We start from the raw sequence: 55601 nt of genomic DNA, 5'->3' as shown, positions 1-55601 counted from the left end.
GGCGTGGGGCTCACCGTCGTCACCGACAATCCGCTCTTCGATGCGATCGGCACGCTGATGATCGGAACCCTCCTCGTGCTCGTGGCAATCGTCCTCGGCATCGAGACGAAGAGCCTGCTCGTCGGCGAAGGCGCAACCGTGACCGACCGCGACCGCATTGTGGAAGCCGTCCTCGACGGCCCCGAGGTCTACAAGATCATTCATGTCAAGACGCTTTATCTGGGTCCTGACGAGTTGCTCGTGGCTGCGAAACTCGCCTTCGCCGCAGATAAGTCACTCGGTGACGTCGCGTATGAGATCAACACGATCGAAAAGCGTGTGCGCGAGACGGTTCCTGCGGCGCGCGTCATCTACTTCGAACCCGACATCTACCGCCCGAGCCTCGATCCAGCACCACCCACCGAAGAGTTCTTCATCCGGTCTGTGGACTGAGCTCGACGGACTGAATAGGAGAAATACCGACGATGGAATACTGCCTCTTCACAGAACCGCAGCAAGGTGCCACCTACGACGACCAGCTCACCTTCGCGCAGGCAGGCGAGCGCTCCGGTTTCACTGGCTTCTTTCGCTCCGACCACTACCTGCGCATGGGAGAGGGCGATCCATTCCCCGGCCCAACAGATGCGTGGACGACGCTCGCGGGTATCGCTCGTGAGACCTCGACGATCCGACTCGGAACGCTTGTTTCGTCTGTCACTTATCGCGTGCCGGGCATTCTCGCGATACAGGTCGCACAGATCGATGCGATGTCAGGTGGGCGCGTAGAGCTGGGGCTAGGTACCGGCTGGTTCGAGCAGGAGCATCTCGCGTATGGCATCCCCTTCCCTGCCAAACGGTTTGATCTTCTCGAGGAGCAGCTTGAACTCATCAATGGCCTGTGGGCAACTCCGGCAGATGAGAAGTACAGCTTCGACGGCGCCAACTACCGACTGAAAGACGCCCCCGCCCTGCCGCGAGCGGTGCAAGAGCGCATTCCCGTCATCGTGGGCGGTGGCGGTCCCCGCCGCACCCCGAACCTGGCGGCACGGTTTGCCACCGAGTTCAACATCGGTTTTCAGCCCGAGAGCGTTATCGCCGAGAAGTTCGAGAACGTGCGACAAGCGTGCCAAGATCTCGGGCGTGACCCTGAGAGCCTGAAACTCTCCGTCGCACTCCCCACGCTGGCTGCGGCAACCGAGACCGAGCTCGAGCGTCGCGCCACGAACATCGGCACCACGCTGCCAGAGTTCCGCGGCGAGACGAATATCACCGGCGGCGCTGAGCAGATCATCGAGAAGGTAGGCAGGCTCGTCGACCTCGGCGCACAACGAATCTACTTTCAGCTGCTCGATATGCGCGATGTCGAACAGGTCGAGTTTCTCGGCGCGGAGGTCCTCCCCCACCTGCCGCGCTAGTCAGCGTTTGGCGTCGAAGAAGTCGCGCAACAACGAGACAGCGAGGTCTTGGCTCAGTCCGCCCACCACTTCGGCCCGGTGCGGCAGTCGACGATCACGCACCACGTCATATACGGAGCCGACCGCGCCAGCCTTTTCATCCCACGCACCGAACACCACTCTGCTCACTCTCGACTGCAGCAGAGTGCCCGCGCACATCAGACACGGCTCCAACGTCACGACAAGGGTGCAGCCGTCAAGATTCCACGAGCCGATGGATGCCGCGGCCTGGCGCATCGCCACAATCTCGGCGTGCGCAGTCGGATCGTTCGTCAGCTCACGAAGGTTACGGCCTTCGCCGATTACTGATCCAGCGGCATCCATCACCACTGCGCCGACGGGGACGTCACCGTCGGCACCCGCCATGGCTGCCAATTCAAGGGCTTGAGCCATCGCGACGACGTCGGCAGGATCGAAGTTCACACAATGAGACTACGACCCCGACTAACCTGGGCGTATGCGCCTGCACGTCGCGGAACATCCGCTCATCACCCACAAGCTCACTGTGCTTCGCGACGAGAGCACTTCGTCGCCAGTATTTCGTCAACTCACTGAGGAGCTCGTCACGCTTCTTGCGTACGAAGCCACCCGGAACGTCCGCGTCGAGCCGCACGAGATTCAGACTCCAGTCACCACCACGATCGGAGTGAAGATCAGCGAGCCTCGTCCTCTGGTCGTGCCGATTCTGCGTGCCGGACTGGGCATGCTCGAGGGCATGGTCAAGCTCATCCCCACCGCCGAGGTGGGTTTCTTGGGCATGGTGCGCAATGAAGAGACCCTGGAGCCGTCTACCTACGCCGAGCGGCTTCCAGACGACCTCAGCGACCGGCAGTGCTTCGTGCTCGACCCGATGCTCGCGACCGGAGGATCGTTGGGGGCAGCGATCGAGTTCTTGTTCGAACGCGGCGCGCAGGATGTGACTGCGATCTGCCTGCTGGGAGCACCCGAGGGCGTAGCTGCGATCGAGAAGCAGATTGCTGGGCGCGACGTCACTCTCGTTCTCGGAGCGATGGATGAACGGCTCAACGAGAAGGGCTACATCGTGCCCGGGCTCGGCGACGCCGGAGATCGTCTCTACGGCACCGTGTAATTTATAGCCCAGTTTGATTTACGGCGCAGTGTGATTCACAGCACCTTGTGATTCACGGCACCGTGTGATTCACAGCACCTTGTGATTCACGGCGCAGTGCGATCCACAGCACAGTGGAATCGACAGCCCCGTGTGATCTGCAACACCGGGTGAACTGCCCGAGATGAAGGCGTGCGCCCTCAGTCACCGACGATGGGATCGGTCGAGGAACGTCGACCGGTCTCACGCTCCCAGAACTCAAGCTGTTGTGTAAGTGCCTTTGCGAGCTCGAACACCTGCTCGGGAGGAATGCGGATTCGACTGACGACGCGGGCCGGCACCGTTGTGCGCCGTTTGCCTGTGTCGGGATCAACCTCTTCGCGCGGCGGATGCGAGAGGCTGAGAAAGTCCATGACGAAAACGTTGGGCGTGTGCCAGACGTTTGCGAAGTCGGCGTACGACCCCGCGATCTGCTCTGGCGGAAGGTCTATGTCGAACTGTCGTGATGGGTCGTCAGCCATAGTGTCTCCCCACACGCGCGTGTCGTGATTGTGCCAGTCGAGCGCGAGTCTACGCGTGCTTCACCCCCGACCTATCAGTCGAGCAAAGCCGCTGAGCCGAGCCATTCCTTCCGCCGTATAGGGCAAGTCGTCGAGCAACGCCGGCGAGTGCACGATGTATGCGGTGTGCTCAGCGCGTGAAATCGCGACGTTCAGGCGATTGCGTAGCAACAGAAACTCCAACCCCCGCGGCGCATCTCGCCCCGCAGATGCGGCGAGTGAGACGATAGCGACGGCTGCCTCTTGGCCTTGGAACTTATCGACCGTGCCGACGCGGACTGCGGCATACCCAGCGGCCATGAGAGCTTCTTCGACGGTCACTTGTTGAGCGTTGTAGGGAGTGACCACGATGATGTCAGCGGTGTCGAGTGGCCTCGGCGACTCGACGTTGATATCGCCGTCAGCGCCGACGGTCACGTCGGTCCATTCTCGTCCGATCAGGTCAGTCACGAGCTCAACGACCGCCTCAGCCTCCTCGAGCGAGGCCGTGGCGTTTCCGCGATGTCGGACGGGCACCGGGATCACCCCTGAAGACACCCCCGCAATCGAACGATGCGCCGTCGACGGGTGCGCGCGCAGCTCGCCGCGGTACGACAGTCTTGACACTGGCTGAGCAACTTCGGGATGCATGCGCCAGGTGCGCGCGAGAAAGTAGCCATAGTCGGCAGGGATGACGTCGGATCCGTCCATCACCCATCCGAGCGCAGACGTGTCGACTGGCTCGGGATGCGTGCCCTGGCTCACCTGTGGCAGCTGCTGCGGGTCACCAAGCAAGAGCAGTCGCGGCGACGCCAACGACACGGCGATTGTCGACGCAAGTGAGAACTGGCCAGCTTCGTCGATGACGAGCAAATCGAGGCTGCCTCGCGGCACTCGAGCTTCGTGGGCGAAATCCCACGCGGTGCCGCCGATCACGTAGCCACTCGCCTCGTGTTCCGAAGCGAATTGAGCGATGCCGGTTTTCTTGAGCACCGTAAACGGGTGAGCGGGTGCGAACGGGTCCTTCGGCGCCTTCCCCACCAGCGACGATTCCAGGCCCGCAGCCACCACGCGATCGAGCATGTTCTCAACGACTGCGTGGGACTGCGCCACAACGCCAACCTTGAACCCGTGCTCTGCCACAAGCCGCGCGATCACGTGCGAGCCCACATAGGTTTTCCCGGTGCCGGGAGGGCCCTGCACCGCGAGATAGCTGCGATCAAGGTCGACAATGGCTCGGGCAATGGCGTCGACATCGTCACCGTTCGCCCGGGGAAGCTCACCCGAGAGCGTGCGAGGGGGTCGTCGTGCGATCAAGTCAGTCGCTGCGCCCGCGGGGAGTTCTGCGGCTGAGTCGATCAGTGTGTCAGCCCAGGCGTCAATCGCTGACTGTTGATTCGCGGCGCGCGGCGGCGCCGCAGGCGTCAACGCAATCGGCAGGTTGTTCCAGGTTTCACCACTGATCGCGGTTTCTTCCACAATGGCACCATCGTCGAGCGACTCGATGATCGTGATCGCATGATCGGCGTGAATGAATCGAGGTGAAGCGGCGAACGGAAAGGGAACCGGCAGCTCGTACAGCGCGAATGGCTTTGAGCCCTCGCCCAACCGCGTGCCGGGCGCCAACTCGCCACGCAGTTCGATGACGCGGCGGTCTACTCGGCGCCCTTCAGGGCGGTGCCAATCTTCGAGTACACGCGAGCGCGCGGCATCCACCACGACGACATCACGAGACTCTTGCCACATCGAGACGGGTTCACGAAGACGTAAGAAGTGCATCGCCCAGAAGCTCTTGGCTTCACGGGGGTAATAGTCGATCGCGGCTGCGGCCATGCGCAGCGACTGCGCGCGAGGCGACACGGGGTCATGCTCGGAAGCAAGAGCGTTGAGCAGCACAGAGCGAGCCGACGGCTCGTAGACCGTCTCGGATGGGTCGGGGTTTGCGGAAGGACGAAGGTTCGCCTCACGAGCACGGTCGACCAGCCAATTGCGCAAGCGACGGGTCGACACGCAGTCGTAGCGGTTGTAGTCGGCAAGGTCATCGAATATCGCACGGGCCTCGTCGTGCGCGCCATCCGCGTCGAGCGCACGTGCTTCGACGTAGCGCACGATCGAGTCGTCGCCCTTCTGCACATCGCTCGTACGCACATCTGCGCCCATATAGAGCGGCTCGAGTTTCTTTATCGAATACGACCGCGATCCCACTCTCAGCGCACGCCGAACAACGGGGTAAAGGTCGACGAAGATGCCGTCTGCAAGCAGACGATCCACATCCGCCTCGCGAGTGCCGTACCGCGCTGCCATAGCCAAGAGGTGAGTTGGCTCGTAGGGAGCATAGTGGTAGATGTGCATGTCGGGATGCTCACGTCGACGCATCGCGACAATGTCGAGGAAGCTTTCGAGCGCACGCTTCTCTTCGTCGAAGGAATGAGCCCAAAGCGCCGTGTACTGGTCAAGATTGTCAACCCAGCCGAACAGATAGTCGATGCCCCAGAGTGCCGGCTCAGTTCCGCTCGCCCTTGGCTCGGAGTGAAGCGGATCGCCTTCGAAATCGAAGAAGAGATCCCCCACGCTTGGCCTGGGCAAGGCACCAAGGGCGCTCGGAGCAACAACTTCGAAGGTGGGAATCGGCGGAGCTAGATCTTCGTCCTGCTGCGATGGGTGCTGCTCAACCACGCCGCCCGCGGGACTAGCCAGTTGCAGCCTCGCCTGGGTGCGAAGCATCGAGAATGCCTCGACACTCATACCCTTCGGCGGGAGCGCGGCCGACACGAGCTCGTCGACCGTCGTGATGCCGGCGTCTCGCAGTCGTGCGCGCTGAACAGGGCGCATTCCTGCAACCAGCAGCAGATCGCGCGACGCGATGACTTCGCCATCGCACGTGGCGCAGCGACCGCACGCGAACACGTCAAGTTCACCGCGAGCGTCTCCCCAGGCAATCGGCTCACCCTCTGCACCTGACTCAAGCTCGCGATCGGCGATCAATGCGAAGAGCCGCTCGCGCCGCAGAGCGAATACTGGCATGAGATCGTCAACGTCGTGTTCGCTCACGGTCCCGTCTCCGAGCAATAGCTGCACTTGGGAGGCGCGGGGCACGGCAAGACGGTCAAGCTGGTCGACATATGCGGCGAGTTGCATGAGCGCCGTCACTCGCGCGCGTCGTGCGAGCTTGGTGTCTTGCACCAGCCATCTGCCGTCTTCATCACGCACCAGGAAATCCGCGAATCCGACGAATTCTTCGGTAGCAAAGGCTGCTTGAAAAATGACTGCTGCATCAGACGCGAGAGCCGCGTTCGTTTTGGCAACAGCATCGGCGAGACCTTCTGCGTTCGATGAACGCACTTCGGGAATCGTCACGACTCGGTCGCCGAACTGTGCAATGTACTGATCGAGCACACGGTGTTCGTGGACGGTGCCCAATCGACCAGCGCGCTCGAGCGTGAGGTCTTCAGGCTCATCGACAGCCGGCGTTCGCCCGAGCCGCACGTCGATTCCTCGCACCCATGCGAACTCGCACTCGGCCGCGGCCTTCAGGTCGCTGGCACTCCAGATGATTCGATTGTCTTGCTCGATGTAGCGCATGCATCCCCTTCATTCACGACACTAGCCCCGAGCGCCGACATCATCAGGGGTGCCCTCGCGCGGCGCACCTGACAGACTGGAGGGGTGAGCACCAGCCTCCCCTTCGCAAGCGCATACCGGCACGGCTTCGCCCGCGTGGCTGCGTGCACCCTTCCGGTTTCAATCGCCGACCCTGCCGCCAACGCGAGAGCAGTTATCGACTCGGCTCGGGAATGCGATGCCGAGTCTGTCGCTATCGCGGTGTTTCCCGAACTCTGCCTCACCGGCTATGCCATCGATGATCTGGTCATGCAAGACGCAGTGCTCGACGCGGTCGCCGTGGCCATCAACACGATTGTGACGGCCTCAACAGATCTCTTCTCGGTCTTGGTCGTGGGTGCACCATTGCGTCACCGCAATCGCCTCTACAACTGCGCTGTGGTCATCCACCGAGGAGAGATACTCGGAGTCGCGCCCAAGGCATACCTGCCCACCTACCGTGAGTTCTATGAGCGCCGGTGGTACGCCCCCGGCGAGGAGTGGTCTGGAGAGACCATTCGGATTGGTGAGACCGAAGCGGTCTTCGGCACGAACCTGCTTTTCGACGTTCGAGATGTCGAGGGGCTGACGTTCCACGCTGAAGTGTGTGAAGACATGTGGGTGCCGATCCCACCGTCGTCGAAGGCCGCACTGGCGGGCGCGACGGTACTGCTGAATCTAAGCGGCAGCCCGATCACGATTGCGCGAGCCGACGATCGCAGAACACTCGCGCAATCCCAGTCATTGCGTTGTCTTGCGGCGTATGCGTACGCGGCGGCTGGCGCGGGAGAATCCACGAACGATGTGTCGTGGGACGGCCAGACGATGATCTATGAGGGCGGAACGCTGCTGGCGCAGACGGAGCGCTTCCCCGAGGGACCACGCCGATCAGTCGCCGACGTCGACCTTGACCGGTTGCGTCAGGATCGCTTGCGCCAAGGGACTTTTGACGACAACCGGTTGACGAATGACGCTCCGTTCCTCACCATCGAAACCTATCTGCAGCCTCCAGCGACCGATATCGGTTTGAAGCGACCGCTGGATCGGTTTCCGTTCGTGCCCGACGACGCCGCCCGTCTGGCCCAGGATTGCTACGAGGCATTCAACATCCAGGTCTCGGGGCTCGTGCAGCGACTAGAGGCGATCGGCCGGCCACGGCCTGTCATCGGCCTCAGTGGAGGGCTCGATTCCACCCATGCCCTGCTCGTGGTGGCACGGGCGATGGACCGGATGAACCGACCGCGCAGCGAAATTCTCGCCTACACGATGCCCGGCTTTGCTACCAGCGGTCACACAAAATCGAACGCCATTGCACTGGCTGAAACCGTTGGCGCGTCGATCGAGACCATCGACATTCAGCCTGCGGCCACCGAACTTCTCAAGGGAATCAGCCACCCGTTCGCGGGCGGTGAACCACTGTACGACGTCACATTCGAGAACGTGCAGGCCGGAGTGCGCACCGACTTTCTCTTCCGACTCGCGAACCAAAACGGTGGCATCGTGATTGGAACCTCTGATCTCTCCGAACTGGCACTCGGTTGGTGCACTTACGGTGTGGGCGACCAGATGAGTCACTATTCCGTCAACTCGGGGGTTCCGAAGACACTGATTCAACACCTCATCCGGTGGGTGATCGCCGAAGGTGAGGGCGTCAACGACGCCGAAGCGACCGTGCTGCAATCGGTACTCGATACCGAGATCTCGCCCGAGCTGGTGCCAGCGGGTCAAGACGGCAAGCTGCAGTCGACCGAAGATCGCATCGGGCCCTATGCGCTGCATGACTTCGCGCTTGCGCACATCATGCGCTACGGGTTCCGCCCGTCAAAGATTGCATTCCTGGCGGCGCACGCCTGGGCAGACAAGGATGCGGGAGCCTGGCCGCCAGGCTTCCCCACCGAAGATCGCTACGCCTATGATCTGCCGACAGTCTCGAAGTGGCTCACCGTATTCTTGAAGCGGTACTTCGGGTTCGCCCAGTTCAAACGCTCGGCTATGCCGAACGGCCCCAAGGTGTCGGCGTACGGTTCACTGTCACCGCGAGGCGACTGGCGAGCGCCGTCTGATGGCAACGCGAAAGTATGGCTCGCTGAGCTGGCGGCGGCACTGCCCGATTTCGCAGACGACTAGTTGATTACTCCGCCGGCATCAAATATGCGAGCGTGATAACCCAGCTGTCGCGCGAGAGATCGGCGAGCGTGTAGTACACACGCCGGTCGGGAACCCAACCCTTTGTCAGTGGTGAGTCGAGTCGCACTAGCTCGCCGGCGACGCGCGATCCGCGACCGTCGGCGTCTCGTACCGCCTGTACCCGGGTCCAGTGCTCAACGAGTTTGGGAATATTCTCTTCGTCGAACAGATGAGAATGCCGCTGCATCTGGTGAATAGTGGCCTCGTCGGGATGCGAGTCACGCAAATCGATGCCGACGACGATAGACGGATCATAGACGGCGACCAGGGTAGCCGCGCGATAGCTCGCGTTGCGGATCGAGAGCGGCACCTGCTCGCCGTCGACCTCAGCCGCCAGCTGGGTGTGAAATCCGAACTTGCCTGGTAGCTCGCGCTCTACCCGAACTTTGCGCTCTTCAACTCCGAGCTTCGGGGCGATGATTTCACGCGCCAAGGCACGTTTGCGGTCATGTTCGCTCATCTTCGGATCCCAGCCGAGCCGAGCGATGATGCCCGCCGGAGTGTCAAGGAGCACGGATTGCATATTCCACCTCGTTCTGCGGCGGGCGCCGCGCACATTTCTGGTCTCGGGCTTTTTCTTGACTCAGCTTTATCCTGTCTCAGCAGAGCCGCAGACGAAAGCGCGCCACGCGAGGAGGGCAGGTGTCAGGCTACGCTCGTAGACGTGAGCAGCCCCGACAAAGGATCGAACAAGCCGTCATCCGCACGCATCATCCTGTGGATCGTCGCGGGTAGCGTCGGGCTCTACATGGTCGGTTCAGGTGTGGTCGGCCTGATCTCCAATGGCGGCTGAAAGCCTGCACTAAGACGATGCGCGGTTAGCGAAGAAGTAGCGCAACGCAAGAAAGACCAGCAGTGCCACCACCGCCACAACTAGCAACTTGAACACGACGCCGATCAGCGCGAACAGTGCGTTCACCAACACCCAGGCGATAACAATCGCCACGATTACGCCGACGATGGTCCAGATGCTGTTCTTGGTCACCCCTACAGCGTAATCGTGGCCACGTTCGATATGGCCACGAGCGTCCACGATGTCAGCCCGACAGCGCCGTTTGCCGGATGATGCTCGGCCCAGACGCCGACGCCTCGACGTTGAGGTGCGAGGTGATTCGTTCCTTCATCGCTGCCACATGGCTGATGATTCCCACGGTGCGTCCACCTTGGTGCAGCTCGTCAAGAGTTGCCATCGCAAGCTCAAGCGTTTCGCTATCAAGCGAGCCAAAACCCTCGTCTATAAACAGGGTGTCAAGCTTCACGCCGCCAGCACGTGCTGTGACGACCTCGGCAAGGCCCAGAGCCAGCGCTAGTGAGGCGAGAAAAGTTTCACCTCCCGAGAGAGACTGCGGCGATCGCGCCTTTGCGGTGTGGGCGTCGATGATCTCGAGTCCGAGCCCGGACGCCTTGTTTCGCGCGGCGAGAGCATCGGTGTGCCGCAGTCGGTACCGCCCGCCCGACATCTCTTCGAGTCGACGCGCTGCGGCGATCACGATTTCTTCAAGCTCGGCCGCGAGCACAAATGTTTCAAGGTCCATCTTCTTCGCGTTGCGTCCTGCCACCGCGTCAGCCAGCCCCGCCAGCAGCTGGTGCTCAGCCGAGGCAGCAGACGTCGCCGCGTCTGCTGCCTCGGCACGCGCGTACACATCGTTGAGTCGACGGGCTGTCGCAGCGGCTTCGGTGGCGAGCTCGGCGTGACGGTCGCGATCTGCTTGCGCGCGTGCCAGAGCCAACTCTGTCTCGTGCGTGTCGACGAGCATCTCTGGGGCGCCCGCCAGTTCTATCTCAAGCACCCGCAGCGCCTCACGCTGGCCGGCGAGCTCAGCTTCAAACGAACGAACTCGCTCATCGATCTCTGCTCGAACTTCGGAGCGAAGCAACAGAGCCGAAGCCTCCGTGGCATCGGCGAAGCCTGAGTCGGCGATGCGCTGATCGAGATCGGCGGTCGCGACCACGAGCGCACGATCGGCGACGACCACCTCAGCCCGTGCCGCCATGCAGTCACGCGCGCGATCGCGCCGCTGTCGCGCGTCTGCAATTCGATCGTTGATTGATGCGAACTCTCCCCGCGCTGAACGCACAGCCGCTTCGCTCGACTCAATCTGCGCGGCAAGGTGAGCACGCTTCTCACGCGCAGCAGCGATGCGCTGCGAGGCTGCGACACTCGATGCCCGACTTTGCTCTGCCTCGGCGCGCAAAGTCGCCAGTTCGTCAGCACACATCTGCCGCTCGCTCGATGCCGCTTCGGCTTTGCGCACCGCGTCGGTGGCTTCTGCCAGCAGAGCTGCAAGCTGCTCGCTGGTTTCACTCCCAGCCCGCGCGACCGCATCTGCGAGGTCCGTACGCAGCGCACGGGCCACTTCTGACGCGAGCCGCGCCCCGGCGGCTGCCGCCTCAGCGGCTTCTTGCGCCGCGGCAACATCGTCTTCGCTGATGCGTTGCGCGAGGGGCGCCGCGGGTTGCGGGTGGTCAAGCGAACCGCAGACCGCACATGGTTCACCCTCGCTCAGATTCGACGCGATCTCGCCCGCCGCACCCTCGAGGCGGCGGCGCAAGAGTGAGGTCACAGCGGCCACAGCATCCGAATGTTCTCGTGCAGCGGTCAGTTCTTGAGCGTCAGCCTCACTCGCGCTAGCCCGAAGCCGTTCAGCGTCTTGTGCAGCGCTAGCGCGAAGACGCAACGAGGCCACCCGTTCCTCAGCGCTCTCACGGCGCGCGGCGTCTGCCTCGAGCGGGGGCAGCGCTGCTTCAATTGCGGGTATTCGCGCCGCGACCTCGGCAAGCCGCTCCGCCACAGCGGCGAGTGCTCGTTCGTCGCTGGCAAGACTCTCATCGAGCATCGCCAGCTCAGCGGAACGCGCGAGCATTTCATCTTCTGTTGACGCGGCCGCCTGCCAAATTGCGAGCTGCCCGGTGATCGTCTCGATCAGCGCCGAAAACTGATCATCGTCAAGGTCTGTGTGCCCGGGAACGGCACGCCACCGGCTTGCCGCCTCCATCTCAGCACGACGGAGTCTCTCGAGCACCTGGCGCGAGCTCGCGACGCTCTCGAGCGGGGCGCGCAAACCTTCGGCCTCGACAGCTCGCTGCAGCCGAAGTCGCTCGCCGTCGATCGAGCCACGTCGCGCTTCGAGAGCAGCCAGCGCTTCTCGCACCACCGCTCGCTTCTCTTGTTGAGCGCGCACATGCTTTCGCTCGTTATGTGCCGCTTCGGCACCCCGATAGGCCTCGTTCGCCGCGTCGCGCGCGAAGTCTGTCTGTTCCACGGCGTAGCGCGCGCGCTGAATTGCTCTCTCGACCGCAGCGAGGCGATCTTTCGTGTTCGCGGCACGCCCGCTGTCTATCGCGGTCTCCACACTCGCATCGCCGCCCAGCCGATGCTCGTCGATGAGTCGCTCGGCATCGGCAAGAAGAAACTCGACCTCGTCGCCCTGCCTGTCGAGCTGGCGTTGCGACTCGCGCCGACGGGTATCAAGCGTGACCTGGTATGCACCGTACGTGCGGGTTCCGAAGAGGTTGCGAAGCAGAGCCTGCCGTTCATCATTTCCTGCGAGGAGGAACTCGGCGAACCGGTTCTGGGCGAGAAGAATGACCTGAAGGAACTGCGATCCGGTGAGACCCACTATCTCTTCCGAAATCAGCGTTCCCGCCTCTTTGGCACTTGTCGTCAATGCTCGCCACACACCCCCGTCTTTCACAGAGACCTCGACGCGCGCCTTCTCGGTGGTTGTGCCTTCCCCCCGTGCTTTGGGCCGTTCATACTCGGGCGATCGCACGATTCGGTAACGCTCGTCATTGGCGGAGAACTCCAGCAAGACTTCAGTGGGGTCGGTCGGCGCACTGAAGTCGCTGCGCAATCGCCGCCCGGCACCCTCGTAGCGGGGCACCATCCCATATAGCGCAAAACTCACGCCGTCGAGAATGCTCGATTTGCCCGCTCCCGTGCGCCCTGAGATCAGGAAAATACCGTGGTCATCGAATACATCGAAGTCGACGACCTGGCGTTGTCGGAACGGCCCGAAGCCCTCGAGCTCCAACCTGTGCAGTTTCATCCAGCGATTTCGGCCAGAGACCGCTCCGCGACCAGCTCACGGATGATCTGCGATTCTGCTTCGTCGGCACCGACGCCGTTTCTGACGTGGGTGAGAAATGCCTCGAAAAGCTCAGCGTCGTTGCGTACTGCGCGAACGCGGGCGCCGAATGATGCGGCATGATCTTCGTGCACGACCGAGGGCGTGTGAGCCACCTTCGCGCAGTGCGCAAAACGTGCTTGCAGCCGTCGCATCGGGTCTGGCTGGGGTGGGATGTCGGTGTAGCGAGCGAACACCCAAGCATCAGTGGCCTCAGGAAACAGTTCGGGGTCGAGCAGCTCTTCAAGCGATGCCGTAAGCGTGACCAAAGCACGCGGAACCGGCAGCTCGAACGTCGAAACCGTCGAGAGTCCGTCCGCATCGAGATCCACCAACCAGCCGCCGCGAGGCTTGCTGCCTTCGCCGAAACTGTAGTGAAGCGGCGCACCCGCGTATCGCACGTGTTCGCTGAGTCGCTGGCGTCCGTGAATGTGACCCAACGCGGCGTAATCGACGTCGGCAAAGACCTCGAGCGGCACGACGTCGAGTCCGCCTTGCTGGATGTCGCGTTCGAGTTGCGGAGTCGGATCAACTCCCGCCGCGAAGCAGTGCGCAATCGCCACCGAGCGACCGGCTCGCGATTGCATGTCGTTGCGCACTCGCGTCATGGCGTGCGTGAGAGTGTCGCGTTGCGAACGCAACGGCACGTCGTTCCAGACGTGGCGCACGAGGGCAGGCTCGAGGAACGGAATTCCATAGAAGTGCACTGGTCCGAACTCATCGCTGATGGTGATCGGGGTTCCGATCGAACGCGGGTCAGTGACGATGAAGATGCCATCGCGCAAGAGCTTCGACTGAAAGCCGAGGCGCGCCGCTGAGTCGTGGTTTCCGCTCGTCACGATTACCTGAGCGCCTGCGTCACGCAGCGCGACCAGCGTGTCGGAAAGCACGGAGTAGCAGTCTGCGGCGGGCATCGCCGAATCGAAGACGTCGCCAGCAACGATCACCACATCGACGTTGTTCTCACGCACCTGATCGACGAGCGCCGCAAGCACAACACGAAGCGCATCGAGCGTGGAGCTGCCATGAAAGGTGCGTCCGATGTGCCAGTCAGAGGTGTGCAAGATCCGCATAGACCAACCGTAGGCAGAGCCTCCGACATCGCCGTCAGGGCGCTCCGAAAGCGCGGGATTGACCGCCGGGCTCCCAACCGTGACGCGACATTTGCCTCGCCGGGCGATCTCTGCTCGAATGATTGGATCTGGTCGTACCAGATGATCGACAAACACTTGATCGACGCTCACCCTGGGGAGGTGCCATGCACCACCCTGTTCGCGCCGCCCTGTGGGTGCTTGCATATCTGCTGATCGCGCTTGCTCCGCTTGCGCTGAGTCTGATCCAACTCGATCCGGGACGAGGGTTCTGGGTGAACCTCTCGGTGGCAGCCGGGTTCGTCGGACTATCCCTGATGGGACTGCAGTTTGTGATCGCTGCGCGAAGCGTGCACGTGACCGGGCTTTTTGGACCCGACGTGTTGTTGCGCGTCCATCGCCAGATAACCGCCCTGATAGCCGTGCTGATCTTCGCTCACCCGATCATCCTCTTCGTATGGGATGCCAGATTCCTTGCCCTGCTCAATCCGTTCACGTCTCCCCCACGAGCAAAGTTCGCGGTCGCCTCGGTCGTACTGCTCAGCATCCTGATCATCACCTCGGTGTGGCGCCGTCGCCTCAAGATTCCCTACCAGACCTGGCAGGTTCTGCATTCTGTTCTCGCCGTCTTGGTCGTTGTGACCGGAGTAGCGCATGTGTTGCTCATCGGCTACTACGTCAGCGAACCCTGGGAGCGCGCGCTGTGGGTCGTGTACTCGGCGGTGTTCATCTGGATCGGTCTTTGGGTTCGCGTGATACGCCCGCTGTCGCGATGGCGGCGCAGGTGGCGAGTGGTGCACGTGCGACCACAGCCGTTGGGGTCACACACCGTGCGTCTGGAGCCGGTGTCGTCGGACTCTTACGGCCGTCAAGGCTTCTCGTTCTCGGCAGGGCAATACGCATGGATTCAAACCGGGCGCAACCCGTTCTCGATCAACTACCACCCGTTCTCGTTTTCTTCGAGCGCCGAGAACCCACAGAGCGTGGAGTTCACGATCAAGACGGAACACGGATTCACTGCCCGGGTGGGCGAGCTCGAACCCGGCGCGATCGTGTATCTGGATGGCCCATGGGGTCAGCTCACGATGGACGACAACGAGGGCCCAGGCTTCGTATTCATCGCGGCAGGGGTGGGGGTCACCCCCATGCTGAGCATGCTCACGACGATGGCAGATCGCGGCGACCATCGGCCGTGCTGGCTCATTCTCGGCAATCGCAACGAGAGCGAAGTGATCTGCAGCGCGGAGGTCAATCAATTGAATGAGCGCATGGCCAATCTCACCGTCGTGCAGACCATCAGCCAGCCGGGCACAAATTGGAACGGACGCGCCGGTCGCATTAGCCGCGAGCTGCTCGACGAAGTGCTCCCAGAGAACCGGGCGCGCATGCAGTACTTCATGTGCGCGGCAGGGCCCGTGATGGACACTGCGCAATCAGCACTCGTCGAATTGGGCGTTCCAGTTGCGCGCATTCACAGTGAACGATTCGCGATGGCGTGAAGCGCGAGGAGGAGCAACGATGAGAGAGACGATGGTGACCCGGTTTGTCGGGTCGTTCTCGGCGATTGTTGTCTTGGCGTGCGTGGGGTGGGCGCTCCTAGCGCAGAGCGCGGTTCCCGATGCATGCAGCTATCCGACGGCCCCGCCCAATTCGCAGTACATCCACTGCGACTAGCCAGAAATGTCGGCTGCGTATCCAGCGACCTCATCTTCTGACACTTGCACGCCCGCTTGCTCGAAGCGTTGCGCCAGCACCTCCGCTATGCGACCGGCGGACTCGCCACCGAAATCAGCCCGGGTCTGCGCGAGGATCCCGGCGACTTTCTCATCGCCCGAGGCGTTGTTCTGGTCCATAGCCGGCAGCGTCTGATTCGCGCCCGCTCCGAGACCGTGGTCCGCACGCTGGGCTGCGCCTGCGTCAAGGCTTTGCCGACCTTCATCTTGCCCGTGGTGATTTGTGTCGCTCACTGCGATCCCCTCATTCGTGATGCATCCACTCTCCTCGCTCGAGGTCGGCGTCGCGAACGGCTTGACAGTGAGGGCGATGCGGCCTATGTCTAACCGCGCCCCTGCAGAATTCCCGCCCGGCCAGGGTGCGCAGCAAACCAATCAGCGACGTACCAGCACACCGGGCTGACTTTTCGTTCACCCGCGTCCTCGAGTTCGGCGACCGCTCGATCGACAATTTCTCCCGCGTAGCCGTGGCCTCGGAAAGTTGGCACCGTGTATGCGCGCGTCAAGGCGACGATCTTGCCGTCATCGCGATAGTCGAGCGCACTGACGAGGTCGTCACCTCGGTGAAGGGTGTAGCGGGAGGAGTCCGGTTCGTGAGCAAATCGCAGGTCAACCATGTGGTCAGGCTACGCCCGATGAGTGCGAGTCGGCCCGATGCGTCCGCGCGTCGCGCAGTTGCTTACACCGGCGTCGTCGTAACAATCCCATCTGGGCCTCACCGACGTGGTAGTGATTTGACGTATGGCGACGCACTGCGTCATAATCGGCCACATGACTGACAACGCACGCGTACTGTCCGCCTGGGAGGCGAACGGAGCTGCCGGCATGATGATGGCCGGCCGCGGTGCTACTTGTTGTCGAATGTGCCACTAGCACGGTGAACCTGCTGGACTCTGACGACGCCGTCACTCGCGTCATGTTCCCGAGTCCCCGAAGTGCCGCAGGCGCGCGTCGATCACGTGCGTCCGGTTGCTTCGCTTCCCGCCCCACGTTGGGCATCGCCTCACAGGGCAACAAGACTCGAACCCCTCATCTGTCGGCCTCGGCCAGGGTTCCTCTCCCGCTAGGACCATCATCATGTCAACCAACGCTCTCCTCGAACGACCGTCCACGACTCGCCACCTTCGCGCCGTGACCGCACCTACGCCCCAACTCGCGCCTGAGCCTGCAGCGGCAGCGCCGCCGCGAGCTGTTCCCACAGGAACGGCCCCGCGAGGCTTCGCCCTGTACGTCGGTCTCGATGAAGCCAAGGCAGCCGCGGCCGGTGTCAGCCTCGGAACTCTCGTCGATGCGATTCGGCGCACGATCGGCGAACTTGCCCCCGAAGCCGAAACCTACGCCACCGTGGCGCTTGCCCCCGCAGGTGCCGGCGGCCGCGATGTCGACGTGGTGCGCCTCGCGCTGCACGAGCCCTCAGCGGTTGCCCGCACCAAGCCCGAAGAACCCATCGATGACGAACCCATCGATGGCGGCGTTGTCGTTGACATCTCACGCAAGCGCGTACTCATCGACGGCGACTCGGCTGCCTTCACCTTCAAAGAGTTCGAATTGCTGCAGTACCTCGTGTTGCGCGAAGGCCGCACCATCGAGCGCACCGAACTCGTGAACTCCCTCTGGCAGGGTGCAACCGAAGACGAAGCCCCTGGCGAACGCACGATTGACGTGCACGTGCGCAGATTGCGTGCCAAGCTCGGCCGTTACGAAGACATCGTGCGCACCGTTCGCGGAGTCGGGTACCGATTCGACCGCCACGCCGATGTCATCATCCGCTACGGGCACGGCACACCGTCACCTGACCGCTTCTGATCGTCCGCGGCTGAACTCGCGGCCTTGCGATCAGGTTCTTCCGTGTCGGAGGGGTCAGCATAGGGTGTGGGGATGAGCCTGGAAGCGCCCCCGCTAGCACGCGTCGCAGAGCGCGAAGCGTGGTCCGAGCGTCCGGTGCAGACCGAGTACCGTCCGCCGCACCCACTCGATCTGCGTCGCACAGTGCTCGCTCAGCGCCACGGCGCCGGAGATCCCACGTTCTGTGTGACGCCGAGTGTTATTTGGCACGCTTCGCGCACTCCCGAGGGCATCGCCACGCTCGCCCTTCGGGAAACCTCACGCGGTGTGATCCGGGCGGCCGCATGGGGGCCCGGATCTGCGTGGGCGCTCGAGCAGATGCCGTCTCTGTGTGGACGCGACGACGACCCCAGTGGCTTCGACGCGGAGCAGCATCCGCTCATCGCTTCGGCGCACCACGACAACCCGGGTTTGAGAATCGGCCGCACCGACCTCGTCTTCGACGCGCTTGCGAGCGCGATCATCGAGCAGAAAGTCACCGGAATGCAAGCCTTCGGCGCCTGGAGGCACCTGGTGCGCGCATTCGGCACCCGTGCGCCCGGACCGACGCCTCGGCCGCTCTTCGCCACCCCCTCAATCGAGGAATGGCGCCATATTCCGTCGTGGGCATGGCACCGGGCCGGGCTCGAACCACCACAGTCGAAGACCATCGTCCGCGCCGCTCGGCACGGCCGGGCACTGGTGCAGAGCATTCACAACGCCGTCGATGGCGAAGCCGTCGATCGAGTGCTGGTCGGCCAGCCCGGAATAGGACCTTGGACATCTGCCGAAACGCGAATCCGCGCACTCGGAGACGCCGACGCCGTCAGCGTGGGCGATTATCACCTCGCTCACCAGGTGGGTTTCGCGCTCACCGGAAGCCGGGTGGATGACGACGGGATGCTGCACCTGCTCGCCCGCTGGTCGGGGCAGCGCCAACGGGTGATCCGGCTCATCGGTGCGAGCGGAGTCATCGAACCCCGCAAGGGGCCGCGACTGCATCCCGAAGACCATCGAGCGCGCTGACGAACATCCCCCGATCGCGACACGGTGGCGCCACGCCGCCGACCAGGCCATGATTGGGCGCATGATTGAGACACTTTCAGACCTTCCGGACGGCGTCTTAGGATTCCGCGCAGTGGGCGAAATCAGTGCGTCAGATTACGAGGCGGTATTGGACCCGGCGATTGACGCCGCGCTTGAGGTTCGCGACCGCGTGAACATTGTGTTCGTCCTCGGTGATGAGTTTGAGCGCTACAGCCTTGGCGCAATGTGGCAGGACGCGGCCCTTGGCGGTAAGCCCCACAGCCGCTGGGGTCGCATCGCCCTCGTGACCAACCACTCGCTGATCGCCGAGATCGTGCATGGAGTCGCGTTCATGGTGCCCGCCGAGGTGAAGGTTTTTCCCCTCGAGGCGTTGGATAGTGCGACTCACTGGGCGGGCGGCGCCGCGGAGACCAAGAAGGCGTGAGCGCCTTCAGCGGTACTGGCTGTCGTCGATTGCGGCGGGGGCTGAACCGAGTGCGGCAATCGCTCCCCACACCTCGTCAGGCACTACCTCCGCGTGCAAGTCGTTGAGCTGCTGGAGCCGGCCGGGAGACACTACGCCGACGATTGTACTGTCGATATTCGCGTTGCGCAGCGAGAAGTGCAACGCGACCGCGGGCAGCGTGACCTCGTGCTCTGCGCAGACGTCAATTGCCTTCGCAACCCACGCTTGCAGCTCTTCGCTCGCAGGAGCGTAGTGATACTGCGAGCCCGGCCCCTTAGCGAGCAGACCTGAACCGAATGGTGCCGCGTTGAACACCGTGAGTCCCTGCTCTTTGGCGGCGGCAAACATCGAAGCTGCCGACTGGTCTACCAGGGTGTACCTGTTGTGACAGAGCACCGCGTCAAAGACCTGAGTCTGCAAATAGCGTTCGATCATCGGAACAGGCCCGGCAGCGATGCCAATCGCATCTACCTGGCCCGACTCCCTCAGTTCGATGAGGGCCTCCAGTGCACCGCGACGGCCGACCGCTTCTTCAAACGACACGGAGTACGGGTCGTGAAAGTGCAGCAGCGGCAAGCGGTCGACACCGAGTTTGGCCTTCGTCTCGTCGAACGACCGCAATACCCGATCGCGGCCGAACGCTCCCGTCTCAGGGTCGCAATCAACCTTCGAGATCACGCGATAGCGCGACTCCTCTCCCACCTGCCGCAGCGCGCGGCCGATAACGGACTCACTGCGTCCGCCCGCATAGCTGTTCGACGTGTCGACGAAAGTGTGTTCGCTCGACAGCAGATCGACGGCAATGTGCACGGCGGCCGTTTCTTCAGCAGATCCCGGCAGGCTGTTGCGCCCCAGACCAGAAGTGCCGAGGGTGAGCGGGCTGACGTTCAGCGTCATATGCGATTCCGTTCTGTCGAGCAGGCCTGTCCACTCTACGGATGCTGATAGACCCGGTTCCCCCTATGCTGGCGTGATGGCTTCTACACGCAGCCGCGGCTGGACGCGCGGACACTCTGGATGGGCTGTCGGCACAGCTCTTATGTTCACGCTGGGCATCATCTTCGGTGCGATCTGGGGAAGCCTGCTGCTCGGCATCATCCTCGCTGCAGCTGTGTCGATCGGCTGGCTGATCGCCTATGAGTCGTGGCGCGGCAAGAACGTCGGTCTCGAAAATCGGGACGACGACGGCGCGCAAATCTGACGAACGTTCGCGTCGTCGTCAGCGGGCAGAGGGTAGCAAACTTTGCCCGAATGCGAATTAGGTTAGGCTTACCTACATGCACACCAGAATTCGTTTCGCTGCGCCCCTCGCAGCGCTCAGCATTTCCGCCCTTGCACTCGCTGGCTGCTCGAGCTCAGACGACGCAGGCACTGCGGCACCTGAGACGACCGACGTCGTAGTTGTGGAAGACGCCAAGCCCACCCTCGTCTTCGTAGAAGAAGAGGGCGAGTCTTACTACGAAGAAGACACCGAGGTTGCACGTGACTCGGTAGAGGTCGTTGCCAACCCTGAGTCGGTCGTGACCTTCGATATCGCAACACTCGATACGCTCGACGCGATCGGCGCCGGCGACTCGGTCGTGGGTATTCCCGACGTTGCTCTGCCCGACTACCTCGCCGCGTACGCCGATCTGCCGAAGGTCGGCACGCTGTTCGAACCGGACTTCGAAGCAGTTGCCGAGCTCGAGCCTGAACTGATCATCACCGCAGCCCGCAGCACCGGTCAGTATGACGAGCTCTCAGAGATCTCGACCACCATCGACCTCACGGGTGCCTATGCAGGAGCCTTCGTGCCCAGCGCCGGTCTCGAGCGCGCAGCACAGCTCGGCGAGATCTTCGGCGCCGAAGAAGAGGTCGCCGCCCTCAGCGCAGACATCGAAGAACTCGCCTCAACGATCCAGTCTGAGGCGAGTGGCACCGCCCTCGTGCTCAGCATCTCGGGCGGCGAGTACGGCGCGTTCGGTGAAGGCTCACGATTCGGATACTTCTACGACGAACTGGGATGGACACCGGCCGTCGTGTCAGCAGAGCTGCCGGGCGCCGAAGGCTCAGCCCACGGTGACACGGTTACAAACGAGTTCATCCTCACAGCCAACCCCGACTGGATCTTCGCCTTTGACCGCGGCGCAGCAACCGGTGAAGGCTCTTCGGCAGAAGAGACACTCGACAACGAGCTCGTCGCCGAGACGACCGCGGCTCAGCAAGGCCAGATCATCTACCTGCCCGCAAGCGAGTTGTACATCGTGATCAACGGTCTCACGGCCATCGACAACGTTCTCACCGCGGTGCACGAAGCGGCCATCAGCTGACCTGAATGATGGTTGACCGCCCCGAAGCGGGGAGCGCGCAATTCTGAGACGCGCCTCTCCCACGATTCTGATCGTCGCGGGGGTAGCCCTTGTGGCTGCCCTTGCGACGATCTCACTGTTCATCGGTGTCGCTGAACTCGATCCGTTCATTCTGTTTGCAAGCCGTGTGCCTCGTACCGTCGCGTTAGTGCTCGCGGGCTCCGCCTTCGCGATCACCGGCCTCATCATGCAGTTGCTTGTGCGCAACCGATTTGTTGAACCAGGCACCACGGGAGCAACGGATGCTGCCAGTCTCGCTTTGCTTGCGGTGCTGCTGGCCGTTCCCGGCCTGCCGATCGCTGGCAAAGCGATGCTCGCCGCTGTCGGCGCGCTGATCGGCGTCGTCGGATTCTTATTGCTCGCGCGCCGAATTCCCGCCCGTTCAAGCGTGCTAGTGCCGATTGTCGGCATTCTCTACGCGGGTGTCATCGGGGCTGTGACGACTTTCATCGCCTACCGCGGCGACATGCTTCAAGAGCTGCTCAGCTGGGGAATCGGCGACTTCTCGAGCATCATGCGCGGGCGCTACGAGATTCTCTACTTCGCCGCTGCCGCAGCTCTCATCGCATGGATCGCCGCCGACCGCTTCACCGTCGCTGGGCTGGGCGACGACACCGCGCGCGGCCTCGGCCTTGAGACCCGCGCGGTGATGGGCCTGGGCGTGACGATCATCGCCGTCGTGACCGGCATTCTCATGGTCGTGACCGGGGTGCTGCCATTTCTCGGTTTGATCGCCCCCAACATCGTCAGCCGACTCATCGGCGACAACATGCGACGCGCGGTTCCGCTCGTCGCTCTCCTCGGCGCGGCCATCGTGCTGCTCTGCGACATCATCGGGCGCGTCGTGCGTTTCCCCTACGAGCTGCCGATCTCAGTCGTGATGGGTGTGCTGGGCGGCATCATCTTCCTCTGGCTGCTTCTGAGCACAGCGCGTCCCGTCGACGACGCCGCATCCGCACGGCGCAAGCGCAAGCGCAAGCCGGCCACCACGGCGGTGACCCCGTGACCGCCGCATTCGTCGACGGCGCGCGACGCGCGACCAGCCAGCTTCGCCACCCCACCGGGGCGCTCATCACACTCGGCGCCGTCGCGGTTGTGGTCATGGTGGTGTTCCTCTTCATAGATCTGCCCGGCAAATGGGAGTATGCGCTTGGACTGCGCAGTCGCACAGTCTTCGGTATGGTCATCGCGGCAACCGCTATCGGCGCGGCGACTGTGCTGTTTCAGACCATCACCGCGAACCGCATTCTCACCCCGGGAATCATGGGGTTCGATGCGGTGTTCCTGGCGATCCAGACGCTGGTTGCCTTCGCAATCGGTCCCGCCATTCTGGTTTCCGCTCCGCCGCTCGCCTCTTGGGGCGTCGAGCTGCTGCTGATGATGGGTTCAATCGTGCTGCTGTACTGGTGGCTGTTTCTGAAACGTCGACTCGATCTGCACGTCATCGTGCTGGCTGGTCTCGTGCTCGGCGTGCTGTTTCGATCGGTCACCGGGTTTCTGCAGCGGCTGCTTGACCCTGACACCTTCGCGATCGTGCAGAACCTCACGTTCGCCAGCTTCACCTCCATCGACCGCGAACTGCTCGCGCCCACAGCGATACTGGTCGCGCTATCTCTGCTATCGCTGTGGCCGGTTCGGCGAGAACTCGACGTGCTGTCGCTCGGCGAAACCACCGCGATCTCGCTCGGCGTCGACCATCGCCGCGTCGTGATGCACGTGATCGTGGCGATCGCCGCCATGGTGGCAGCATCCACTGCCCTCGTGGGCCCGGTGACGTTCTTCGGCTTGATCGTGGCGAACCTCGCCTACGGCGCCGTCGGGCACCGTCATCTGCGCAGCATCCCCGCGGCTATTGCGATCGGCGTGATCACCCTGGTCGGCGGGCAGCTGATCCTTTCGCGCGTTCTGGGCTTCGGCACTGAGCTACCGATTGTCATTGAGTTTGTCGGTGGCATCTTCTTCATCGTTCTCGTACTTTCTGGAAAGGCTCGCTGATGATCAGCACCGACTCGGTGGTCAAACGCCATGGCGCGCTCGTTGCCGTCGACGATGTGTCGGTTGACATTCGGCCTGGCGTCACGGCGATAATCGGCCCCAATGGTGCGGGCAAGTCGACCTTGCTCGCCGCGATCGGGCGGCTTGTCGGCACCGACGCAGGCGATATCACCGTTGACGGCCTCGACGTGCTGACAACAAAGTCACGCGTGCTCGCCCAGCGGCTCGCCATCCTGCGTCAAGACAACCATCTCGCCATCCGGCTCAGCGTGGAGGATCTCGTCGCCTACGGCCGCTTTCCGCACGGCGGGTCAGGGCGCACGCCAGATGACCGAGCCCACGTAGACGCCGCAATCGAACTGCTCGACATCGGCAGTGTGCGCAAACGTTTTCTCGATGAACTGTCGGGCGGTCAGCGGCAGCGTGCTTTCGTGGCCATGGCGCTCGCGCAAGACACTGATCATCTGCTTCTCGATGAGCCCCTCAATAACCTCGACCCGCGTCACTGCGTCGCCCTCATGAAACTCGTTCGGCGGCTCGCCGATGAGCGTGGAATGACCGTGGTCGTGGTCTTGCACGACATCAATGTCGCTGCCCAATATGCAGACGACATCATCGCAATGCGCAACGGCAGTGTCGTGCACCATGGCCCGGTCGCCGAGGTTGTCACTGCCCAACATCTGACCGCCCTCTACGAAACCCCCGCACGAGTCGCCGAGATCGACGGTCGACCGATCGTGCTGTGGGGATAGCCCCCTTCACCGATACCAGGACGCCACCATGACTTCATCCGCTTTCACCTTCGCCATGCACGGGTTCGATCTGCGCTTTCGCAAGGTCGCCCTCGTGCACCGTGAATGGCTCACCGACAGCTACGTGCGCGTGCGCCTGCAAGGCGATCAGCTGCGAGGATTCGATTCGCGAGGCTCTGACGATCACGTGCGCGTCTTCTTTCCTGACGGCGACCCCGAGACGGTCGATGAGCTGCGCGCCGCGCCCAGTCGTGAATACACCCCGCTGTTCTGGGGCGATGACTGGCTCGAACTCGAGTTCGCTGTGCACAGCGGCGCTGGCATCGGCGGTCCGTGGGCCGCGACAGCGCCGCTGGGCTCGATCGCGGGCGTGGGCGGGCCTCGAGGCTCGAAGGTGCTCGAAGGCCAGCCCGACGCGTGGTTTCTCGCCGGTGACGAAACAGCGGTTCCCGCCATTCGGCGGTTCGTGCAGCTCATGCCTGCCACCGCGACCGGTCACATTCTTGTCGAGGTGCCCGACGCCTCGCGCGAGCTGTCGATAGACGTTCCCGTCGGAGTCACCGTGCGGCAGGTGCATAGAGGCGACGCGGCGCCGAGCGCACCCCTGATCGCACGCCTGGAGGAACTCACCGCAGCGGACCGACCGAACAACGCGGTGCTTGGCTTCATCGCTGCCGAGCAGTCTGTCGTCAAGCCCGGCCGAGCGCTCCTCTTGGATCGATGGGGACTCGATGCTGATTCCGTGATCGTCAAGGGCTATTGGAAGCGCGGCGATATCGAGTACCACGCTCCGCACTGACCTCTTAGCGCGGGCTACATCTCTTCGTGGGTGAGCGGGTCACCGTCCCACAGACGCCCACGCTCAAGAGCAGAGATCGCGGCTACCTGATCGTCGGTCAGCGAGAAGGTGAATACGTCGGCGTTCTCTCGCTGTCGGTCAGGGTCGCTCGACTTGGGTATCGCCGTGCTGTCGAGCTGCACGTGCCAGCGCAGCACGAGCTGCGTGGGTGTCACCGCATGCACTACCGCGAGTTCCTGAATCAGCTGCTCGGTGAGAAGCTCGGTACGACGTGCCAACGGGCTCCAGCTCTCAGTGCGAATACCGTGCTCCGCATGAAAAGCGCGCAGTGCTGCCTGCGGAAAATAGGGGTGAAGCTCCACTTGATTGACCGCCGGGACCACCCCGGTCGCGTCGATCAACTCACTGAGCATCGCCTCGGTGAAGTTGGAGACCCCAATCGAGCGAACCAAGCCTCGTTCGCGGGCATCGATGAGTCCTCGCCAGGTATCGACATATTTTCCGACGCTCGGGTTCGGCCAGTGGATCAATTCGAGATCAAGATAGTCAAGCCGCATCGCACGCAACGAGCTCTCGACGCTCGCGACCGCTTCAGCCCGACCATGACTGCGGCCGGGAACCTTCGATGCAACGAGCAGTTCATCGCGTGCAACTGATGAACCGCGCACGGCCTCGCCGACCTCGGCTTCGTTTTCATAGTTGACCGCCGAATCAAGCAGACGATAGCCGGCATCAACCGCTGTCTGAATCGCGGCTGTTCCCTCTGCACCGCGCAGGTTGTAGGTACCGAGGCCAAGTTCTGGGAATGAGAAACCGTCGTTCAACGTCACGGCAGGAATATGCGTCATGACTCCATCCTGCCCGCACGGTGAAGTATGGCGAATGAATAAACACTCATAGACTCCCCCCATGACCTCGGCGCACGAACCTTCCGACGTCGACAGACCCAAAGCGTCAGTTCTCGACCGAGCAAGATGGTGGGCCGCCGACTACGGCTATGCGCTGCGGCGTCAGCTCGCCATCTTGTCACCGCCATGGTCGCTCGGCCGCCGAAGACGACCGCCGCGAGCGTGGCGGCGCGATTCATCTGCTTTGCCCGAGGTCGTGCTGGTTCCGGGCGTCTACGAGCACTGGACCTTTCTGCGCCCGCTGGGAGACGCACTTGCCAAGGCGGGCCATCGCGTTCGGGTGGTACACGGGCTCGGCATCAACCGGCGACCGATAGCCGCAACTGCCGCGTACTTGGGCGAACAGCTGACGACCCTGCCCGTGCACGATGCGGGGCGGGTTCTCGTCGCGCACAGCAAGGGCGGTCTGGTGGGCAAGCACCTGCTGATCAGTTCGGGCACCGCACACGAGGCGGCGGCAGAGGCAGCCGCCGGCGGCGACCCGGCCGAAGCTGCGGCCGACGCTGCCCCTGCGCTTGGTCTGCTCGGCATGGTCACGGTCTGCACACCGTTTCACGGGGTGCGCCTCGCGGGGCTCTTCCCTGATCCCAGCATCCGAGCGTTTCTGCCTGGCGACGAAACGATCGTTTCGCTGGGGCGCGACACATCGGTCAACGGACGAATCGTCTCAGTGTTCGGTCCCTTTGACCCACATATTCCTGAGGGAAGCGCCCTTGACGGAGCGACGAATGTTCTCGTACCAGCGCCAGGTCACTTTCGCGTTCTCAAGGCCCCAGCGACACACCAGGCGGTCGTCGAGGGCGTCGCGCACCTCGCTCAGCGCTGAATCGCGCGGCTACTCGCCGCCGCCGAGGTTGCCGCTGAGGCGCAGATGAAGAGCCTGGGTGGCTTCATTCATTCCCTCGATCAGCACATGCTTGCCGCGCTGCTCATACTTCGTGCTGATGGCGTCAAGTGCCGCGACCGTTGATGCGTCCCAGATGTGCGAGCGAGACATGTCGATGACGACACGGTCAGGGTCGGCGGTGTACTCGAACTGGGTCGTGAGGTCGTTGCTAGACGCGAAGAACAGCTCGCCCTCGACGGCATAGTGTGCGGTGTCTTCGGTCACGGTGCGGGTCACGTTGGTGAAGTGCGCAACACGGCGAGCAAAAAGCACCATCGCGGTGACGACACCCAGAGCTACGCCGATGGCGAGGTTGTGGGTCCAGACCGTGACGATGACGGTCACGAGCATGACACTCGTCTCACTCCACGGCATGCGCTTCAGCGTTGACGGGCGAATGCTGTGCCAGTCGAACGTTCCGACCGAGACCATGATCATTACGGCAACGAGCGCCGCCATCGGGATGATCGCGACGATATCGCCGAGGGCGACAACAAGAATAAGAAGGAAGACACCCGCGAGGAACGTCGAGATGCGGGTACGCGCTCCCGAGACCTTCACGTTGATCATCGTCTGGCCGATCATTGCGCAACCGCCCATTCCGCCGAATGCACCCGACATGATGTTCGCCACACCCTGGCCCCACGCTTCGCGTGTCTTGTGAGAGTGAGTGTCGGTGATGTCGTCAACGAGCTTGGCGGTCAGCAACGATTCAATGAGCCCGACCAGGGCGATACCCAGGGCGAACGGGGCGATGATTGCAAGCATGTCGAAGGTGAGCGGAACATTCGGAATCAGCAGCTCAGGCAGGCTTTCAGGCAGCTCGCCTTGGTCGCCGACCGTCGGAACGTTCCACGCGAAAGCCACCGCTGCGACGGTGACAAGCACGATCGACACCAGGGGCGCTGGAATGACCTTGGTTACTCGCGGCAGCAGCACGATGATCACAAGGCCGACCACGACCATGGGATAAACCAGCCACGGCACGTCGACAAGTTGCGGCACCTGAGACATGAAGATGAGAATCGCGAGCGCGTTGACAAACCCCACCATCACGCTGCGAGGAATGAATCGCATGAGCTTCGCGACGCCGAGCACGGCCAGCACGATCTGCAGCAGGCCTCCCAGCAGCACCGCCGCAATGAGGTAGTCGACCCCATACTCGCGCGCCAGCGGCGCAACCACGAGAGCAATCGCGCCGGTGGCTGCTGTGATCATGGCGGGACGTCCGCCCACGAAAGCGATCGTGACAGCCATTACGAACGAAGAGAACAGCCCGACCCGTGGATCGACGCCCGCAATGATGGAGAACGCGATGGCCTCGGGAATCAACGCGAGCGCGACCACGAGGCCGGCGAGCACCTCTCGGGTGAGCAGACGAGGACTCTTCAGCGCTTGCAGCACCGTCGGCTCAATGCGGTACCGCGTCGCAGGATCTTTGGATGGGATGACGGCAGTCATGGCACTCCGATGGATTCGGTTCGCACGTCACAACGCACGCAAAGAAAGGGGTGGATGCTGCAGCTCGAGCGGCCGCAGCACCTTCCACTCTAAACGGCGACCCCAAATCGTTCGATTGGTCAGTCGCGCGAACGCCGCGCGAGGAGCCCTGCGAACGTCGCGTGCAGCAATGGGAGCACCGAGACCGCCATGAGGATCGCGCCGAAGACGGGGTCGCTCGAGCGCAGCAGCACTCCCGCCAAGAGGAGCGCCATGAAGATAACCGCTGACACGATCCGGCGAGCTGTGCGCTCAAGTGTTCGCAAGCGCTTTTCGGTGGCCGGTGCCTTGACGGCGAGCTGGCCACGCTCGGCACGCGTTGCTAACTCGTCGATGCGACGTGGCAGTCGCGCCATGATTCCGACGATCGAGACGGCTTCGTTCGCGAAGCCCTTGATCGTTCCTGCACCCTGTTCCCGCATGAGCGAGTTGGCGAATGGTTCGACGGCCGTCCACATGTTGAAGGTCGGGTTGAGTGCACTGCACACTCCCGAGACCAATGAAATGGTGCGAATGACGAGCAAGAAGTTCTCGGGCAACTGAAACGGAAGCTCCCGAATCGTGTCGCCGAACCTGTCGGCGAAGTCGACCATTTCGCGAGGATCGACGTCTTGCAGCTCGGTCATCGCCATGCCGCCGAACCGATCGAAGAGTTCAGTCATCGCTCGTTCGAGATCGACAGTGTCAGCGGCTGGCAGCAGCACCCCGATGCGCTGCATTCCTTCGACAAGGCCCTTGCCATCTCGTGCCACCACAGCAACAACCAGCCGCTGCAGGCCACGTCGGAGAGCATCGGGGATCTCGCCCATCATGCCGAAGTCAATGAATGTGAGGTCCCACTCATGCCCGGCTCCGTCAACAGCGCCCGCGCGCGGGGTGACGAAGATGTTGCCGGGGTGCGGGTCTGCGTGAAAGAAGCCAGCAACGAAGAGCTGTTCAAATGTCACCCGAGCCAGCTCATCAGCCACCTGTGCTGGATCAATCCCTGCCGCCCGAAGTCCGTCAATGTCGTTGATCTTGATCGCTGTGACATCTGACAGCGTGAGCACTCGCCGGGTGGTGCGCTCCCAACCGATCTGCGGGGTCGCCACTCGCGTCTCGCCTGCAAAGTCACTGGCGAACCGGTCAGCGTTCGAGGCTTCCTGCAGATAGTCGATCTCTTGCAGGCTGGTCGCGGCGAATTCTTCGACCACCGTGGGCATGTCGGCGTGATCCGAAACGATCCGAACTCGTGACAGCCACCGGGCGATCTTTCGAAGGGCGGCGAGATCGACTTCGACGATGGTTTCGATGCCCGGCCGTTGCACTTTGACGACCGCCGCTGTGAATCCGGCGTCGGCCGCGAGCACTGACGAGAGTTGCGCACGATGCACCTGCCCGAGCGAGGCGGCGGCGATCGGGCTCGGGTCCACCCACGCGTAGGCCAGCTCCAGCGGCATCCCTAGCTCTGACTCGGCAAGGGCACGGATGCTCTCGAAGTCGACGGCGGGCACTTCGTCTTGCAGTCCTTCTAGTTCGCTGGTGATCTCTGGCGGAAGAATATCGAGTCGCGACGACATGAACTGCCCGACCTTGATCATGAGTCCGCCGAGATCAATCGCGAGCGCGTGAAAGCGCCGCGCGAGGTGCTGCATGCGCGCGTTGCGCCCGCGCGCAGCGAGCGATGCCATACCGAAGCGCGGTAGAACGAGTTCAAACCACCACGCTTGCAGCATGAAACGCGCGGCAAACCTCATGATCCGCCGGTATCGCACCCGCGCTCGACGGGGCGTGATCTCAGCGAGCGCGTGACGTCGGCCGGATGTCGGCACGCTCAGTCCTCGGCGAGGATGGAGTACATCTTGCGTCGCGCCTCGTCGATCACGGCAACCGCACGCTCGACCTGATCGGGTGTGCCGCCGCGTGACACCTGCACGATCGCCTGGGCGAGCTTCGCGCCAGCTTTGGGCAGCGCTGTCGAGTTTTCTGAATGGCGGAAGCTGGGGGTCTCCCATGGCAGTGAGCCATCTGCTGCTGCGGCCACCTCGCGACCGCTCTCGGTCAGCGAGTATGTCTTGCGTTCAGCAGTCTCTTCAGCGTGCACAAGCCCCTCGTCTGACAGCAGCTGCAACGTCGGATACACCGAGCCTGGGCTGGGCTTCCACGCGCCGCCGCTGCGCGACTCGATCTGCTGAATGATCTGGTAGCCGTGCATCGGCTCTTCCGAGAGCAGGGCGAGAATGGCCGTTCGAACGTCTCCGCGTCCCATTCGTGGGGTGGCCATGCGCACTCCCTGACCGAGAACGTCGCGGAGGCCCTCAAATGCCTCCCAGAGACCGAAGCCCGCGTCTCCGTTGAAACCGCGTGGCCGTTGCGACCCACCGGGCTGATTGCTCGAAGTTGATTCGTTCATCATTTCCTCCTGCTCGCGTCGATGGCCGAATTCGGCCGACGATATATCTACCGATACTCAACGATACATCGCTCACTGCTCAGCGGGGTGATCTCGTCCGGTGCTTATCAGGTGCGCGCGCCGCCCCCAATCCGTTGAGCGATGGGCTACGAATGAAGAAGCACACGCGCCGATCGGCGTGCATGCGAAAGGAACACACGGTGCGGGACTCCGCTACAGCGCTCTTGGTCGACGTCAGCGACCACCGAAATGTCACTGACCTGCTCACCCGCCGGGCGCTCGCAGCACCTGATCACATCGCATTCGAGGTGCCGCCGCACAATGCCCTCGATTCAGCGTGGCGACAAGTCAGCACGCGAGAGTTTCACAACGAGGTGCGCGCGCTCGCGAAGGGCCTTATTGCCACAGGAGTGCAGCCAGGCGACACCATAGCGATCATGGCACCGACCCGCTACGAGTGGGCCGTCGCCGACCTCGCATCGTGGTTCGCCGGCGGTGTGGTTGTGCCAATCTATGACACCTCATCTGCTGCTCAAGTCGCGTCGATCGTGGCTGACGCTGGTGTGGTGCTCGCGATCGGCGGCAACAGCGCGCAGCTCGATCTGCTCGACGCCGCCTTCACTAAGACGGGCACCGGTGCGCTCGGCGCGTGGGCGATGGACGAAACATCCCCCGGCCAGCCGCGAGGCAGCATCGCTGACCTCGCCGCGCGCAGCGCCGAGATCAGCAACCGGCGGCTCGAAGCACGTCGAGCCCTCGCCGACCTCGACTCCCCCGCGACAATTGTCTACACCTCAGGCACGACGGGCGAGCCCAAGGGAGCGGTGCTCACGCACCGCAACTTTCTCGGGCAGGTGCTCAACATCGCTGCGGCCTATGGCGAAGTGGTGCATTCAGGCGGCAACACGATCATCTTCTTGCCGCTCGCACATGTGCTCGCTCGAGGCCTCCAGCTCATCTGCCTGGCGAGCGGCATGCGCATCGCTCACCTTTCGGATACGAGTGCCGTCGTGAGCACTCTTGCTGTGCTGCGCCCAACCTTCATCGTGGTGGTTCCTCGCGTGCTGCAGAAGATCCAGGCCGCTGCCGCCACCAAAGCGGCAGACCGCGGTCTTTCGAAGGTATGGTCTGCCGCGGCAGACACCGCGGTCGCGTGGGGCGAGTTATGCGAACGGCGCGAAGCTGACAGCCACGCGTCGCCTCACCTGGGCCTGCGACTTCGCCACGCGTTCTTCGACTACCTCTTCTACCGGCGTTTGCGCGACGTCATGGGCGGACGAGTGGACTACATCCTCTCGGGCGGCGCAGCACTCGACGCCTCGCTTTCTCAATTCTTCAGGGGTGTTTCGGTTCCAGTCATCGAGGGCTACGGCCTCACCGAAACGACCGCTCCGCTCACCGGCAATCTGCCGGGCAACATTCGCTCTGGCACGGTCGGGCCACCTCTGCCCGGAACGGCGATTCGCATCAGCGAGCAGGGCGAGGTGCTGGCCCGAGGCGTCGGTGTGTTCGCCGGCTATCGCAACCCTCGCCACAACAAAGACGCGTTCGTCGACGGCTACTTTCGCACGGGCGATCTCGGAAGCATCGATGCTCATGGGCGCCTGGTACTTGAGGGGCGGTTGAAAGACGTTATCGTGACGTCCAATGGCAAAACCATCGTTCCCACCCTGTGGGAGAGCGCCGTCGAATCAAGCCCACTCATTTCTCACGCGGTGATGGTGGGTGAAGGACGCTCGTATCTGTCGGCGCTATTGCTGCTCGATGCAGAAGAGACGGCAAAGTGGGCGGATGCCGCCGGAGTCGTGCTCGCTGCCCCCGATGCCACGATCCTCGATGAGGTTGCCGATGCTGGTCTGCGCAGACACATCCAAGCCACCATCGACGCAGCCAATTCACTTGTCGCCCACAGCGAGCAAGTGCGCCGCTTCACACTGGTCGCCACAGACTTGGCCGACACGACGCTGGTGACACCCACGATGAAGATCAAGCGGAATGTGGTGCTGCAACGCGCGGCATCCACCGTTGAAAACCTCTACCGCTGACCGATCCTGAAAGAATACGCAATGGACTCTAAGAACCGCGCCTCACTGATCGCCGTCATCGTCGCCATCGTCCTGGGCGGCCTTGTCGCTTGGGCAGGAAGCCAGGGTGGTGCCACCGTCGGCGGCTTGCCGCTGTTCGCCCTGGCCGTCGCGGCAGCATTCGTCATTCAGGCGATCGTCTACGTTCCCTCGATGCTGGCCAAAACAGAGCGCTTCTTCGATTTGACCGGAAGCCTCACATTCATCAGCATCTCGATCGGATTGCTGCTGCTTGCTCCCGCACCTGATGCGCGCACCTGGATCTTGGCGGCGATGGTGATTGTGTGGGCGGCGCGGCTCGGAACGTTCCTGTTCATGCGCATTCACAAGGCAGGATCTGACGATCGCTTCGATGAGTTCAAGAACTCACCGCTGGTGTTCTTGCGGGTGTGGATGCTGCAGGCGCTCTGGGTCAGCCTGACGGCCTCCGCCGCGTGGATTGCGATGAGCACGAGCGCGACAGCGCGGGAACCGATCGGTTGGCTCGCAATCGTTGGGGTCGCGGTGTGGCTGGTGGGTATCATCTTCGAGATCGTCGCAGATGTGCAAAAATCCGCGTTCAAAGCCGATCCCGCAAACGAAGGCAGCTTCATTCGCAGTGGACTCTGGTCGCGTTCGCGCCACCCCAACTACTTCGGCGAGATTCTGCTGTGGATCGGAGTCGCCCTCGTGGCGGTTTCCGTGTTGAGCGGGTGGCAGTGGGTTGCCCTTATCTCGCCGCTGTTCGTCATCTTGCTCTTGACGAAAGTGAGCGGTATTCCGCTCCTCGAGGCGAAGGCCGACAAGCGCTGGGGCTCGAATGATGACTATGCCGCTTACAAGAAGCGCACGCCCGCGCTCATTCCGCGATTCTCTGCGTAGCGGAACGTCGCCGCTCGCATAGGATCGCGCCATGGAGATGGTCGCAGACGATGTTCGAGCATTCATCGACAGTTCGGATCGCAGCGACAATCTGCGCGTGCTCGACGAGATGATCCTCGCTGCTATGCCTGGGCTGAGTCGCACGCTCTGGCGGGGCAAAATGTGGGGCGGAACCGAGCAGCAGATCATCGGCTACGGAGTGATCCACCAGAAGCGTCCGAAAGGCGCCGACGTGGAGTGGTTTCTCGTCGGTCTTGCCGTGCAGAAGAGGCACTTGTCTGTCTACGTCAACGCCGCTGAAGGCAGTGCGTATCTCGTTCAGCAGCGATCTGCGCTGCTCGGCAACGTGAAAGTGGGCGCTGCTGCCGTAACGTTCGCGGCAGCATCCGATCTGAATCTCGAAGAGTTTCGAGACATGCTCACGCGGGCACGTGAACTGTCACCCGACGCCACATAGCCAACAGCGTCGGGGACAGCGCCATCTCGAGGCGATCAGCGCACGCAGATCACACCGGTTGCAACACCGCTTCGGTCTCGAGCAGCTCGCTCGCGCGATCGCCGAGCGTCGCACGCAGCGTGAGAATGCCGCCTGACAGCGATGCCGATTCCATTCCCGCCTGGGTGACCACGCGGTGGGCGATTGCCGAGCGCACGCCCGAGGCGCACATGACGCGCACGGGACGTCCGGCGGCATGTTCGCGAACCTCATCGATCCGCTCACGCAACTCAGTGTGGGGAATGTGCAGGGCCCCGGGAAGGTGGCCGGTCACCCACTCGTCGGCGCGACGCACATCGAGCACGAGAGCGTTGTCGAGCGCCTCGGTGAGGTCATCGGCGTACCAGAGCGCGAGCGTGCCGTTGAGCACGTTTTCGCCGACCATGCCCGTGAGATTGACAGCGTCTTTCGCCTGGCCGTATGGGGGCGAATATGCCAGATCAAGATCGATCAGCTCATCGACCGTCATGCCCGCACGAATTGCGGTTGCCAGCACGTCGATGCGCTTGTCGACACCCTCGAGGCCGACCGCCTGGGCGCCGAGAATCAGGCCGCTTTCGGGAGCGATGTGCACGATCAGGTGCACCTGGGCGGCACCGGGAAAGTAGCCGGCGTGCTGGTTCGCGTGCAGGTGGAGCGTGCGAAACGCCACACCCGCGTCGACGAGTGCTCGACGGTTCGCGCCCGTGAGCGCTGCGGCGAGCGAGCCGACGCGCACGATGGCCGTGCCGACCGGCTGAGGAATCTCACGAGCGTGGTCTGGACGCAGAATGTCATCGGCGACCAGCCGGCCAGCGCGGTTCGCTGGCCCTGCGAGCGCCACGGGACGGCGAGCGCCGGTGACTTTGTCGACGCTGAGCGTGGCATCGCCAACCGCCCAAATGCCGGGAACGTTGGTGCGACCGTGGGAATCGACAATGATCGCGCCTCGCTCGCAGGCGACTCCGGCCTGCTCGAACACCGAGGTGTCAGGGCGCACTCCCACTGAAACGACGACCATGTCAGCATCCACCCTCGAACCATCGGCGAGAACGACGCTGTCGCTATCGATGCCTGGTTCGATGGATGCCGCCGCCACTCCGACGCGCAGGTCGATGCCGAGCTGCCGCAACTCCTCGGTAATCAGCCACGCGAGTTCGGGTTCCATCGGAGGCAACGGCTGGGGTGCAAGCTCAACGACCGTCACCTCGAGATTCTGAGCGGCGAGCGCTTCGGCTGCTTCGATTCCGATGAAGCCCGCGCCAAGCACGACCGCGCGACGCGCTCCGCCGGTGACCATGTCTCGAAGATCGGTGGCATCATTCACGGTGCGCAGCGTGCGCACGCGGGGCGAGTCGATTCCTGGCAGCGGCGGCACGAAGGCTGCAGCGCCCGGTGAGAGCACGAGCGCGTCGAAGCCAATGCTCTGCTGGCCGTCGGCGGTTTGCACCGTGACGGTCTTCTGCGACGCGTCGAGGCCGACGACGTCATGCCCAGGGCGCACATCGAGTGCGAGCGCGGCATGAAGTGATGCGGGGGTTTGCACGAGCAGCGCGGCAGGATCTTCGATCTCTCCCCCGACGAAGTAAGGCAGGCCGCAGTTTGCGAACGAGACATGCTCCCCGCGCTCGAGAACTATGATGTTCGCCGATTCGTCGAGGCGCCTGGCTCGAGCAGCGCAGCTCATCCCTCCCGCAACGCCGCCGACAACGACGATGGTCTTCGGCTGGGTCGTATCCAACAGGTCAGGCATTACCGTGCCCCTCGCAGCGCTGCTCGGCGGGAACGCCCGCCAGCGCTTCTTCAATGTGTTGGCCGCAGCCATCCCACGTTGCCTTGCCGCAGGTCGGGCAGGTCACTCGCATGCACATGGTGATCCTCTCGGGTTGCCTACACAGAATCTAGCATACCCTGGGGGGTATTTCACCTCGCGTCGACGATCGCCGCTTGAGAGAGCATTTCATCGCACGCCGTTCCAGCGCAGTCGCTGCGGCTCAGAATCCCACTCTGCAAGAACCGGATCGGCCGACGCCACCGGAAAGGCTGTGACGAGCAAACCATCGACCGAGTACACGAGCGCCCACTCCCCCGATTCCACTGCCCGCTCGAGGGCAAGCGTCGCACCACCGGCGTGGCGAACGCACTCGGCACGCGCCAGCACTGAGTGCGCCGCGTCGCCAACGCGCTCGAGCAGCGTGCGAGGCGAAGCCCACGGCACAAAGGCGTCTGCGGGCAACCCGCATGCGACCGCGAGGTGTCCGTCCATCCATCGGTCACGCTTCAGTCCGTAGGGCGTCTCTACCGTCGAGAGCAAGTACCCGTAGACGTGCAACGCTCCCGCGTTACCCACGGGCCACTGTGCTTGCAGCTGGGCGCGATCGTGCAGGGCATCGAAGAGCTCTCGGCCGATCACCGCGGCGCCGACGTTCTCGTCGATAACGGTAGACGACCCCCACTCAGCGAAGCGCCGGGCTGCGACGTCCGCGTCAATCGCAGCACCCAGCCATGAGTGTTCGTCAAGCGCTGCTACGGCATCGCGCTCGGATTGATGGGCCGCAGCGTGCAGGGCGTCGATCACAAGCCACCAGCGTACGGGGCTGACAGTGGCACGGAGTTCACACACTGTTTACGCACCACGGCCATTCCGTCCACATTCACCAGTCACTATGGACGCAACGTCCACCCCGGGTTGGAAAGCAGCCCGGATGAGAAGGAGAGCCGTGAGCCCCACCATACTTTTCGACTTCGACGGCACCCTTGCCCTCGGTGATGGCCCCATCACCGCGTTCGCCCGCGAGATCTCGACTCGAGTAAACGACGCCGAGTTCATCGGCCGAGCGGATGCTGCACTGGCAGCATTCGAGAGCGGTGAGCACAGCTACCGCGACGGATACGACGCCGTGACAAGCGTCGCGGTGTCAGAAGGAATCGACCGTGACGTCATCGGCGCCTCGTACAACGCGTCGCGCGCCATTCTTGGATCCCACGGCGCAGCGGTGAGCCCACCCGCGGGTCTCGCCGAGTTCTTCGAGCGCATCGGCGACCAAGCGAACCTCGAACTGGCCACGAACGCACCCGGGAGTGGCGTCGTCGCAGTGCTGCAATCGTGGGGCGTAGCCGAAGTGTTCGACGCAATGCACTTCAGCGTTGGCAAGCCCGACGGGCTCGAGCCAGTGATCGCCGCTGCACTTGATCGCGGCCCCGTACTTTCTATCGGCGACATCTTCGAGTTCGACCTCGCACCGGCCAGCCGTCTGGGCGCCGACACCGCACTGGTCGGAGCCACCGCATCACGTTCGACAGCTGCCACCACGATGCGTGGCGCTAGCCTGGCCGACCTCTACGACGAGATCATCGCCTGGGTCGCGACATCAACTTCTCTTTCCGCCATCCCGAACACCACGTCCACCGAAAGGTCCAACTGATTATGCGCAAGTCCCTGCTCATCGCGGGTGTCGCGGCTACCGCCGCCCTCGCCCTCGCCGGCTGCAGCAGCAGCACCGACACCGCGTCGACCGAAGAGGTCACCGAGTGGCCCGAATCGATCACGATCTCGCTCGTGCCGTCGGTCGAGGGCGAAGACCTCGCCGAAGCGCTCGACCCCCTGACGACCTACCTGTCTGACAACCTCGGCATCGAGGTCAACGGCGTGGTCGCTACCGACTACGCGGCCACGGTTGAGGCGCTCGGCGCCGACCAGGCCCAGGTCATCATCACCGACGCCGGATCGCTGTACAACGCCACCGAGCGCTACGACGCAGAACTGGTTCTTCGCGACGTGCGCTTCGGTGCCACCTCATACGCCTCGGTTGCCTTCACGAACAACCCAGACAAGTACTGCGCCGACGAGCCCGTGATGTCAACCTATGCGGCGAGTGACATCGAGCTGTCGTACTGCAACGGCATCGAAGCGGCCGGCGAGGCGGCCATGGGCCAGGGCGCAGCAGGCCTCGACTCATTGGCTGAGATCAGCGACGGCACCATGGTTGCCCTGCAGGCAGCAACGTCACCTGCCGGTTACCAGTACCCCGTCGTGGCAATGCGCGAAGCGGGCATCGACACCGACGCAGGCATCACGCAGGTTCCCGTCGAGGGCAACAACAACGCGGTTCTTGCGGTCTACAACGACGACGCTGAAATCGGGTTCGCCTACTGGGATGCCCGCACCACGGTCACCGAAGAGGCACCTGACATCGCCGACAAGGTTGTGGCTTTCGCCTACACCGACATGATCCCCAACGGTGGCGTGGCTGTCTCGAACACGCTGCCCGCTGACCTCGTGACCGACCTTACCGAGCTGATGGATGGCTACGCCGATTCGTCTGAAGAGGCAGCGAGCGTCATGTTCGACCTCGTTGGCCTGTCGGACTGGACCAGCGAAACCGCTGAAGACGAGATCGCTCGCTACGGCGAGATCCTCGCTCAGTTCTCGAACTGAACAACTCACTGAAAGAGTCGATGCATGCACATTGACCCGCATCGCGCGGAGGCCGGGGTTAGCCCCTCGGCCTCCGCGTCGTGGTCCATCAGTCTCGACGATGTGTCGGTGACCTATCCCAACGGCACCCGCGCTCTGCGCGGAGTGTCACTCGACATCGCCGCGGGCGAGATGGTCTCGATCGTCGGGCTTTCGGGCTCGGGAAAGTCGACGCTCATCCGCACGATCAACGGGCTGGTGGGCGCCACCAGCGGCACGGTCACCGTAGGACCGCACACGGTGACGGGCATGCGAGGTCGCGAGCTTCGCCGGTTGCGTGGACACATCGGCATGATCTTTCAAGGCTTCAACCTCGCCGATCGCACGAGTGTGTATCGCAACGTGCTCGTCGGCCGCTTCGCGCACACGCCGAGCTACCGCACGATGCTCGGCATCACGACACCCCATGACCGCGAACTCGCACTCGGCGCGCTCGACTCAGTCGGCATGCTCGAAAAAGTATGGATTCGAGCTGGCCAGCTCTCGGGCGGCCAGAAGCAGCGCGTCGCGATTGCGCGCGCCCTAACCCAAGAGCCGAGTGTCATGCTGGCCGACGAGCCGGTGGCCAGCCTTGACCCCCCGACTGCGCACACCGTGATGAATGACTTGCGTCGCGTCAACACCGACGCCGGCCTTACCGTGCTGGTCAACATTCACCTGATGGATCTGGCGCGCACTTACACGACCCGCATGATCGGCCTGCGCGACGGCGAGCTGGTGTATGACGGCTCTGCGGCAGACGCCACCGAGAGCGATTTCGAGCAGATCTACGGCCGGCCAATCCAGCCAGATGATCGGCTGGGCTCGTGAGTGCACCCGCTCGCGAATTCACGCTTCCGCCCAAGCCCACGGCGCGGCTGCGCGTCGCCCTGATCGTTGCCGCCTTCGTCGCCTTCACTATCGCTACTTGTACCCCTGCCATCGGCGGCATCAACCTCGACTTCGGCGCGCTAATTCGCAACTGGGACAACGGCTCGGGTCTGATGGCACAGCTGTTCCAGCCTGACTTCTCGTTCATTCCCCGCACCATCGGGCCCATGATCGAGACGCTGCAGATGGCACTGGTCGGCGCCGTCGCGGCCGCGATCGTCTCGGTGCCTCTCACACTGTGGGCGGCAGCTCCGACCAACCCGAACTCCTTTACCCGCAATACCGTCCGCACGGTCATCAATGTCGTGCGCGCAGTCCCCGACCTCGTCTACGCCACGATCCTGGTCGCGATGGTCGGCGTCGGTGCCCTGCCTGGCCTCATGACGTTGTTCTTGTTCGACATCGGCATCATCGTGAAGCTGGTCTCTGAAGCGATCGACTCGGCCGACCACCACTACATGGAAGCGGGTCACACCGCTGGCGGCACACAAGCGCAGATCAACCGCGTGACGGCCCTGCCGCAGTCGTGGCCGCTCTTTGCCAACCAGTGGCTCTACACGCTCGAGCTCAATGTGCGCATCTCGGCCATCCTCGGAATCGTCGGCGCTGGTGGCATCGGTCGACTTCTCGACGAACGACGCGCTTTCTATGCGTACGACGATGTTTCGATCATCATTCTCGAGATTCTCGTCGTGGTGATCCTGATCGAAATCGCGTCCAACGCACTCCGGAGGCGTCTCGTATGAGTCTTCAGCACACCGACTTCGCCGTGCCACCGCGTCCGTCACTTTTGGTGCCCACGCTATGGGCACTCGTTGCCGGCGTGATCATCGTCGTCGCTGCTGCAGGATTGCCGATTGACTGGAGCGACCTGGGCGCCGTACCTGGACAGGTGTGGCACTATTCGGTCTTGATGTTCGAGAACCCGAACTGGGAGAAGCTGCCGCGCGCGCTGTTCGAGATGTGGCGGTCAATCTCGATGGCGTGGGTGGGCGCAATCATGTGTGTGGTCGTCTCCATTCCGCTCGGCATGCTGGCTGCCCACTCGGTCGGACCCGCGTGGGTGCGCCTGCCGCTTCGCTGGCTGTTTGCGGTGATCCGCGCCGTCCCTGAGGTGATCATCGCCCTGATCCTTCTGACCATCACCGGGCTCACCCCGTTCACCGGCGCGCTGGCCCTCGGCATCGCGGGTATCGGAACTCAGGGCAAGTGGGTCTACGAAACGGTCGAGTCTGTGCAAGAAGGAGCGTCCGAGGCCGTCCGCGCCGCGGGCGGCGGCACCGCCGAAGTGACCCGCTGGGCGTTATGGCCGGCCGCTGCCCCCACGCTGATGTCGTTCGCGCTGTACCGATTCGAGATCAACATTCGCACCTCTGCCGTACTCGGCCTCGTTGGCGCCGGCGGCATCGGTACGATGCTCGCGAACTACACCAACTTTCGCGAGTGGGATACGGTCGGGATGCTGCTGATCGTAGTCATCGTCGTGACGATGCTGATGGATGCCATCTCGGGCGCAATACGGCGACGAATCATGCACGGCGCCCGTGTGTCAGGGAAGACCCCCGCCAAACCGAAGAGAACAAGGAGCCGCGATGTGGACAGGGTCGGCTGAGGCACCCCCTACCGTGCGGATCGCGATGCTCGCTCCGTCGCTGCAACCGAGCGAGCGACGCGTGGCCGAGGCCATCGCTGGCGACGCCGAGAGAGCCATCGAACGCACTGCCCAAGAGATCGCCGACCTTGTCGGGGTGGGGCGGGCGACGGTTATTCGCACCGCGCAATCGCTCGGTTACGACGGCTACCCGCAGCTGCGCGTGGCCCTCACACGCGAAGTGGCGCTTGGCGCGCCAACTGCGACGGATGCTTCGGATGGAACCATGCTTGGCGCGGTCAGGGCGTCGATCGAGCGCGTAGCGGGCCGGCTCAGCCAAACGACCTCCGCCCTCACCGAGGAGGCATTGGAAGAATTCGTGCGGGTGTTGGACGAGTCGCACCGGGTTCTCGTAGCGGCGAATGGCCTGTCTGCTCCGCTCGGCCTCGACCTTGCCATGCGGCTGGTGTCTAGTGGGCGATCCGCCGAATACATGTCTGACACCATGGGCCAGCAGATCACGGCGGCTCAGCTCGGCAAGGGGTCAGCATGTCTGGTTGTTTCCGGCTCGGGTGCCAACCGCGCGACGCTTGAAGTGATCGATGCCGCGCGCGCGAGCGGTGCCACCGTGCTGGTGATCACGTCGTTCCCCCGGTCTGCCGCCGCTGAGCGCGCTGATGTGACACTCGTCGTCGCTCCTATCGATGACTCGTTTCGCGAAGAACTCGTACACACCTCACGTGCGGCCCTCATGCTCTTGACCGAGTCGGTGGTGTCGCTGCTCGCCGCGCGTCGCGGAGACGCAGCGCTCAAGGCACGTGCGGCGACACTGTCTGTTCTCAGTCGGTCGCTCTCGGAGTAGGCCTAATATTCGGCTTTCGCGTGCTTGTTGTTGCGTCTGCGAATTTCGAACAGCTCGCCGCCGCGCACAATGCGCAATGCGGTGACCAGCGCCACACCGCCCAGCAAGTTGAGCCCGAGCACGGGGAAGAACCAGCCCATCCAGTCGAGATAGCTGACGTCGGCGCCACTGATGATCGCCCCGAATGCAAACAGCGAGTCGAGAATTGAATGGAAGAGCTGGAACCCTGCCAACACGAACCCTCCGACGACCGCTGCGGCGATTTTCGGCATCTCAGAGTGCGCGCCCTCCTGCATCCGAGTCATCAACGTGATCACTGCGCCCCCCAAGATCGAGAGCGCTACGAACTGCCAGTCAAAAGGCGCGTCGATGAAGTGGTGCGCTGTCTCGGTGAGAAGTTCGTGCCATTCAGGGAACGCGGTCACGATGATGAGCATCATCAGCCAGCCACCGAATAGGTTCGCAATCAGCGTTCCCGACCAGAGCTTGACCAGCTGCAAGACCGTTCCTTCTCGAGCAACGAGCGCCGCAATCGGCATGAGAAAGTTCTCGGTGAACAGCTCGCTGTGGGCCAAGAGCAGCGCAATCAGCCCAACGCTGAACGCCACACCGGCGAGCAGCTGATCGCCGGTGGCATAGAGCACGCCCAGATAGGCGAGTACACCGACACCCACCTCGACGCCGCCGAGAAAACCGGTCACAAGCGTCGCGCGAAAGGTGCGGTGCAGTCGCTCAGCGCCCTCGCCTACGACATCTTCGAATTCCAGCTCGAGCTCTTCTTCAACAGGCCCGTCGTTGTCACCATCGGCCCGCCGTTCATCAGCTCGGTCCTTGCGATCGCTAGCCATGCTTCGATCTTCGCACCCGCGCTGTCTGATCTCACTCGAGTTGACAGAACGCGAAGTAGCCGACGTGGGGTTCGAGTGTCAGTTTTTTTGACTGACCGATAGCGGCTCTTCCATGGCAGAACGCTATGCGACGGCTGATGCTTCGACCTCGGCCCACAGCTGGTCGAGCGAGAGGCCGACCGCGCCGGCGATCGCGGCGACCGTCTGGAACGACGGCGTTGCGATGCGTCCCGACTCGATCTTTCGGAGCGTTTCCGGTGATATCCCTGCCGCGAGCGCGACCTCGGGCATCGTTCGCCTGCCGCGCTTTTGGCGCAGTGCCGCGCCGAGCCTGCGGCCGCGGTCAAGGTCCGCAGCGCTGAGGGGAAGCCGCACCATCACGTCGCCAATACTATTACCAGCATCCGTGGAATCGGTATAGTTATCCCGATATCCAAGGGAGAGCACGATGATCGAGATCCTGACTTCTGCCCAGGTTGACCAAGCCCGTGTGAGTGGAGCGCTCGTCGCCGATGTCTTGCACGCGATGAAAGCGCGCGCGACCGTCGGCACGAACCTGCTTGAGATCGACGCCTGGGCGAAGGAGATGATCCTGGACGCTGGCGCCGTGTCGTGCTACGTCGACTATGCCCCCTCCTTCGGGAACGGACCCTTCGGTCACTACATCTGCACCGCCGTCAACGACGCGGTACTACACGGAATGCCGCACGACTACGCCCTTGCCGACGGCGATCTGCTCACCCTTGATCTCGCTGTGCTGACGGGAGGCATCGCCGCCGACGCCGCGATCAGCTTCACCGTCGGTGAGAAGCAGCGCCCGGAAGACCTCGCGATGATCGACACAACCGAGCGTGCGCTTGCTGCCGGTATCGCTGCCGCCCGCCCCGGCGCGAAGATTGGTGACCTCTCTCGAGCCATCGGCACGGTGCTCAAGGCCGATGGATACCTCGTCAACACCGAGTACGGCGGGCACGGGATCGGAACCACGATGCACGGCGACCCGCACGTGCCCAACACCGGTCGCCCCGGCCGCGGCTACCAGCTGCGCCCCGGACTCCTCCTCGCCCTGGAACCGTGGATCATGGCCGACACCGACAAGCTCGTCGTCGATGACGACGGCTGGACCCTCCGCAGCGCCACCGGCAGCCGCACCGCGCACACCGAGCACACCATCGCGATCACCGAGACCGGTGCCGAGATCCTCACTCTCCCGTCGTCCCGCTGACGCCGCCAGCCATACAGATAGCGCGAGACGCGACGCAGGAAAAAATAATCACAAACAGATAACGCAAAAGGCTTGCCGCCGTTATCTTTCCGTTATAGAGTTCAGGAACGGTAGTTGTTTTGCTGTGGCAGCTACCGACATGTGATTGCAGGACACTCTTGGTGCAAGGGACAAGGCCCGGTCAGAAGCCTCTCTGACCGGGCCTTACTTTTGCGCAAAAGTCGATGGATGCTGCGCGGGCGAAGCCACTCACACTCCCCCGCCACCACCGCCGCCACCACCACCACCGGCCGAACCGCCGCCGCTCGAGCCGCCCGATGTCGACGACGACGACGCGGTGCTGGCCGAAAGCGTAGAGATGCCGCTCGAGAATGACGCTGCATTGAAGCCTGCAGCACCCACGTACCAACCCGGCGAGTTGCCCGCACCATACAGAACCGCAAGCTCTCGTGCCCACTCCTCCTCTTGGCCGAAGACGACTGCGAACGGCAACAGCGTCTCGTAAAGCCGCAACATCTGTCGTGAGTCCGCGGTGTCGATGGGCGCCCGTTCCGCACCGGCGGGTGACTGCAGCATCCGGATGCGATCAGCCTCAGCCCACTCGATGAACACTTTGAGTCCCTTGAGATGGTCTCGGATCTCTGCACCCTTGGCGGTCAAGGGTTTGTGAGCCACCAGCCCGATCGCCACGAAGAACGCGGGAATCGCCGCGATCAACAACGCAATCGGCACGAGTGCAGAGACAAAGTTGGCGATCGCGAGAAAACCGAAGATCACCACGGCCGCAGCAGAGACGAACGCCAGGAGGCTCGGCACAGCGCGCACCCCGGATGGCACTTCACGCCGCAGGCCTCGGTTCGTGAGCTCTTGTTGCGCCGCCTTCAAAATCCCCTGCGCCGCGGAGGAGAAGCGAGTATCGCTGCGCCCGAACTCGAACTCCTCTCCCGGCTGACCGCTCGGAAAGAGACCTTTCAAGAGCATGCGCCCATCGCCATCTGCCCTAGACGGGTCGACCAGTTGGGCGATGAGCTTCGTGCCGCCGAAGAGCTTTCGCTCGCCCTCAATAATGCGAATGCTTCCCACGACGGCTTGTTCCAGAACCTCAGCAGGAATCGCCTTTGTTGTGAGGCCCAGCAGCACCGCGCTCTCGAGCGCGTCGATCACCGGTGGCGGAGAGAATTCGGTGATGATCGTGGGTCGCCCCGGCGCGTCTCGCAGGAATCGTGCCCGATTCACGCCGGCCAACACCACCGATCCGATCAGTGCAAGCGCCGCGAGCAGCTGCGCCCAGCCCCATCCCGAGGCAAACACCGACGAATCGAACGTGGCGAATGTGCCGGCCTCGAAGCCTATTGCGACAGTCATCGTCTGGTATGCCAGCACATTCGACGCACCGGCGGCGATCACGTCACCTTCGTCGGCGATCGCACACGCGGTGGTGTCGTCGGCGTATCCGACATAGCAGGCCTGTTGGCCGGTTCGCGCAGCATCCAACTCATCCGACATCGTCACCCGAGCCGTAACTTGGCCGAATGACTGGCGCCACTCGGTGCCGTTGACATTCCAATAGAACTCGTCGGAGCCGGTGTTCTCGAAGTAACGGGCGACATTGATCAGCGTGTAGGTGAACACATACGTCTGCGGCCCTTGCAGATAGTCGTCTGAGCGCGAAGTCATCGAGTAGTAGCCGTCGTCGTGGTCAATCTCACTCGGGCGCTCGTTGCCCTCACCATCAGTGATCGAAATGAGTTGGGGGTCAGTAGGCGCGTCTAGATAGGAATCAGGGATGCTGCGCCGCATGCCGCGGTTCTGGTCATAGTCGGGAAACAACGCCACGAACGTCTCGGTCACGAGAGCAGTGCTCGTGCCGTCGTCTGCACGGCCTAGCTCGTACTCGACGTCCAAGCTCTGAAATGTGAAGTCGTCCACGTCAGCGAGCACCACATCAGAGGCGCTCTGGGAATCCGCGATCGCAGGTGCCGCCGCGCCACCGACAAGCAACACCGATACCATCGTGGCAAGCGCTCCGAGGCGAGCCCATCGACGGCGAACGCGGTCTGCGCGGCGTTGTTTCCTCTGGTTCTCGATCACCCGCCCAGCCTACGACCAGGCCACAGGTCGATAATCTGATGCCATGACCGATCGTCGCCTTGCTATCGATGCGTGGGAGAGTCTCTTTCGCGCGCAGCACGCAATATTCGCCGAGATCAGTGATGACTTCGACGACACCCTCTCACAGGAAGAGTACGACGTGCTGTTGACGGTCACGCGAGGCGAAGACCTCACGGCCCGCCTGCGAGATGTCACCGGCAACATGCTGATCAGCCAGCCCAGCGTGTCTCGTCTCGTTGATCGGATGACCGCTCGAGGGCTGCTGACCAAGTGCCCCGATCCGCACGATGGCCGCGGCTCGCTGGTTCGCGCGACTGACGAAGGTTCCGCGCTGTTTCGTCGGATTGCCTCTCGGCACGGAGCATCTATCGCGCGCAGAATGGCAGTGCTCAGCGACGAAGAACTTGAACAGCTCCGCGCGCTGACCGCGAAGCTGCGACACACCGCACCCGACGACTGACGCCGCTTCTAGGGCGTTCTGCGACGCAGAGTCAGCGGCGCGAGAACCAGTGCGCCAACGGTGAAGGCTGCAACCACGAGCATCGGTGCGAATACGTCCCATCCCTCATCGCCGGCAGTCACCGCGTTGATGGTGTCGATCGCATAGCTGAGCGGCAGAAAGTTCGAGATCACATAGAGCGCGTCGGGCATATCTTCGCGTGGCATGAACAAGCCACCCAGAATGATCTGCGGGAAGACCAGCAATGGCATGAACTGCACTGCTTGAAACTCTGTTCGCGCGAAGGCGCTCGCAAGCAGTCCGAGAGCGGCACCGAGAACGGCGTCGATCACCGCGACCAGGCCGAGTTGCCACAGTGGACCATCGACAGTCAGCCCGCACACGAACACGGCGAACGAAACCGTCACGACGGCTTGAATGGCGGCCATCAGCCCGAATGCGAGGGCATAGCCAAGAATGAAGTCCGTCTTGCTGATCGGTGTCGTCATCAACCGCTCGAGCGTGCCTGAGCGGCGTTCACGAAGCGTGGTGATCGAGGTGATGAGAAACATCACAATGAACGGAAAGAGACCCAGAATGGCCCCACCGAAGGTGTCGAACACGCCCTCTTGATCGACGAAGAGCCAGGCGAACAGTCCCACGAGCAGGCTCGGCGCAATCAGCATCAGCGCGATCGAGCGTGGATCATGTCGCAGTTGGCGCATCACCCGTCCAGCGGTGGCGAGCGTGCGGCCGCCGTTCATTGCTCGCTCCCCGACTGCTCGCGCGCTTCTCGGCGAGTGAGTGGTGGGGCCTCGGATTCCCCTTCGGAATGCGGCGCCGCAGGCTCGGCTTCTTTCGGTGCGGATGCTGCCGCGGGGTTCTCGCTCGAACGGGATGCGGCAGCATCCCTTTCGATCAAAGCCAAAAAGGCGGCGTCGGCATCAGTTGTGCCGGTGTCGCTCAAGAGCTGCTGCGCCGTGGTATCGGCAATGACCCGACCTGCTCGCATCAGAAGCAGGCTGTCGCACCGGGTGGCTTCATCCATCACGTGGCTGGAGACAATCAAGGTAGTGCCTGCGTCGGCGAGCCCGCGGAAGATCTGCCAGAGTTCGGCCCTCAGCACCGGGTCGAGACCCACCGTTGGCTCGTCAAGCACAATCAGCTCGGGCTCACCGAGCATGGCGACCGCAAGTGAGACGCGGCTCTCTTGCCCTCCGCTCAGCGAGTCGATCGTCTGGCTGCGCTGCGTGTCGAGACCGACCTGCTCGATCACGCGGTCAACGTCGCTCGCCGGTGCTGCGATGAGGCGGGCGAAGTACTTGAGGTTCTGTTCGATCGTCAGGTCGGAGTACACCGAGGCCGCTTGAGTGTCGTAGGCAACGCGGTGGCGCAGGTTCTTCGCACCGGCGGGGCTCCCGAGCACGGTGATACTGCCGCCAGCTACCTTCTGCACCCCGACGATCGCACGCATCAGCGTGGTCTTGCCGCACCCTGACGGGCCCAGCAGCCCCGTGATATGCCCCCGCGCGATGTCGAGGTCAAGCCGGTCGAACACTTTCGTGGATCCGCGAGACACTTCAAGGCCTCTCACCTGCACGGCTGGCGCATCTGCTGCACCAGGCGACTGCGATGAAGCATCCGCCAATTTATTCATCATGCGATGAATTATTCTGCTTGAAGGATAGAGCGTCAAGCGCTTGCGGGGTTCGTAGCCTTTCCGTCTAGCCAAAGCTCATCCGACACATCGGAATGTGCACCTGCCGTGCCGACATGTTTCGCCGCGATCTTGGGGCCCTTGGTGATCACATGCACCAAGGCCATCGCATGCCCTCGGCCGAGCCCATAGTCGTCGGCAAGCCACGCGACTATCTCGCCAGCCTTGGCGCCAGGCCCGAACCCTTTCGCAGTGGCGAGGTCGACAAATTCACGCGGAGTGATTCCGGTCTTGTCTTCGATGTTGTCGAGGTATGCCTGGAAAGACATCTGCGTCCTTTCACTGCGAGTTCGGGTCGATGCGAGTTCGGGTCAACCGTGGAGATAGCGCTGAACAGTTGGGGCAACGCGTTCCACAAGTTCGTCGATAGAGGCATGCGACAGCGCTGGCAACTTGATCACGTAGCGCGCAACGATCAATCCCGCGATCTGCGAGGCGACCAAACTGGCTCGCAGCTGCGCGTCGTCGCTATCGAGCGTGCCTGATACTCGGCCGATCACCTCGCGAGAGAGAAAGCCTGCGAGCAGCGGTGTGGTGAGCCGGTTGCCGAGCGCTGTACGCATGAGGGCCACGCCTCGCCGTTGCACCTCGGGCTTGTCCCACGACTCAAGCAGATATCGGATGATCCGCTCGCCCACCTCGGATTGAGGCCCGGCCAGAATCTCAGGCAACGCCACATCGGGGCGCATCGGCGCACCCACCGCTTCACCGAACAGGTCAGCCTTCGTGCCGAAGTAGTGATGCACGAGGGCAGCGTCCACGTCTGCGCGCGCCGCAATGGCACGCATCGTGGCTCCGTCATAGCCCGCTTCGCCAAACTCGTCGATCGCGGCATACAGAATGCGCTCGCGGGTGTTCGACTCGCCTGCGGGTGGGCGGCCGCGGCGCCGTTTTGGCGTGGGAACGACATATTCCTTCACGGGGCCAGCCTACGCAGGCACGCCCGGTTGCGGCATCCCTCGTCCACAGGTAGTGCTGTGAGCCCTCACCGCAGCGGCGCAGCTTCTCGCTCGGGCGCCGCTGGTGCGGCCAGCATTCGTCCTCCACAGGGAGCCGCAATGAGGCGACGCGCACGCAGTAGTTCCTGCGTAGCCACCGAGGTGCGGCCGACCATGAGACTGCTGAAATGTCTCGACCTGCGCGGGCGCTGCCTGACGAACTCGGTGACGCGTTCGCGGTGCACGCGGCGCTCGAACGCGGCGTGAGCGCTGCCCGACTTCGCTCCGTGGGCCTTGAGCGGCCATTCCACGGCGTGCGAATGTTGCCGGAGACGCCGCATGTGCTTGCTGCGTTCAACCACGATTCAACGCAGCGGGCTGCGATCGAGCGAAAGGCGAAGGCGTTTGAGCAGGTGATGAGCGCCGGTTGGTTCTTCGCCGGTTCGACGGCGGCGGTGTTGTTCGGCGCGCCCGTTGTTCACGGCGACGAGCTTGTCGTCGCCGCAATCCACCCCGCCGATGCCCCGAGGCGGCGGGGCGTGCGGGGAATCAAGGTCTCGAAACATCTCGTTTCGGTGAGCAAGTGCGCGGGCATGCGAGTCTCGTCGCCCGCCTCGACGTGGGCAATGCTCGGAGCTGAACTCACCGTTCGCCAGCTCGTCGCGGTGGGTGACATGTTGGTGCGCGTACCCCGGACCCGGCAAGGGTTTCTCATGCTGAATCATGAACTCGCCACTGTTGATCAGCTGCAGGCTGCGCTTGATGCCGGGCGACGAATCGGCGCCTCAAGACTGCGCCAAGCCCTCGAACAAATTCGAGTGGGCTGCGCGTCACCACTCGAGACGGACTATCGGCTGGATGCCGCGGCCGCCGGGCTTCCCGAACCTGAACTGGATGTCGAGATCTTCAACCGCCGGGGACGCCGCATCGGGATCACTGAGTTTGTGTACCGAGAGTTTGGCACGCTCGTCGAGGTCGAGGGCGACCATCACCGCACCGACCGAAAACAATGGAACCGCGACATCGAGAAGTACTCCGCATACGTTGCGGAGGGCTGGGAAGTTGTCCGCCTGACGTCTGCCCACATTCGCGGACCGCACCCGCGCGCAACGGCGATCGTCCGCGACGCACTCACGCGCCACGGTTGGGTCGCGACCTAGTTCGCCGCGGTGCGCCCCTCGTGTGTGGCGGTGCACCACCCTTGTGTGTGGCGGTGCACCACCCTTGTGTGTGGCAAAGTGCGGAAACCACGGCGCGATTCCCGCACAATCGCCCACACGAGCAGTGATGCATGCGCCTACGCGCGCGTCAGCACTCGATGACGTTGACGGCGAGCCCGCCTTCACTGGTCTCTTTGTACTTGGTCGACATGTCGAGTCCGGTTTGGCGCATCGTCTCCACGACCATATCGAGCGAAACATGGTGCGAGCCGTCGCCGCGCAGCGCCAGTCGCGCCGCTGTGACCGCCGTCGATGCCGCGATCGCGTTGCGCTCGATGCACGGAATCTGCACGAGCCCACCGACCGGGTCGCAGGTCAACCCCAGGTGGTGCTCCATGGCGATTTCGGCCGCGTTCTCGATCTGACGGTTGGTGCCTCCCATGACCGCGGTCAGCCCTCCTGCCGCCATCGCGCATGCAGAACCCACTTCAGCCTGGCATCCGCCCTCGGCTCCAGAAATCGACGCATTCGCTTTGAACAGCGAGCCCAGCGCCGTTGCAGTGAGCAGAAAACGACGGATGCCGCGGCGACGGTTCGCCTCAGCGACCGCGGCATCGTCAGCCACCGCCTGAGCGAGCTCCGCCGCTCCGGCGACCTCGCCCGAGAACCCGAGCAGCGCGCTGCCTACGAGCTCCCCGTAGGGGGTGACCGCATTGCCCGCGCCGAGGCCAGACTCAGCCAAGAACCGCCACCAGTACATCGCAACAGCCGGAACGATGCCCGCCGCACCATTGGTGGGCGCTGTCACCACGCGTCCTCCGGCGGCATTCTCTTCGTTGACGGCGAGCGCGAACGCTCCCATCCATTCCCCCGGAATCTCTTGGTGGCCCTCGGCCTCGGCAGCATCCAGCTGACGCCTGATCATCGAGGCGCGCCGCTTGACTTGCAGCCGACCGGGCAACATGCCGTCAGCGCGCAGACCCGCTTCGACACTGCCTGCCATGGCGTCCCAGATGGCGTCGAGGCCCGCGGCGATCTCTGCGTCAGTGCGCAACGCTTCTTCATTCATGCGCGCGGCTTCGGCGATCGTGATCCCCCGATCGTCGCATGCCCCGAGAAGTTCATCAGCCGAAGCAAAGGTCAGCGGAAAAGCGTGAGACTGCACCCGAGTCGGCTCACCCTCGCGGCGGATGAAGCCGCCGCCGACTGAGTAGTAGGTGTCACTGAGCAAAGTGCTGTCATTGTCGCCCAGGGCCGTCATCGTCATCGCGTTCGGATGAGCGGGCAAGCGGGTGCGCGGCAGCATCTCGATGTCGCTCCGCGAAAACGGCACGGGGCGCGAGCCGTCGACGAGCAGCGCCGCGCCATCGTTCCATCGCGACCACGCCTGACGCACGTCGGCTGGGTCGACCGTCTCGGGCTCGAGCCCCTTCAGCCCGGCGACAACGGCGTCGGGTGTGCCGTGGCCAATTCCCGTTGCGCCTAGCGAACCATACAGAATGCACGTCACACGCGAGACCTCATCAAGCAGCCCGGCAGCGCGCAGGCGCGCCGCGAAGTCGCGGGCAGCCCGCATCGGACCGACGGTGTGGGAGCTCGAGGGTCCGATCCCAATGGAGAACAACTCGAACGCCGAAACGTATGCGCTCACGTCTTCAGGTTACGCTTCCTTGCGAATCAGCCGCGCTCAGCGCGCGTGAACCAGCCGGGCTTCTTCAGGTGTCTGAGCCTCGGCGGGCGAGATGGCGTGGGCCGCATCGAGTGCCGCCATCAAGTCATCGGTGAGATCGTCGACATGCTCGAGTCCGATCGAGAGGCGAACAATACCGGCACCCGGTTTGGCCGGGGCGGCTACCGGACGGTGGGTCAAAGAGGCCGGATGCTGCACCAGCGAGTCCACACCGCCGAGCGATACCGCATGCTCGATCAGTGCGCACGATTCGGTGAAGCGCGCGGCAGCGTCGTAGCCGCCGGCAAGGTCGATCGCCACGATCGACCCGGCGCCCTCAAGCTGAGTGCCCAGCAGTCCCCTCGGGTCTTGTCCCGGCAATCCCGGATAGAAAACACGCCGCACAGCCGGATGCGCACTCACTCGCTCTGCCAGCGTCGCCGCGGTGTCTTGCTGCGCACGAACACGCAACGGCAGCGTGCGCAGACCGCGGTGCAATAGGTATGCCCCCATCGGGTGAAGCAGTCCACCGGTCAAAGCGCGCACTTGCCGCAAGCGCTCCACCCACGACCGATCGCCCGCGACCACACCACCCATGGCATCGCCATGACCACCGAGGTACTTGGTCGCACTGTGCAGAACCAAAGTGGCGCCATGACGCTTTGGCTTCTGCAGCACCGGGGTCGCAAACGTGTTGTCGACAAGCACCGGCACATCGCCGGCGGCCAGCGCCACCTGCGCGAGGTCGACAAGCTCAAGGGTCGGGTTCGCGGGGGTCTCGACGATCACCAGCCCGGTCTCGGGGCGAATGGATGCTGCAATCTCGTCGACGCTCGCCCAGGTGACCGTTGTGCCCAGCAGGCCGCTGGCCAACACGTGATCGGTGCCGCCATACAGCGGCCGAACCGCAACGATGTGTGGTTTTCCTGCAGTGACCGATGCGATCAGACATGCCGAGAGAGCAGCCATGCCGCTGGCGAACGCCACCGCGCCGTCTGTCTCTTCAAGCTCGGCGAGCGCGTCTTCAAATCGAGCGACACCGGGCTGCCAGAGTCGCTGGTACACCGCGCTTCGCCCAGCGCCGAGATCTTGGCCGGTAGCAAGCTCTTCGTACGCGAGGCCACCGGAATCAACATCGGGCAACGGGTATGTGGTGGAGAAGTCGATCGGAGGAACGTGCGCTCCGCTTTCTCTGAGTCCTTCCATTCCCGCGTGCACGGCTCTGGTGTCGAATCGCTGCTGTCTGTTGCCCATCGAGCCAGAACAACAGATTATGGAAGAAGTGGCAATCACGTCTGCAGCATCCGCACTGATTGCCCGAAACTTCAAATATTCTGCGTGGCGGCGCTTCTGGAGGAGCAACATGGCGAAGGTCCTTGATCTCGATAAAACCGACCGAGCACTCCTGCGCGCACTCACGGCCAATGCGCGAGCGTCTGGCTCATCCCTCGCCACGACGCTGGGCATCGCAGAGTCAACGGTGTCGCTCAGACTGCGCCGTCTGCAGAGCAACGGCGTGATTCGGCGCTTTCGTGCCGAGATCGATCCGACTGCAATCGGCGCGACAGTGCAGGCTCTCGTCGCCGTTCGGTTGGTCAAGCACGCGCGCGAGGAGATCGAGGCTTTTCGACGTGCTGCCCCAAGCCTGCCGGGAGTGCTAAGCCTGTTCCATATGGCTGGTGCTGACGACTACCTGCTCCACGTCGCCGCTCGCGATTCGGGCGAGTTGCGAGAGTTCGTGTTGGCTCATCTGACCGGCCACCCCGCGGTGTCGCACACCGAAACCAACCTGATCTTCGAGCACGCTGAGGGCGACGGTTGGGAACTGCTGCTCAGCTGACATTGCCGTCGCGCTGTCGCTGCTGCGGCCCCTAGTCTCGCAGCAGGGTGAGGTGCGCGACGGCGAACCCTGCGAGCAGGGCACCGACGCCACCGACGGCCATGTCGGCGATGGTGTCGCCGTAGGCGACGAAGATGTCGTCGCTGATGAAAGTGAAGCCAATCCATTCGACCATTTCCCACACGGCACTCAGCGCAAGGCCGAAGGCGGTCACGACCACGACGGCCCCCGCCGGAACGAAGCGCTCACTGCGCTGGCTAGGCAGAATGTGAACGCGCGCCAACAGCACGTAGAGCAACGCAGCGGCTACACCTGTGCACACGAGGTGCACAGCAAGGTCCCACCAAGCCACGCTCGTGTACAGGTCGAACACATTGCTCCACGCTGCGACAAGCAGCGTCACCGAGCACGTGATGTCGAACCACGATCGCGCTCCGACAAAACGGGGCACCATCAGGCCGGGCAACGCAAACGCCAGCACTCCCGCGTCTGTGAGGTCGAACCAGATAGCGGCGACCACGACGCTGAGCGCGCCGATCACTCGTACTGCATCTGCCGCCACCTCACCGAGAGTCTGCGGGCGGCGTAAGAAGTTTTCGATCATTCGATTCGCTCCTGCTGGGTAGCATCCACCATCGCATGAATCGGAAGGTGATCAGAGCCCCACGCGCCGCTGTACTGTCGGGGATTGATGGCCGCTCTCAGCACAGCGACGCCCGGCGTTGCGGCAATCATGTCAATGCGCTTTCCCTCAGGTCGCGGCGGACGATAGTTGGCGTAGGTCGCCCACTCGTCGCTCACCCGCACCTCGGCAGCCGCCCAAGTATCGACCAGTTCGCCGTTGCCGAGCAGCTCGCGCACTGCAGGCGAGTGCGGCCCCGCGTTGAGATCTCCCATGATCGCTGCCGGATGTGGCTGTTCAAGTGCGCGACGTCGCACCGACCGTGCCGAGCGTACGCGGGAGCGTTGCGAGAGATGGTCAAAGTGAGTGTTGATCACACAGAGGGATGCTGCTGTGTCGCGGTCGCGAAAAGACGCGGCCAACATGATCCGCGGAAACACGTTGCCCCACGACATCCACGACACTGACCCTGGTTTGTGCGGGCGGTCAGAGAGCGCCAGTTGCTCCCACGACGTCAGCTCGAGTCGATCGGCGTCGTAAAACAGTGGGCAGCCTTCGCCGCGACCGCTGCGACTGCGTCCGACACCGATACTTCGATAGCGATCGCCGAGGGAGTGCGCAACAAACTGCGCTTGGCCAGCGAGCGCCTCTTGTATCCCGAGAATCGTGGGCCGTTCGGCGCGCAACAACGCTGCTATTGACGGGGCCCGGTGAGACCAGCGATCGGCTCTGCGCCAGTGGGGCGACGGCACCCGGCGGCGGATGTTCCAGCTCATCAGGTGCAACGCTGGCGGCGTGGCCAGGCCAACGAGCGCAGGCGGTTCGCGATCGGCATCCTGGTTCATATGTCTGTGCCCTTCTGCCGCCTCGGCGCAACGACCGTGCGATAGAGAACGAGCTTTACCCATCTGACCGGTGCGAAGTCGGCGGGCCAGTGAATCAGAACGGTGCGAAAGCCGCGATACAGACGCAACGCGAACGAGCGTGCGCTGTTGAACGGTCGCATCGACATTCCCATCGATGCGTCGGCCAGGTACCGAATGCGGTAACGCTCGCCAATGTGAAAGGCAAGATCGAGGTCGTCGTGAACATGTTGGTCGTGGCGATGCACCTTGAACCTCGCAGAACGCCAGACC

Annotated in this window: 57 protein-coding genes (2 of these 57 running past the window's edge); 29 read left to right on the top strand and 28 right to left on the bottom strand. The window is 63.2% G+C overall.

Annotation, left to right across the window (positions count from 1 at the left end; all coding sequences use genetic code 11):
- Together SJY18_RS12190 and SJY18_RS12185 are read left to right on the top strand one after the other, a co-directional pair.
- Window positions 1-432, top strand: the end of a protein-coding gene (locus SJY18_RS12190; RefSeq protein WP_396667774.1) for a cation diffusion facilitator family transporter. Its footprint begins 534 nt before the window's first position; only the last 432 of its 966 coding nucleotides appear in the window; its start codon lies beyond the left edge, outside the window; the stop codon is at window positions 430-432.
- Between the two features lie 32 nt (window positions 433-464).
- Window positions 465-1394, top strand: coding sequence for an LLM class F420-dependent oxidoreductase (locus tag SJY18_RS12185; protein WP_337337321.1), 930 nt, complete (start codon window positions 465-467; stop codon window positions 1392-1394).
- Here the strand turns inward: SJY18_RS12185 and SJY18_RS12180 are convergent, their stop codons facing one another.
- On the bottom strand, window positions 1395-1826 hold the full coding sequence (locus tag SJY18_RS12180; protein ID WP_396668918.1) for a nucleoside deaminase: 432 nt from the start codon (window positions 1824-1826) through the stop codon (window positions 1395-1397).
- 64 nt (window positions 1827-1890) lie between these two features.
- Here SJY18_RS12180 and upp point away from each other — a divergent pair, with 64 nt between their 5' ends.
- Window positions 1891-2523 (top strand): uracil phosphoribosyltransferase, encoded by a 633-nt coding sequence (gene upp, locus SJY18_RS12175; RefSeq protein WP_337337320.1) that lies wholly within the window; start codon window positions 1891-1893, stop codon window positions 2521-2523.
- A 179-nt stretch (window positions 2524-2702) separates the two neighbouring features.
- Here the strand turns inward: upp and SJY18_RS12170 are convergent, their stop codons facing one another.
- Complete coding sequence (locus SJY18_RS12170) at window positions 2703-3023, bottom strand: DUF3467 domain-containing protein (protein WP_337337319.1); 321 nt, start codon at window positions 3021-3023, stop codon at window positions 2703-2705.
- A 60-nt stretch (window positions 3024-3083) separates the two neighbouring features.
- The gene (locus SJY18_RS12165; protein ID WP_396667773.1) at window positions 3084-6623 is read right to left on the bottom strand and encodes a TM0106 family RecB-like putative nuclease; all 3540 of its coding nucleotides are present in this window, start codon (window positions 6621-6623) and stop codon (window positions 3084-3086) included.
- An 84-nt stretch (window positions 6624-6707) separates the two neighbouring features.
- Between SJY18_RS12165 and SJY18_RS12160 the strand changes: the two genes are divergently transcribed.
- On the top strand, window positions 6708-8768 hold the full coding sequence (locus SJY18_RS12160) for an NAD(+) synthase (protein ID WP_396667772.1): 2061 nt from the start codon (window positions 6708-6710) through the stop codon (window positions 8766-8768).
- A 4-nt stretch (window positions 8769-8772) separates the two neighbouring features.
- Here the strand turns inward: SJY18_RS12160 and SJY18_RS12155 are convergent, their stop codons facing one another.
- Window positions 8773-9351: a hypothetical protein gene (locus SJY18_RS12155; RefSeq protein ID WP_337337316.1), complete on the bottom strand. Its 579-nt coding sequence runs from the start codon at window positions 9349-9351 to the stop codon at window positions 8773-8775.
- A 141-nt stretch (window positions 9352-9492) separates the two neighbouring features.
- On the opposite strand from SJY18_RS12155, the gene SJY18_RS12150 reads away from it, so the two are divergent.
- Entirely contained in the window at window positions 9493-9621 is a 129-nt protein-coding gene (locus SJY18_RS12150; protein ID WP_396667771.1) for a hypothetical protein, read from the top strand.
- 9 nt (window positions 9622-9630) lie between these two features.
- On the opposite strand, the gene SJY18_RS12145 is transcribed toward SJY18_RS12150, so the two are convergent.
- The 3 genes from SJY18_RS12145 to SJY18_RS12135 are packed head-to-tail and all read right to left on the bottom strand — an operon-like array spanning window position 9631 to window position 14028.
- Window positions 9631-9813 carry a hypothetical protein gene (locus SJY18_RS12145; protein ID WP_337337314.1) on the bottom strand — a complete coding sequence of 61 codons (183 nt, stop codon included), beginning with the start codon at window positions 9811-9813 and terminating at the stop codon, window positions 9631-9633.
- Window positions 9814-9865: 52 nt separating this feature from the next.
- Window positions 9866-12877, bottom strand: coding sequence for an AAA family ATPase (locus SJY18_RS12140; RefSeq protein WP_396667770.1), 3012 nt, complete (start codon window positions 12875-12877; stop codon window positions 9866-9868).
- On the bottom strand, window positions 12874-14028 hold the full coding sequence (locus SJY18_RS12135; protein WP_396667769.1) for an exonuclease SbcCD subunit D: 1155 nt from the start codon (window positions 14026-14028) through the stop codon (window positions 12874-12876). The genes SJY18_RS12140 and SJY18_RS12135 overlap by 4 nt, the downstream gene beginning before the upstream one ends.
- A gap of 185 nt (window positions 14029-14213) precedes the next feature.
- Between SJY18_RS12135 and SJY18_RS12130 the strand changes: the two genes are divergently transcribed.
- Window positions 14214-15545 (top strand): ferric reductase-like transmembrane domain-containing protein, encoded by a 1332-nt coding sequence (locus SJY18_RS12130; RefSeq protein ID WP_337337311.1) that lies wholly within the window; start codon window positions 14214-14216, stop codon window positions 15543-15545.
- A gap of 171 nt (window positions 15546-15716) precedes the next feature.
- On the opposite strand, the gene SJY18_RS12125 is transcribed toward SJY18_RS12130, so the two are convergent.
- Entirely contained in the window at window positions 15717-16013 is a 297-nt protein-coding gene (locus SJY18_RS12125; RefSeq protein WP_337337310.1) for a hypothetical protein, read from the bottom strand.
- 89 nt (window positions 16014-16102) lie between these two features.
- On the bottom strand, window positions 16103-16396 hold the full coding sequence (locus SJY18_RS12120) for a GNAT family N-acetyltransferase (protein WP_337337309.1): 294 nt from the start codon (window positions 16394-16396) through the stop codon (window positions 16103-16105).
- A 460-nt stretch (window positions 16397-16856) separates the two neighbouring features.
- On the opposite strand from SJY18_RS12120, the gene SJY18_RS12115 reads away from it, so the two are divergent.
- The 3 genes from SJY18_RS12115 (at window position 16857) to SJY18_RS12105 (ending at window position 19074) form a co-directional block, all read left to right on the top strand.
- Window positions 16857-17585, top strand: a complete 729-nt coding sequence (locus SJY18_RS12115; RefSeq protein WP_337337308.1) for a winged helix-turn-helix domain-containing protein — start codon at window positions 16857-16859, stop codon at window positions 17583-17585.
- Window positions 17586-17657: 72 nt separating this feature from the next.
- Complete coding sequence (locus SJY18_RS12110) at window positions 17658-18629, top strand: DNA-3-methyladenine glycosylase family protein (RefSeq protein ID WP_396667768.1); 972 nt, start codon at window positions 17658-17660, stop codon at window positions 18627-18629.
- Between the two features lie 61 nt (window positions 18630-18690).
- Window positions 18691-19074, top strand: coding sequence for an STAS/SEC14 domain-containing protein (locus SJY18_RS12105; protein ID WP_396667767.1), 384 nt, complete (start codon window positions 18691-18693; stop codon window positions 19072-19074).
- 6 nt (window positions 19075-19080) lie between these two features.
- On the opposite strand, the gene SJY18_RS12100 is transcribed toward SJY18_RS12105, so the two are convergent.
- Window positions 19081-19992 (bottom strand): aldo/keto reductase, encoded by a 912-nt coding sequence (locus tag SJY18_RS12100; protein WP_396667766.1) that lies wholly within the window; start codon window positions 19990-19992, stop codon window positions 19081-19083.
- A gap of 76 nt (window positions 19993-20068) precedes the next feature.
- Between SJY18_RS12100 and SJY18_RS12095 the strand changes: the two genes are divergently transcribed.
- The 6 genes from SJY18_RS12095 (at window position 20069) to SJY18_RS12070 (ending at window position 24989) form a co-directional block, all read left to right on the top strand.
- Window positions 20069-20296 carry a hypothetical protein gene (locus SJY18_RS12095; RefSeq protein ID WP_337337304.1) on the top strand — a complete coding sequence of 76 codons (228 nt, stop codon included), beginning with the start codon at window positions 20069-20071 and terminating at the stop codon, window positions 20294-20296.
- Window positions 20297-20372: 76 nt separating this feature from the next.
- Window positions 20373-21404 carry a siderophore ABC transporter substrate-binding protein gene (locus SJY18_RS12090; protein WP_337337303.1) on the top strand — a complete coding sequence of 344 codons (1032 nt, stop codon included), beginning with the start codon at window positions 20373-20375 and terminating at the stop codon, window positions 21402-21404.
- Window positions 21405-21495: 91 nt separating this feature from the next.
- Window positions 21496-22449, top strand: coding sequence for an ABC transporter permease (locus SJY18_RS12085; protein ID WP_396667765.1), 954 nt, complete (start codon window positions 21496-21498; stop codon window positions 22447-22449).
- Window positions 22446-23438 carry an iron chelate uptake ABC transporter family permease subunit gene (locus tag SJY18_RS12080; RefSeq protein ID WP_396667764.1) on the top strand — a complete coding sequence of 331 codons (993 nt, stop codon included), beginning with the start codon at window positions 22446-22448 and terminating at the stop codon, window positions 23436-23438. Before SJY18_RS12085 ends, SJY18_RS12080 begins: the two co-directional genes overlap by 4 nt.
- On the top strand, window positions 23438-24190 hold the full coding sequence (locus SJY18_RS12075) for an ABC transporter ATP-binding protein (RefSeq protein WP_396667763.1): 753 nt from the start codon (window positions 23438-23440) through the stop codon (window positions 24188-24190). The genes SJY18_RS12080 and SJY18_RS12075 overlap by 1 nt, the downstream gene beginning before the upstream one ends.
- 28 nt (window positions 24191-24218) lie before the next feature.
- Window positions 24219-24989: a siderophore-interacting protein gene (locus SJY18_RS12070; protein WP_396667762.1), complete on the top strand. Its 771-nt coding sequence runs from the start codon at window positions 24219-24221 to the stop codon at window positions 24987-24989.
- Window positions 24990-25003: 14 nt separating this feature from the next.
- Here SJY18_RS12070 and SJY18_RS12065 read toward each other — a convergent pair whose 3' ends face one another.
- Window positions 25004-25837 (bottom strand): aldo/keto reductase, encoded by an 834-nt coding sequence (locus SJY18_RS12065; RefSeq protein WP_396667761.1) that lies wholly within the window; start codon window positions 25835-25837, stop codon window positions 25004-25006.
- 61 nt (window positions 25838-25898) lie between these two features.
- Between SJY18_RS12065 and SJY18_RS12060 the strand changes: the two genes are divergently transcribed.
- The gene (locus SJY18_RS12060) at window positions 25899-26723 is read left to right on the top strand and encodes a hypothetical protein (RefSeq protein WP_337337297.1); all 825 of its coding nucleotides are present in this window, start codon (window positions 25899-25901) and stop codon (window positions 26721-26723) included.
- Between the two features lie 9 nt (window positions 26724-26732).
- Here SJY18_RS12060 and SJY18_RS12055 read toward each other — a convergent pair whose 3' ends face one another.
- From SJY18_RS12055 to SJY18_RS12045, 3 genes are all read right to left on the bottom strand, one after another.
- Window positions 26733-28244, bottom strand: a complete 1512-nt coding sequence (locus SJY18_RS12055) for a SulP family inorganic anion transporter (protein ID WP_396667760.1) — start codon at window positions 28242-28244, stop codon at window positions 26733-26735.
- 119 nt (window positions 28245-28363) lie between these two features.
- Window positions 28364-30019, bottom strand: coding sequence for an ABC1 kinase family protein (locus tag SJY18_RS12050; protein ID WP_396668917.1), 1656 nt, complete (start codon window positions 30017-30019; stop codon window positions 28364-28366).
- 77 nt (window positions 30020-30096) lie between these two features.
- Window positions 30097-30675 (bottom strand): PadR family transcriptional regulator, encoded by a 579-nt coding sequence (locus SJY18_RS12045; protein WP_337337295.1) that lies wholly within the window; start codon window positions 30673-30675, stop codon window positions 30097-30099.
- Window positions 30676-30875: 200 nt separating this feature from the next.
- On the opposite strand from SJY18_RS12045, the gene SJY18_RS12040 reads away from it, so the two are divergent.
- The 3 genes from SJY18_RS12040 to SJY18_RS12030 are packed head-to-tail and all read left to right on the top strand — an operon-like array spanning window position 30876 to window position 34077.
- Window positions 30876-32720, top strand: coding sequence for an AMP-dependent synthetase/ligase (locus tag SJY18_RS12040; protein ID WP_396667759.1), 1845 nt, complete (start codon window positions 30876-30878; stop codon window positions 32718-32720).
- A 21-nt stretch (window positions 32721-32741) separates the two neighbouring features.
- Window positions 32742-33620, top strand: coding sequence for a DUF1295 domain-containing protein (locus tag SJY18_RS12035; protein WP_396667758.1), 879 nt, complete (start codon window positions 32742-32744; stop codon window positions 33618-33620).
- Window positions 33621-33651: 31 nt separating this feature from the next.
- A complete protein-coding gene (locus tag SJY18_RS12030) occupies window positions 33652-34077 on the top strand; it encodes a hypothetical protein (protein ID WP_396667757.1) in 426 nt (141 codons plus the stop codon).
- A gap of 49 nt (window positions 34078-34126) precedes the next feature.
- Here the strand turns inward: SJY18_RS12030 and SJY18_RS12025 are convergent, their stop codons facing one another.
- Both SJY18_RS12025 and SJY18_RS12020 read right to left on the bottom strand, forming a co-directional pair.
- Window positions 34127-35848 carry an FAD-dependent oxidoreductase gene (locus tag SJY18_RS12025; RefSeq protein ID WP_396668916.1) on the bottom strand — a complete coding sequence of 574 codons (1722 nt, stop codon included), beginning with the start codon at window positions 35846-35848 and terminating at the stop codon, window positions 34127-34129.
- A gap of 207 nt (window positions 35849-36055) precedes the next feature.
- Complete coding sequence (locus SJY18_RS12020) at window positions 36056-36673, bottom strand: amino acid deaminase (protein ID WP_396667756.1); 618 nt, start codon at window positions 36671-36673, stop codon at window positions 36056-36058.
- Between the two features lie 142 nt (window positions 36674-36815).
- Here SJY18_RS12020 and SJY18_RS12015 point away from each other — a divergent pair, with 142 nt between their 5' ends.
- Genes SJY18_RS12015 through SJY18_RS11990 form a run of 6 tightly spaced genes read left to right on the top strand, consistent with a single transcriptional unit; the run spans window position 36816 to window position 41895 of the window.
- A complete protein-coding gene (locus tag SJY18_RS12015; RefSeq protein WP_396667755.1) occupies window positions 36816-37520 on the top strand; it encodes an HAD family hydrolase in 705 nt (234 codons plus the stop codon).
- 2 nt (window positions 37521-37522) lie between these two features.
- A complete protein-coding gene (gene phnD, locus SJY18_RS12010) occupies window positions 37523-38533 on the top strand; it encodes a phosphate/phosphite/phosphonate ABC transporter substrate-binding protein (protein WP_396667754.1) in 1011 nt (336 codons plus the stop codon).
- Window positions 38534-38557: 24 nt separating this feature from the next.
- Entirely contained in the window at window positions 38558-39382 is an 825-nt protein-coding gene (phnC, locus tag SJY18_RS12005) for a phosphonate ABC transporter ATP-binding protein (RefSeq protein ID WP_337337288.1), read from the top strand.
- Window positions 39379-40188: a phosphonate ABC transporter, permease protein PhnE gene (phnE, locus tag SJY18_RS12000; RefSeq protein WP_396667753.1), complete on the top strand. Its 810-nt coding sequence runs from the start codon at window positions 39379-39381 to the stop codon at window positions 40186-40188. Before phnC ends, phnE (SJY18_RS12000) begins: the two co-directional genes overlap by 4 nt.
- Complete coding sequence (gene phnE, locus SJY18_RS11995; RefSeq protein WP_396667752.1) at window positions 40185-41054, top strand: phosphonate ABC transporter, permease protein PhnE; 870 nt, start codon at window positions 40185-40187, stop codon at window positions 41052-41054. Before phnE (SJY18_RS12000) ends, phnE (SJY18_RS11995) begins: the two co-directional genes overlap by 4 nt.
- Window positions 41035-41895 (top strand): MurR/RpiR family transcriptional regulator, encoded by an 861-nt coding sequence (locus tag SJY18_RS11990; RefSeq protein ID WP_396667751.1) that lies wholly within the window; start codon window positions 41035-41037, stop codon window positions 41893-41895. Before phnE (SJY18_RS11995) ends, SJY18_RS11990 begins: the two co-directional genes overlap by 20 nt.
- A 2-nt stretch (window positions 41896-41897) precedes the next feature.
- Here the strand turns inward: SJY18_RS11990 and SJY18_RS11985 are convergent, their stop codons facing one another.
- Both SJY18_RS11985 and SJY18_RS11980 read right to left on the bottom strand, forming a co-directional pair.
- Window positions 41898-42743: a formate/nitrite transporter family protein gene (locus tag SJY18_RS11985; protein WP_396667750.1), complete on the bottom strand. Its 846-nt coding sequence runs from the start codon at window positions 42741-42743 to the stop codon at window positions 41898-41900.
- Window positions 42744-42866: 123 nt separating this feature from the next.
- Window positions 42867-43121: a helix-turn-helix domain-containing protein gene (locus tag SJY18_RS11980; RefSeq protein ID WP_396667749.1), complete on the bottom strand. Its 255-nt coding sequence runs from the start codon at window positions 43119-43121 to the stop codon at window positions 42867-42869.
- A 70-nt stretch (window positions 43122-43191) separates the two neighbouring features.
- Here SJY18_RS11980 and map point away from each other — a divergent pair, with 70 nt between their 5' ends.
- The gene (map, locus tag SJY18_RS11975) at window positions 43192-43968 is read left to right on the top strand and encodes a type I methionyl aminopeptidase (RefSeq protein ID WP_337337283.1); all 777 of its coding nucleotides are present in this window, start codon (window positions 43192-43194) and stop codon (window positions 43966-43968) included.
- Window positions 43969-44217: 249 nt separating this feature from the next.
- Here the strand turns inward: map and SJY18_RS11970 are convergent, their stop codons facing one another.
- A complete protein-coding gene (locus SJY18_RS11970; RefSeq protein WP_396667748.1) occupies window positions 44218-46059 on the bottom strand; it encodes a DUF2207 domain-containing protein in 1842 nt (613 codons plus the stop codon).
- Window positions 46060-46102: 43 nt separating this feature from the next.
- Between SJY18_RS11970 and SJY18_RS11965 the strand changes: the two genes are divergently transcribed.
- Window positions 46103-46540 carry a MarR family winged helix-turn-helix transcriptional regulator gene (locus SJY18_RS11965; protein ID WP_337337281.1) on the top strand — a complete coding sequence of 146 codons (438 nt, stop codon included), beginning with the start codon at window positions 46103-46105 and terminating at the stop codon, window positions 46538-46540.
- Window positions 46541-46548: 8 nt separating this feature from the next.
- Here the strand turns inward: SJY18_RS11965 and SJY18_RS11960 are convergent, their stop codons facing one another.
- The 4 genes from SJY18_RS11960 to SJY18_RS11945 are packed head-to-tail and all read right to left on the bottom strand — an operon-like array spanning window position 46549 to window position 49156.
- Window positions 46549-47283 (bottom strand): ABC transporter permease, encoded by a 735-nt coding sequence (locus tag SJY18_RS11960; protein WP_337337280.1) that lies wholly within the window; start codon window positions 47281-47283, stop codon window positions 46549-46551.
- Window positions 47280-48179, bottom strand: a complete 900-nt coding sequence (locus tag SJY18_RS11955) for an ABC transporter ATP-binding protein (protein ID WP_396667747.1) — start codon at window positions 48177-48179, stop codon at window positions 47280-47282. The genes SJY18_RS11960 and SJY18_RS11955 overlap by 4 nt, the downstream gene beginning before the upstream one ends.
- A gap of 32 nt (window positions 48180-48211) precedes the next feature.
- Window positions 48212-48505, bottom strand: a complete 294-nt coding sequence (locus SJY18_RS11950) for a DUF4287 domain-containing protein (protein WP_337337278.1) — start codon at window positions 48503-48505, stop codon at window positions 48212-48214.
- Window positions 48506-48547: 42 nt separating this feature from the next.
- Window positions 48548-49156 carry a TetR family transcriptional regulator gene (locus SJY18_RS11945; RefSeq protein ID WP_337337277.1) on the bottom strand — a complete coding sequence of 203 codons (609 nt, stop codon included), beginning with the start codon at window positions 49154-49156 and terminating at the stop codon, window positions 48548-48550.
- Window positions 49157-49362: 206 nt separating this feature from the next.
- Between SJY18_RS11945 and SJY18_RS11940 the strand changes: the two genes are divergently transcribed.
- Window positions 49363-50334 (top strand): hypothetical protein, encoded by a 972-nt coding sequence (locus SJY18_RS11940; protein WP_396667746.1) that lies wholly within the window; start codon window positions 49363-49365, stop codon window positions 50332-50334.
- A gap of 148 nt (window positions 50335-50482) precedes the next feature.
- Here SJY18_RS11940 and SJY18_RS11935 read toward each other — a convergent pair whose 3' ends face one another.
- Window positions 50483-51985 (bottom strand): L-serine ammonia-lyase, iron-sulfur-dependent, subunit alpha, encoded by a 1503-nt coding sequence (locus SJY18_RS11935; protein WP_396667745.1) that lies wholly within the window; start codon window positions 51983-51985, stop codon window positions 50483-50485.
- A gap of 36 nt (window positions 51986-52021) precedes the next feature.
- Window positions 52022-53257, bottom strand: a complete 1236-nt coding sequence (locus SJY18_RS11930) for a trans-sulfuration enzyme family protein (RefSeq protein WP_396667744.1) — start codon at window positions 53255-53257, stop codon at window positions 52022-52024.
- 109 nt (window positions 53258-53366) lie between these two features.
- Between SJY18_RS11930 and SJY18_RS11925 the strand changes: the two genes are divergently transcribed.
- Window positions 53367-53843 carry an Lrp/AsnC family transcriptional regulator gene (locus SJY18_RS11925; RefSeq protein WP_337337273.1) on the top strand — a complete coding sequence of 159 codons (477 nt, stop codon included), beginning with the start codon at window positions 53367-53369 and terminating at the stop codon, window positions 53841-53843.
- Between the two features lie 31 nt (window positions 53844-53874).
- Here the strand turns inward: SJY18_RS11925 and SJY18_RS11920 are convergent, their stop codons facing one another.
- The 3 genes in view from SJY18_RS11920 to SJY18_RS11910 are tightly spaced (each overlapping or abutting the next) and all read right to left on the bottom strand, a layout consistent with a single transcriptional unit that may run on beyond the window.
- Window positions 53875-54447, bottom strand: a complete 573-nt coding sequence (locus tag SJY18_RS11920; protein WP_396667743.1) for a hypothetical protein — start codon at window positions 54445-54447, stop codon at window positions 53875-53877.
- Entirely contained in the window at window positions 54444-55310 is an 867-nt protein-coding gene (locus SJY18_RS11915) for an endonuclease/exonuclease/phosphatase family protein (RefSeq protein WP_396667742.1), read from the bottom strand. Before SJY18_RS11915 ends, SJY18_RS11920 begins: the two co-directional genes overlap by 4 nt.
- Window positions 55307-55601 carry the final stretch of a glycosyltransferase family 2 protein gene (locus tag SJY18_RS11910; RefSeq protein ID WP_396667741.1) on the bottom strand. Its footprint extends 500 nt past the window's final position, so only the last 295 of its 795 coding nucleotides appear in the window; the start codon falls outside the window, past its right edge; its stop codon occupies window positions 55307-55309. Before SJY18_RS11910 ends, SJY18_RS11915 begins: the two co-directional genes overlap by 4 nt.

The sequence above is a fragment of the Microbacterium sp. R86528 genome (genome assembly GCF_044596335.1).
GTDB lineage: Bacteria > Actinomycetota > Actinomycetes > Actinomycetales > Microbacteriaceae > Microbacterium > Microbacterium marmarense.
Note: the sequence above shows the minus strand (reverse complement) of the source record. Positions and strands in the feature narration are given on the sequence as shown.

What these genes read in the sequence shown, in the direction of transcription:
- phnE (WP_396667752.1), top strand. Translation starts at nt 40,185, where the DNA reads ATGAGTCTTCAGCACACCGACTTCGCCGTGCCACCGCGTCCGTCACTT.
- SJY18_RS12030 (WP_396667757.1), top strand. Translation starts at nt 33,652, where the DNA reads ATGGAGATGGTCGCAGACGATGTTCGAGCATTCATCGACAGTTCGGAT.
- SJY18_RS11915 (WP_396667742.1), bottom strand. Translation starts at nt 55,310, where the DNA reads ATGAACCAGGATGCCGATCGCGAACCGCCTGCGCTCGTTGGCCTGGCC.
- SJY18_RS12140 (WP_396667770.1), bottom strand. Translation starts at nt 12,877, where the DNA reads ATGAAACTGCACAGGTTGGAGCTCGAGGGCTTCGGGCCGTTCCGACAA.
- SJY18_RS12120 (WP_337337309.1), bottom strand. Translation starts at nt 16,396, where the DNA reads ATGGTTGACCTGCGATTTGCTCACGAACCGGACTCCTCCCGCTACACC.
- SJY18_RS12090 (WP_337337303.1), top strand. Translation starts at nt 20,373, where the DNA reads ATGCACACCAGAATTCGTTTCGCTGCGCCCCTCGCAGCGCTCAGCATT.
- SJY18_RS12045 (WP_337337295.1), bottom strand. Translation starts at nt 30,675, where the DNA reads ATGAACGAATCAACTTCGAGCAATCAGCCCGGTGGGTCGCAACGGCCA.
- SJY18_RS12110 (WP_396667768.1), top strand. Translation starts at nt 17,658, where the DNA reads ATGAGCCTGGAAGCGCCCCCGCTAGCACGCGTCGCAGAGCGCGAAGCG.
- SJY18_RS12100 (WP_396667766.1), bottom strand. Translation starts at nt 19,992, where the DNA reads ATGACGCTGAACGTCAGCCCGCTCACCCTCGGCACTTCTGGTCTGGGG.
- SJY18_RS12075 (WP_396667763.1), top strand. Translation starts at nt 23,438, where the DNA reads ATGATCAGCACCGACTCGGTGGTCAAACGCCATGGCGCGCTCGTTGCC.
- SJY18_RS11990 (WP_396667751.1), top strand. Translation starts at nt 41,035, where the DNA reads ATGTGGACAGGGTCGGCTGAGGCACCCCCTACCGTGCGGATCGCGATG.
- SJY18_RS12115 (WP_337337308.1), top strand. Translation starts at nt 16,857, where the DNA reads ATGTCAACCAACGCTCTCCTCGAACGACCGTCCACGACTCGCCACCTT.
- SJY18_RS12170 (WP_337337319.1), bottom strand. Translation starts at nt 3,023, where the DNA reads ATGGCTGACGACCCATCACGACAGTTCGACATAGACCTTCCGCCAGAG.
- SJY18_RS12130 (WP_337337311.1), top strand. Translation starts at nt 14,214, where the DNA reads ATGCACCACCCTGTTCGCGCCGCCCTGTGGGTGCTTGCATATCTGCTG.
- phnC (WP_337337288.1), top strand. Translation starts at nt 38,558, where the DNA reads ATGCACATTGACCCGCATCGCGCGGAGGCCGGGGTTAGCCCCTCGGCC.
- SJY18_RS12155 (WP_337337316.1), bottom strand. Translation starts at nt 9,351, where the DNA reads ATGCAATCCGTGCTCCTTGACACTCCGGCGGGCATCATCGCTCGGCTC.
- SJY18_RS12050 (WP_396668917.1), bottom strand. Translation starts at nt 30,019, where the DNA reads ATGAGGTTTGCCGCGCGTTTCATGCTGCAAGCGTGGTGGTTTGAACTC.
- SJY18_RS11960 (WP_337337280.1), bottom strand. Translation starts at nt 47,283, where the DNA reads ATGAACGGCGGCCGCACGCTCGCCACCGCTGGACGGGTGATGCGCCAA.
- SJY18_RS12035 (WP_396667758.1), top strand. Translation starts at nt 32,742, where the DNA reads ATGGACTCTAAGAACCGCGCCTCACTGATCGCCGTCATCGTCGCCATC.
- SJY18_RS12105 (WP_396667767.1), top strand. Translation starts at nt 18,691, where the DNA reads ATGATTGAGACACTTTCAGACCTTCCGGACGGCGTCTTAGGATTCCGC.
- SJY18_RS12185 (WP_337337321.1), top strand. Translation starts at nt 465, where the DNA reads ATGGAATACTGCCTCTTCACAGAACCGCAGCAAGGTGCCACCTACGAC.
- SJY18_RS11955 (WP_396667747.1), bottom strand. Translation starts at nt 48,179, where the DNA reads ATGATGAATAAATTGGCGGATGCTTCATCGCAGTCGCCTGGTGCAGCA.
- SJY18_RS12025 (WP_396668916.1), bottom strand. Translation starts at nt 35,848, where the DNA reads ATGCCTGACCTGTTGGATACGACCCAGCCGAAGACCATCGTCGTTGTC.
- SJY18_RS11950 (WP_337337278.1), bottom strand. Translation starts at nt 48,505, where the DNA reads ATGTCTTTCCAGGCATACCTCGACAACATCGAAGACAAGACCGGAATC.
- phnD (WP_396667754.1), top strand. Translation starts at nt 37,523, where the DNA reads ATGCGCAAGTCCCTGCTCATCGCGGGTGTCGCGGCTACCGCCGCCCTC.
- SJY18_RS12060 (WP_337337297.1), top strand. Translation starts at nt 25,899, where the DNA reads ATGACCTCGGCGCACGAACCTTCCGACGTCGACAGACCCAAAGCGTCA.
- SJY18_RS12055 (WP_396667760.1), bottom strand. Translation starts at nt 28,244, where the DNA reads ATGACTGCCGTCATCCCATCCAAAGATCCTGCGACGCGGTACCGCATT.
- SJY18_RS11980 (WP_396667749.1), bottom strand. Translation starts at nt 43,121, where the DNA reads ATGGTGCGGCTTCCCCTCAGCGCTGCGGACCTTGACCGCGGCCGCAGG.
- SJY18_RS12095 (WP_337337304.1), top strand. Translation starts at nt 20,069, where the DNA reads ATGGCTTCTACACGCAGCCGCGGCTGGACGCGCGGACACTCTGGATGG.
- SJY18_RS12180 (WP_396668918.1), bottom strand. Translation starts at nt 1,826, where the DNA reads ATGGCTCAAGCCCTTGAATTGGCAGCCATGGCGGGTGCCGACGGTGAC.
- upp (WP_337337320.1), top strand. Translation starts at nt 1,891, where the DNA reads ATGCGCCTGCACGTCGCGGAACATCCGCTCATCACCCACAAGCTCACT.
- SJY18_RS11940 (WP_396667746.1), top strand. Translation starts at nt 49,363, where the DNA reads ATGTCTCGACCTGCGCGGGCGCTGCCTGACGAACTCGGTGACGCGTTC.
- SJY18_RS12070 (WP_396667762.1), top strand. Translation starts at nt 24,219, where the DNA reads ATGACTTCATCCGCTTTCACCTTCGCCATGCACGGGTTCGATCTGCGC.
- SJY18_RS11965 (WP_337337281.1), top strand. Translation starts at nt 46,103, where the DNA reads ATGACCGATCGTCGCCTTGCTATCGATGCGTGGGAGAGTCTCTTTCGC.
- map (WP_337337283.1), top strand. Translation starts at nt 43,192, where the DNA reads ATGATCGAGATCCTGACTTCTGCCCAGGTTGACCAAGCCCGTGTGAGT.
- SJY18_RS12065 (WP_396667761.1), bottom strand. Translation starts at nt 25,837, where the DNA reads ATGACGCATATTCCTGCCGTGACGTTGAACGACGGTTTCTCATTCCCA.
- SJY18_RS11925 (WP_337337273.1), top strand. Translation starts at nt 53,367, where the DNA reads ATGGCGAAGGTCCTTGATCTCGATAAAACCGACCGAGCACTCCTGCGC.
- SJY18_RS11920 (WP_396667743.1), bottom strand. Translation starts at nt 54,447, where the DNA reads ATGATCGAAAACTTCTTACGCCGCCCGCAGACTCTCGGTGAGGTGGCG.
- SJY18_RS11930 (WP_396667744.1), bottom strand. Translation starts at nt 53,257, where the DNA reads ATGGGCAACAGACAGCAGCGATTCGACACCAGAGCCGTGCACGCGGGA.
- SJY18_RS12135 (WP_396667769.1), bottom strand. Translation starts at nt 14,028, where the DNA reads ATGCGGATCTTGCACACCTCTGACTGGCACATCGGACGCACCTTTCAT.
- SJY18_RS11985 (WP_396667750.1), bottom strand. Translation starts at nt 42,743, where the DNA reads ATGGCTAGCGATCGCAAGGACCGAGCTGATGAACGGCGGGCCGATGGT.
- SJY18_RS12165 (WP_396667773.1), bottom strand. Translation starts at nt 6,623, where the DNA reads ATGCGCTACATCGAGCAAGACAATCGAATCATCTGGAGTGCCAGCGAC.